The organism is Paraburkholderia sp. Cpub6 (assembly GCF_014201065.1).
Classification (GTDB): Bacteria; Pseudomonadota; Gammaproteobacteria; order Burkholderiales; family Burkholderiaceae; genus Paraburkholderia; species Paraburkholderia tuberum.
Genome location: NZ_JACHDM010000026.1, coordinates 1 through 57137, shown reverse-complemented (window position 1 = coordinate 57137; position 57137 = coordinate 1). Strand labels below are relative to the sequence as shown.

Sequence of the window (57137 nt, the reverse complement as noted above, 5' to 3'; positions counted from 1 at the left end):
CGAATTTTTCCAAGTCAAGAAAACTACGCGGCGCGGATGCCTGGGTTTTCCCTGGACATAGGCCATCCAGTTCGCGAAATGCTACGCACTCGCCCGCGCACACCAGATAATAAAAACTCCACACGCAATTCTCGGACCCTCACGATGGACGCCGAAGACAAGGACGACGACCGCTATCGCGCCCCCGCGCTGGATAAAGGCCTCGACATTCTCGAGCTACTGTCCGAGCAGAAGGAAGGACTCACGCGCGCCGAAATCACGCGGCAGTTGGGCCGCAACGCGAGCGAGATGTACCGGATGCTCGAACGCCTCGTCGCGCGCCAATACGTGGTGCGCTCGGCGGCTGGCGACCGCTACTCGCTGAGCCTGAAGCTGTTCGCGCTCGCGCACCGTCATCCGCCAATGAACCGGCTGATCGCAGAAGCGCTGCCGCTGATGCAGCGTTTCGCCGACGCGGCCGAGCAGTCTTGCCACCTCGTCGTCTACGACCGCGGCAACCTGCTGGTGATTGCGCAAGTCGACGGACCGGGCACATGGGGCATGTCAGTGCGGCTCGGTTCGCGGGTCGGCCTGATCGACACCGGTTCGGGGCGCGTGATGCTCGCGTTCCAGAGCGTCGAGCAGCGCCAGCAGATGCTGGCGGAGCACACGAAGGTGAAGGGCGAAGTAACGCTCGATCTCGACGCGCTGGAGGAGGCCTGCGAGCGCATCCGCGCGGCGGGCTTCTGGCAGAAGGACAGCCAGCAGACCTTCGGCGTCACCGACGTGACGTTCCCGATACTCGCGCCGTCGGGACAGGCGATCGCGGTGCTGACCTGCCCGTATCTGCGGCGGATCGACGAATACGTCGCGCCCACGCTCGAAGCGGCCACCACGCTGCTGCGCGACACGGTGCAGGCGCTGTCGATGTTCCGCGAGCAGGCGGCGTGATCGGTAAGTGGCGCGGTAAGTTGCGCGGCGGCGCGCACGCGCACATGGTTTAGAATGACGGCCCTTCCAAAATAACGCCGCATGACGGGCTCATGCGCGCGCATCGATTGAGCAATGGCCAAACTTCTGACCGATTCCGAATTCCAGCGTTTTTCCGAACTCCAGCAGAAGCAGTCGAGCTTCACGATTACCGCCGAAGAAGCCGACGAACTGCGCGACATCGTCGCCCACGCGCAGAAGCGCCGCGACGACCGCGCCGCCGCGATGCAAAGCATCGAGACCTTCATCCAGCAGTTCCACATCACGCCCGACGAGCTGTTTTCGCCCGAGCAGATCGGCGAAGCGGCGCGCACCTACGGCCTGATTCCGGCCGCGCGCAAGGAGCGCGTGCTGCCGCCGTCGCTGACGTTCAACGGCAAGCCGTACCAATGGACCACCCGTGCGCTGCCCGACGAAATTCGCGTGCCGCTGTTCGACGCGTTCAAGGGCGGTGAGTCGGTGAAAGCGTTCATTTCGACGCTGAAGGACGCGAACCGCTGCGCCGCGACGATCGCGCGGCTCGAACGCGAAACCGGCGCCGTATATGCGCAGGCATGGCTCGACGAGCTGTCGGTCACGCGCGCGCAGGTCGATGAGGCGGCTCAGAAACTGGCGGCGTGAGGCGGTGACGCCATGCGTTGAGCGGCTCGCAACGTCAGCCGTTCAACGCGCCGGCTGGTTCTGCGCGGCGGACTTCGGGTCCGCCCCCGCCGTTTCGTCGAGCGCCATCCGCAAGCCGACCACACCGGGGTCATCGGTCCGCGTGATCGTGAAGCCGCTGGCCTTCGCGAGCGCGATCATCGCGGTGTTCTCGCGCAACGCTTCACCGATCAGCCAGTGCGTGCCGCGCGCCCGCGCGTACGCGATGATCCGCTGCATCAGCAACTGGCCGAGGCGCCGCCCCTTCTGATCCGAGCGCACGGTCACCGCGAATTCGGCCGTCTCGTTGTCGGGATCGGCCACCGCACGCACCACGCCGAGCGTCTGCGCGACGCCGTCTTCGTTGTCGACCGTCGCGATCAGCGCCATTTCCCGGTCGTAGTCGATCTGCGTCATGCGCGCGAGTTGCGAGTGGTCGAACGCGCCGACTGAAGCGAAAAAACGCAGCCGCAAATCTTCCGGCGTCATCGCCTGCACGAACTCGCGATGCGCGTTTTCGTCTTCGGGGCGAATCGGCCGCACCGTTACACGCATCCCCTGCCAGTCGATCGTTTCCTCGAAGCGGCGCGGATACGGCACGATCGCGAGACGGCTGCGCTGCGCGCCGAGCCGCAACACGGGATCGACCACCGTCACGCGGTCCCGGTAGACCCTGAGCTTCAACGACAGGCCGACGATCTCGCGCACGTCGCAAACCGCTTGCGACACCGCCGTCAACGCCGCGAGCGTCGGCTCCGGCGCGACCAGCCTCGCGTAGTGCGAACGCGTGACGATATCGCGCGCGAGCATCGGATTGAGCGGCGGCAGGCCGTACACGTGCAACCCGCTGGAAACGCCGTCGATCGGCGGTGCGGCGAAGCGGAACACGGGGCCGAAGTTGTCGTCGTCGTGCAGTTCGACGGCGACGTCGACGATGGGTTTTGCGGCGCCGTCGGCATCGGCGCCCGACGCATCGGTGCCCGACGCGTGAGCGCCCCCTCCTTGCGCACCCTCCACCCGCAACCCGAACCGCGACAGAAACCGCGCCGCCGCCGCCCCGGCAAGCTCGCTCGCGCCCGCCGCCAACGCTTCGCGAGCCTGCGCCTGGGCGGCGTCGATCGACTCGGGAATCTGCGCAGGCAGGCCTTCCGGCGTTTGCATCAGCAGTTCGCGGCCCAGCCGGTAATCGACCAGACGGGCGAAGGCGCGCGCGAGCCGCTGCGGCGTCGTGTGCACCGGGATGCCCTGCGCATGCAGCGCGTCGCGCCTCGTCGCATCGACACCGCCGAAAAAGCACGCGAGCAGCCCGCGATACGCAAAGCGCTGATGCTCGATCAGCGCCTGCGCGACGTCGTCGACGGGCGCGCCATGCGTCGATGCGTGCACCACGACGGCGGTCCCGGTCTCGCGATACTCGCCGAGCAGCTTCAGCGCGGTGCCGAAGTGCTCAGGACGCGCGCCGTCGCCGAGCAGCAGCGGATTGCCGCCGACCGCGAGCGGCAGCGCCTCGCGCAGCGCGTCCGACGCCGCGGCCGGCCACGGCGCCAGCAGGCCGCCGGCGGCGGTGAACGCGTCGCGCGCGAGCGTCGCGAGACCGCGGTCGCTAGTGATCAGCGTGGCGGTGGCGCCCGCCGCCACGCGGCCGACGCCGAGCGTTTCGATTTCGTCGAGCAGATCGTCGAGCGCGTCGACGCGCACGAGGCCCGCGCGCCGGAACGCCGCTGTGTAGAGACCGTCGGCGGGATCGTCGCGGCCGGAGCGCAGCGCGAGCACCGGCTTGTTGCGCGCCGCCGCGCGCGCGGCCGACATGAACTTGCGCGCCGCCCGCACGCTGTCGAGTTCGAGCAGGATCGCGCGGGTGCCGGGGTCGCTCGCGAGGTAATCGAGCACGTCGCCGGCATCGACGTCGGCCTCCGCTCCGAGCGCCACCGCGTGCGAAAAACCGAGCCCGCGCGCTCGTGCCCAGCCGAACACTGCGTTGGTCAGCGCATTCGACTGCGACACCCACGCGACGCCGCCCGCCTTGACCATGCACGACGGCGCGCCCAGATGCGCGCCGAGCGCCGGCGACACCACGCCGAGACTGCCGGGTCCGACGATGCGCAACAGATGCGGCCGCGCCGCCGACAGCGCGTGCCGCAGTTCGAGCCGGTCTTCATCGCTGCGCACCTCGCCGACGATGATTACGGCGCGCGTGCCCATGCCACCGAGCTTATGGATCAGCGAGGGCCACGTCGCGGGCGGCGTGCAGATCACCGCGACGGTGGGCGCCTGCGGCAGATCGCCGACGTCGGGAATCACCGGGTGGACGCCGAGCGTCGCGTGCTTCGGATTGACCGGCCACAGCGGGCCGTCGAAGCCGCCTTCCAGCACACGCGCCCAGACCATCGCGCCGGTGCTGCCCGGCCGCTCGGACGCGCCGATCACGGCGACGGATTTCGGGCGAAACAAGGCGTCGAGGTTGCGAACGGTCACGGGCGCTCCATGCGGTTGGACAGGAATTGGAGCCGGCTTCGCGGCGAGGCGGGTGGTTCCGTCAGCATAGGCGAAGTCGCGCGCTGGCGCGGGACGTTGTTGCGGCGGAAAAGTAAAAAGCCGCGTCGAACGACGCGGCTTTTTTGCTTCGAAACCAGCGGACTTGCGGTTTTACATCGCCTTTCTGAACGGCGCCCCCGAGTGCTCGCGCAACTCGTTGAACACGATCTTCGGCCACGCCTTCTGCGCGACTTCGATCTCCGATACGTGCGAGGCCAGATAGGTCGGCGCATCGGACGCATCGAGCGCGATCCGCGCCGAGTACGAGTCGGTGAAGCGGCGCAGCTCCGCCGCATCGTCGCAGGTCACCCAGCGCGACAGCCGGTAACGCGCCGGCGCCATGCGCACGTCGACCTTGTATTCCGTCGACAGACGGTGCGACACCACCTCGAACTGCAGTTGCCCGACCGCGCCGAGAATCATCAGACCGCCGGCTTCGGGACGGAACACCTGGATCGCGCCTTCCTCGCCGAGCTGCTTCAGCGCTTCCCCGAGCTGCTTCGCGCGCATCGGATCGACCACTTCGACGGTCTGGAAAATTTCCGGCGCGAAGAACGGCAGGCCGACGAACTGCAGCTGCTCGCCTTCGGTCAGCGTATCGCCGAGACTCAGCGTGCCATGGTTCGGAATACCGATGATGTCGCCCGGATACGCCTCGCTCACCGTCTCGCGACGCTGCGACAGGAACGTGACCACGTTGTTTGCGCGGAACGTCTTGTTCGAGCGCGTGACCTTCACCGCCATGCCGCGCTCGAAACGTCCCGAGCACACGCGGATGAACGCGACGCGGTCGCGGTGCGCGAGGTCCATGTTCGCCTGCACCTTGAACACGACGCCGGTGAACTTCGACTCTTCCGGCTGCACCGGACGCTGCACGGTCATACGCATCGACGGCGGCGGCGCGAGGTCGACCAGCGCGTCGAGAATCTCCTTCACGCCGAAGTTGTTGATCGCCGAACCGAACAGCACCGGCGACTGCTGGCCGGCGAGGAACTGCTCACGGTCGAACTCGGGCGTCGCGCCGGTGATCAGATCGATTTCTTCCTTCGCACGCACCCACGCGTGGCCGAAACGACGCTCGCCTTCCTCGTTGCTCAGCGCCTGCAGCGTTTCGACCGCGCCGCCGGCCGTGTCCTGACCGGCGCGGAACACGCGCACCTGATCGCGCTGGACATCGTAGACGCCCTGGAAATCCTTGCCCATGCCGATCGGCCATGTGAAAGGCACCGCCGCCACGCCGAGGTGCTGCTCGATCTCGTCGAGCAGTTCGAGCGGCTCGCGCACTTCGCGGTCGAGCTTGTTGATGAACGTGACGATCGGCGTCTTGCGGCTGCGGCAGACTTCCAGCAGCTTCAGCGTCTGCGCTTCGACGCCGTTCGCGCCGTCGATCACCATCACGGCGGCGTCGACCGCGGTCAGCACACGGTAGGTGTCCTCGGAGAAGTCTTCGTGGCCCGGCGTGTCGAGCAGGTTGATCACGCAATCGCCGTACTCGAACTGCATCACCGAGCTCGCGACCGAAATGCCGCGTTGCTTTTCGATTTCCATCCAGTCGGACGTCGCGTAGCGGTTGCTCTTGCGGCCCTTCACGGTACCGGCGATCTGGATCGCGCCCGAGAACAGCAGCAGTTTTTCGGTGAGCGTGGTTTTACCCGCGTCCGGGTGGGAAATGACCGCGAACGTGCGGCGGCGTTTGAGTTCGGAGACTGACATCGGGTCTGGCGGTCACGGAAAGGGGTTCAGGCAATTCCCGGCGGCCGTGGGCGGCCGGTATGCCGCGCGTGGCGCGGCGGCGTCGAGCTGCGAGAATCGGGCGCGGGCCCGGATCGGCCGGCGCTCGCGCCGCGTCCGAAAACGGGTGGCGAACGGGTTACGACCCAGCGTTCGACAATGCGGGAATCGCTGGCGCAAAACGGCGCAAGGTGCGAATGATACACGTCCGGCGCGACGGCCGGGGGAAAGGGCTCCGGCGCCGGACGGGGCGACGGCGCGAGCGTCGGCGCGCCGCGCATGCTTGTGGCAAAGGTGAGCGTTTTCGGGACTTGCGGCGGCGAATATCGATTTGCGGTCAAAGGTGAGGATCGCGAAGCGCATGCACGCACCTGCCAGGTCGCGGGCGCCACCAACCCGATGCGCGGGAAAACGGCGATAAAGCTTCGCACCGCTATGAACGGGTTCCGGCTCGACGCCTGGAAACGCCCGCCAGCAAAGGCTGTCGCGGGTTTGCGGCGAGCAGCGCGGGGCGGTGCGGCACGATGGCGATTCGCACCCGCGGAGGTGCGTCGCGCGACAAAGCCTGGCTCACCGAAGCATCCCGCGAGGTTCGAATGCATCGGTAAATATCGCCGTGTACGGTCGGGCGTCACGCAAAGGTGAGCGTTTTCGGGACCTTTGCAACGGTGCGGAACGGATCAAACCACGCATCACTTCAGAGAACACGGACGCATCGGCGCCCACGACGAAGCTCAACCTTCGATCAGAAACCGCTCGCGATTTTTGCCGACGAGCCAGGCCGGCGAGCGCCCACGGCCGCTCCAGGTTTCGCCGGTCTTCGGATTGCGGTACTTGGCGGCCGACGTCGTCGACGACTTGCGGCGCGGCTTCGGCGAGGCGCTCGTCAAGCCGAGTTCTTCGGCGGTCAGGTCGTATTCGGCAATCTTCTGCTTGATATCGGCGATAGCTTGCGAGACTTCTTTTTCGCGCGCAGCTGCGACTTCCTTGTGGAGTTTTTCGAGTTGCGCAGTCAGCTGTTTGTAAGAGGCCATGCCGTTGTTCCCCCTCGGTTGGACGCACTGCGATGAATCGCGATGAATGGTTGGCGGACACTATCAGACGAATAAATCACAGGATAGTGAATCGCGCGGCCGAGCGCATGCGCGGCGGCTGCACTCAATCGTCGATCGCATCGTAGACGCGGCGTTCGAAGTCGATGGCCATCGGGAAGGGGTCGATCGAGCGGCGCTGGATCAGCATCAGGCCGATCATGTTCTCGACCGGATCGGCGAACCAGCTCGTGCCGTACGCGCCGGGCCAACCGAACGAGCCGAGCGAGCGGTAGCCGAGCGGCAATTGCTGCGCCGGATCATCGACGATCGACAGGCCGAGGCCGAAGCCTTGCCCCGCCCAGATCACGTGACCGAAGGCAGGCAGGCGGCGCTGGTCGCGGCTCAGGAAATTGCTGCGCATCAGGTCGACCGAGCGATGCGACAGCAGCCGCGTGTCGCCGACGCGGCCGCGCCCGAGCAGCAGTTGCGCGAATCGCAGATAATCCTCGGCGGTCGAGACCAACCCGCCGCCGCCGCTCTGAAAGCGTCGCGGATTGGCCCAGCGGCTCGCCGCCGCATGATCCTCGACCACACGACGGCGCGTGCCGGGATCGATGCTGTACGCGGTGGCGAGGCGCGCAAGCTGTGCGTCGGGCACCCAGAACGCGGTGTCGCGCATGCCGAGAGGCGCGAAAATGCGCGTGCGGAAAAACTCCCCAAGAGTCATGCCGCTCACGCGTTCTATCAGCACGCCGAGCACGTCGGTCGCCACGCCGTAGTGCCAACGCGAGCCGGGCTGGAACATCAGCGGCAACGCGGCGATGCGCGCGAGCCACGCGCTGTTGCCGCCGCTCGCCTCGAAGCCGTTGAACGCGGCTGCGTAGGCTTCGCCAAGCGGACCCGTCGCCGTGAAGTGATACGCGAAACCCGCGCGATGCGTGAGCAGATCGAGCACCGTAATCGGCGCGCGTAACGGATCGGTCTGGTCGAGCGGGCCGGTCGGGTCACGCAGCACGCGCGGCGCGGCAAGCTCGGGCAGCCACCGCGAGATGGGCGCATCGAGCGCGAGGCGGTCTTCCTCGATCAGCATCATGATCGCGGCGCTCGTCACCGGCTTCGTCATCGACGCGATGCGAAACAGCGTGTCGCGCTCCATCGGCAATTGCGCGACTTCGTCGCGTAGGCCTCCCGGTTCGAAGTAGCCGATTTCGCCGCGCCGCCATACGAGCGACACCACCCCCGCCACTTCGCCCCGCTCCACGTAGCCCTGCATCGCGTTGGTCAGCGTCGCGAGCCGGGTCGCGGCAAGTCCTGCTATCTGCATGTTCATTCTGTGTCGGTAAAAGAAAACGTGCGCGCGCTCAGGTCGCTTTGGGCGATCAATCCGAAAGATAAACCCTGTCCGGCGAAAGCGCACACGACGGCTTTCCTAATTGCCGATCCCGATTGGCGGACACAATGACGACATTCAGGCTTTCTGCCGTTTTTCCAATGCGCAAAGCGCGGCATCGAGGCGTTTGACGCGGGTTGCCTGCGCCGGCACGAGAACCGCGCCGGAAACGTGCTGAAGGCGGTTACGCCAGTAAGACAAAGGAATACGGTCTTCTGCGGAAATATGGGAAATTATCTGCTCGAGATGCTCGATGTCTTTTTCGAGTTGCTGATGATTCATTGCTTTCCCCGGATTCTATTGAATTAGTGTTGAAGCAAAAAAATCGAAAGCATGAAGCCGCGTTGGCCCGCGCGGCCCAAAGTAATGCCCGCCAGCAGCGGAAAAACCTTCCTGAACTTCTTCTGCGTCGGAAAAAACCGGCAATTTCTGCTCGCCGGGTTAAATCCCAACGGTTTAAAAAAGAATACTGCCGTCAAATTTCACGTTCCGTTGCCTGCCGCACTGACTGCGTTCGACGCCCCGAAGGTAAAGATAAATCATGGTCCGGGCGCAAAGGATAATCGGTGCGCGGTGACTCAACGTTGTAAAAATGCCGCATGCGGCTTACTTATCCCAATTCGCATGCAAACCGCTTATCGGGCACACATTAGGCGCATGAATTTATGACGGCCATGTGGTAACCGGAATGGCACGAGCGTGGTCAGCGAGCGTATCGGGAATTGACAGGGAATAACTGCGAACAGGTGAAAAAAACCGAAGGCCGCCAACGGATCGGCCAGCCGCGCGCGCCGGCATTGCACCGGCACGGCGTCAGGTGCTTACTTCGCGGTCGCGCGGCAGGCGTAGATCAGGCTCAACGTACCGCCCTCGCTCGACTGGCGCACGACGTCGAACGCGCCATTGCAACTGGCGGCCGCCTGTTGCGAGCACAAGTCGGAACCGACCGGGCATTGCACGAGCGTGGTCGCACGGCCGTCCGGCAGGAACAGCGGCGCGCTGCTGCTGCAACCGCCAAGCGCGACGATCGCGGCGACGGCCAGTATGCCGCGCGAGCGGCGCGCGAAGAAGGAATGGCATTTCATGGAGACCCCGGTCACGTCTTGTTTTTCGATCTCGCGATTGTGCCACGCTGCTCTCGTGCTGCGTCAGTTGGCGTGGCGCGGCTGGCCGGGCGCGGCGAGTCAAACGTCGATGCCGTGCGCGGCGATCTTCTTGTACAGCGTCGCGCGGCCCATGCCGATCTGTTTCGCTGTGTCAATGACGCGGCCGCCGTTCGCGCGCAACGCGTCGCAGAGAAAGCGCTTTTCGAACGCGGCCATCGCGTCGCTCCACGAGGCGGGTTCGGCGCTGGCGGCCACGTCCGCGCTGGAGGCCGCGACAGAGTGGGTCCGCGCCGGTGCCACCGCGCCGCCCTGCCCCGAGCCGATGAACGGCGCGAGCATACGCGCATCGATGCGCTCGCTGTCGGACAGCATCACGGCGCGCTCCAATGTGTTGCGCAGTTCGCGCACGTTGCCGGGCCAGTCGTACGCGCATAGCAGGCGCAACGCGTCGTCGTGCAATTCGAAGTGGCTGCCGCCGCCTGCCTGCGCGGCCAGCTCCTCGAGCATCGCGTAAGCAAGCGCCTCGATGTCGGACGGACGCTCGCGCAGCGCCGGCACATGGATCGTCAGCACGTTGAGCCGGTAGAACAGGTCCGCGCGAAAACGCCCGGCCGCGACGAGCGCCGGCAAATCGGCCGATGTCGCCGCGATGATCCGCACATCCGCGCGCACGATCCGATTCGAGCCGAGCGGCTCGAATTCCTTGTCCTGCAGCACGCGCAGCAGCTTGCCCTGCAACGGCAGCGGCATGTCGCCGATCTCGTCGAGAAACAGCGTGCCGCCGTTGGCGAGCTCGAACTTGCCGACCCGGCCCCTGCGATCCGCGCCGGTGTACGCGCCGGGTGCGGCGCCGAAGAACTCGACTTCGAGCAGCGTGTCGGGAATCGCCGCGACGTTGACGCTGACGAGCGGCTTGTGCGCGCGCGCCGAGCCGCCGTGGATCGCATGCGCGAGCAGCTCCTTGCCGGTGCCGGTTTCACCCAGCAGCAGCACCGGCGCATCGAGTTGCGCCGCGCGCCGCGCCTGGCGCTTCACTTCGAGCGACGCCGCGCTCGTGCCGACGAAGCTGCCGAACGTATAGCGCGCGCGGCGCGCCTGCGCAAGCGACTGACGCGTCGCGATCAGCTCCTGCTGCAACCGCGAGTACTGCGAAAAGAGGGGCGACAGCGCTTTCAGCTCATCGAACAGCGCGAAGCCGACCGCGCCGATCGTCACGCCGGCATCGTCCTTGAGCGGCAGGCGCGTGACGACGAGCGGCTCGCGATCGGTCTCCATGATGTCGAGCAGGATCGGCTTGCCGGTGTTGACGACCTCGCGCATCAGACTGTTTGGAATCACCGCTTCGCAATCCCGGCCGATCGCCTGCTGCGGGTCAGCAAAGCCGAAGCGCGCCGCATACCGCTTGTTGATCCAGACGACGCGCGCCTGCCCATCGACGATGAAGGTGCCTTCGCTGAAGTTTTCGAACGTGCGAAACAGCGAATCCATCGCCCGACGAAGCACGTCGTCATAGGTGGCGGGCAGGCCCGTCCAGTCGGTCAACATGCTGTCGCTGTCTCCGCTTATCGTTTTGATTGCATCAATCTCAATTAGTGGACGAATTTATCTCCAAATTGAGACACACGATAGGCCTTATGCATCATGACTTACCCTGGTTTCAGGTGTTCTTCACCGAATGGAAGTCCCGTTTCGGAGACGCTTGGGTACAATCCGCCCACGATGCCTCGGCCCGCCGCTGCGCGGCCGCGCCATGCGCCACGGCGGGCCGGCAGCAAAACGGCAGGCATGGCATGGAACCTGCGTTCCGAGCGCGCCGCGCCGTCGCTCGATCGGGACGGCAAACATGTAGAACAACCGGGCTATGGAGACTCAATGACCTTTCTCATCGTTATCGCCGCGCTGGCGTTTCTGATGTTCGCTGCGTATCGCGGCTACAGCGTGATCCTGTTCGCGCCGATCGCGGCGCTCGCCGCCGTCCTGCTCACCGAGCCCGCCGCCGTCGCGCCGGTCTTCACGAGCATCTTCATGGACAAGATGGTCGGCTTCGTGAAGCTGTACTTCCCGGTGTTTCTGCTCGGCGCCGTATTCGGCAAGGTGATCGAGCTGTCGGGCTTCTCGGAGTCCATCGTCGCGGCCGCGATCCGCTATATCGGCCGCTCGCGCGCTAACGCGGTGATCGTCGCGGTGTGCGCGCTGCTCACCTACGGCGGCGTGTCGCTGTTCGTCGTCGTGTTCGCGGTCTATCCGTTCGCGGCCGAGCTGTATCGCCAGAGCAACATTCCGAAGCGGCTGATGCCCGGCGCGATCGCGCTCGGCGCGTTCTCGTTCACGATGGACTCGCTGCCCGGCACGCCGCAGATCCAGAACATCATCCCGACGACGTTCTTCAAGACCACCTCGTGGGCCGCGCCGACGCTCGGCGTGCTCGGCTCGCTGTTCATCATCGTGGTCGGTCTGTCGTATCTGGAATGGCGCCGCCGCGCCGCGATGGCGACCGGCGAGGGTTACGGCACCGACCTCGTCAACGAGCCGGAGCGCGTCGAGTCGAAGCAGCTGCCGCATCCTTTGCTGGCGGTCGCGCCGCTCGTCATGGTCGGCGTCGCGAACTTCCTGCTGACGCGCTGGATTCCGACCTGGTACGGTCCGTCCTTCACGGTCACCCCGGACATCCTGCCGGGGCTGCATGCGCCGGTCGAAACGAGCGTCAAGGCTCTCGTGGGGATTTGGGCCGTGCTGGGCGCGCTGCTGCTCGGCATCGTGATGGTCGTCGTGACGGCGTTCAGTCGCGTCAGCCAGCGCTTCGCGGTGGGCACCAAGGCGGCAGTGGCGGGCGCGCTGCTGGCGTCGCTCAACACCGCGTCGGAATATGGCTTCGGCGGTGTGATCGCGGCGCTGCCGGGCTTTCTCGTCGTCAGCAACGCGCTGAAAAGCATTCCGAATCCGCTCGTCAACGCCGCGGTGTCGGTCAGCACGCTGGCGGGCATCACGGGTTCGGCATCGGGCGGTATGAGCATTGCGCTCGCCGCGATGTCGGATACGTTCATCAAGGGTGCGGAAGCCGCCCATATTCCGCTCGAAGTACTGCATCGCGTGGTCGCGATGGCGAGCGGCGGCATGGATACGCTACCGCACAACGGCGCGGTGATTACGCTGCTCGCCGTGACGGGTCTCACGCACCGGCAGTCGTATCGCGACATCTTCGCGGTCACCGTGATCAAGACGCTCGCGGTGTTCTTCGTGATCGCGGTGTATTACGCGACCGGCCTCGTATGAACGCCGAACCGGAAAACAGTACTTTGATCTGATAGATCCGCATTACTCCCACCTCGACAGCCGGCCAACGAAGCACGAGGATGGAGTCGTCAGCGCCCAATGTTGCAAGGGCAGGCTGACCCGAGTAACAACGGCGTTTAACGGCCCGTCCCTGTCCGGACGGGCTATTTTTTTGCGCGCGCCGAACGCTTCCTAGCCCGCCCCCGCGTCACCCGCATGACAAAACCCGAACGCACGTCGCGCCACCGCGGGGCATGAAAAATGCGTCCGTCGCGACGAGGAGTCGCGTTAAACTGGTTGCTCGCTCCGCAACCGCGAATCCGCTAGCGGCAGCGTCACACTCGACTAAAACCCCGGCGAGACAGAGGCAGACGCGACACGGCACGACGACGCGGCAGACGGCACGCCGTCCGCCCCGTACAATGGTTCCATCACCAACGCAACAAGGACAACTTCGATGCGCATCACCGGGTCCTCCGGGTCAATGGCCCTGCTCACCGAATACGACGACGCAACGGCGCGCGAACTTCGCTCGCTGCGCCTCGAATCGACCGAAGACGGCAAAGGCATCCTGCTGATCGAGGTCGATGAGCGCAAGCCGGGCATACATCGCGAAGTGCGCTACGAAATCACGCCCGCGGAGCTGATCGCCGCGATCCGCGCGCATGGCGCCGAGTTGCCGGGCGAGCAGCACAATCATCGTCAGTGAAGCAGGCGCGCGGCGGGTGTGACCGTCGTGCGACTCGTCAGCCTCTCGCGCCGGTTGCGTCGCACTTCGACGCGTCAGCGCGGGATTATCCGCATTGGGCGCGCCTGCGCGCGTCGCCGTGCTTCCGTTTGTTCCGTTCACGCCGCCAATCCCCGCTTTCCTACGGGTTTTTGCAAGCGCCTTCGCGTCTTGTCGAGCGCGCTTACCCGGCCTTCAGCAACTTGTCACAAGCGGTTGCCACGCTTGTGTATCGAGGCATGCGGCCACATAGGGCGACCTGATCGCAGCCAGAAGACGGGCCAATTTCCGGGCCGGTTGCACGTCTCGAAAATACGTCCATAATCCTTGCATTCCCCTTTGCATTCCTTACCGCGCTGCGCCCGCAAGGGCCGCGGATGTTAAACCGATGCTACATGACCTCGTCGCGCAATATGGACCGGCGCTCGTCTTCCTCAATGTGCTGGCCGCCGCGCTCGGGCTGCCGGTGCCGGCCATGCCGTCGCTCGTGCTGTTCGGCGCGATGGCCGCGATGCACCCCGGCTCGGTCGGCACGCAACTGCTGCCGGTCCTCGTGCTGTCGATCTTCGCGACGCTGATCGGCGACAGCGCGTGGTACGTCGCGGGCCGCCTCTACGGCGGCAATACGCTGAAGACGATCTGCCGGCTGTCGCTGTCGCGTGACACCTGCGTGAAAAAGACCGAGCGCTTCTTCGGCCGCTGGGGCGTGCGCGTGCTCGCGGTCGCGAAGTTCGTGCCGGGGCTGTCGATCGTGTCGATCCCGATGGCCGGCGCGATGGGCACGCGCTACCGCACCTTCCTCACCTATGACGGCGTTGGCGCCGCGCTGTGGTCCGGCACCGGGCTGATCATCGGCGCGCTGTTCGCGCGGCAGATCGACATGCTGTTCGCGATTGCCGGGCGGCTCGGGCGCACGGCGGCGCTCGTCGTCGTCGCGTTGCTGGTGCTGTACGCGGTGTACCGGTGGATCCGGCGCCGTCAGTTGATCGCGAAGCTCGCGTCCGCGCGCATCGAGGTCGACGAACTCGCGAAGCTGTTCGCGGCTGACCGGGCGCCGGTCGTGTTCGACATCCGTTCGGAGGAGAAGCGCAAGCTCGATCCGTTCGTGATCCCCGGCGCGCAATTCGCCGATGAACGGCAACTCGACGACATCGTCGCCACCTACGCGCACGATCAGAAGCTCGTGATCTACTGCTCCTGCCCGAACGAGATTTCCGCGGCATGGATGGCCAAGCAGCTCAACGAAGCCGGCTTCTCCGACGTGCTGCCGCTGCGCGGCGGCATGGAAGCCTGGCGCGATTCGGGCAAGCCGGTCGACTCGCTGCCCGCGATGCCGCCGCCGGAAGTCGCGGTCGACGACATCGCGCCCAAAGCCGTTTAGCCGTAATCAGCGGCGGCATCGTCCGCCTGACGCGCGCGGCACGGCTCGTCCCGGCGTGCGAGCGCGCATCGCGTTGCCTCGCGTTCAATCGTGCAATGAATATCGAAGGAGCGGTTCAATGCTTTCGACTCAGGACGTTTCGACTCAAGAGGTGGAAGGACAGCAGGGGGTCGTCGCCGACGCGCCTTTTTCGTCGCTGTCGACGCGCATGCACCAGATGTTTCCCGCGCTCAGCTGCGCGGAGATCGACCGGCTGCGCCGCTTCGGCGCGATCGGTCACTGGAAGTCCGGCGAACTGCTGTTCGAGACCGGGCGCACCGGGCCCGGCATGTTCGTGCTGCTCGAAGGACGCGTGAAGGTCTATCAGCGTGACGGCATCGGCCGCGAAGTCTTGATCGGCGAGCATGGCGCCGGACATTTTCTGGCCGAGGTCGGGCAACTGTCGGGCAAGCCCGCGCTCGTGAACGGCCTCGCGATCGGCCCCGTCGAAGCGCTGCTGATTCCGCCCGAGCGCCTGCGCGCGCTGATCGTCGCCGAAGCGGAACTCGGCGAGCGCATCATGCGCGCGCTGATTCTGCGGCGCGTGTCGCTGATCGAAAAGGGCGCCGGCGGGCCAATCCTGATCGGCAATAGCAGCGACGCACGGCTCGTGACGCTGCAAGGCTTCCTGTCGCGCAACGGCCATCCGCATTCCGTGATCGACGAACGCGACGAAGACGCGCTGCGTCTGATCGAGCAGTTCGCCGCGCAGCGTGAGGACCTGCCGCTCGTGATCTGCCCGGACGGCTCGGTGCTGCGTCATCCGAGCATGCCGGAGCTTGCCACTCGCTTAGGTATGCTGCCCGATCTCGACGACACGTACGTGTACGACGTCGCGATCGTCGGCGCGGGGCCGGCGGGACTTGCCGCCGCGGTGTACGCGGCCTCCGAAGGACTTTCGGTGATCGTGCTCGACAGCCGCGCGCCGGGCGGCCAGGCGGGCGCGAGCTCGCGCATCGAAAACTACCTCGGCTTTCCGACCGGCATCTCGGGCCAGGCGCTCGCCGGCCGCGCGTTCGTGCAGGCGCAGAAGTTCGGCGCGCACGTGGCGATCCCAGTCAACGTGAAAGCGCTGCATTGCGGGCAGTCGCCGTATCGGCTCGAGCTGAAATGCGGCGGCCACATCAGCGCGCAGGCGATCGTGATCGCGAGCGGCGCCGTGTACCGGCGCCCGGCGCTCGACGGGCTCGAGCGCTTCGACGGACGCGGCGTCTACTACTGGGCGTCGCCGGTCGAGGCGAAGCTGTGCAAGCGCCAGGAGGTCGTGCTGGTTGGCGGCGGCAATTCGGCCGGCCAGGCGATCGTCTATCTGGCGACGCACGCGGCCAAGGTTCACGTACTGATCCGCCGCAGCGGTTTCGAGGCGACCATGTCGCGCTATCTGATCGACCGCATCCGCTCGCTGCCGAACGTGTTCGTGCATCCGAATTCGGAAGTCGGCCGGCTCGAAGGCGATGAGGACGGGCTTGTGTCGGTCGCGCTGAAGCGGCCGCTGCCCGGCGGCGTCGATCACTTCGACACCCGGCATCTGTTTCTGTTCACCGGCGCGGACCCGAACACTGAATGGCTGCGTACCTGCGGCGTGCAGCTCGACGCGAAAGGCTTCGTGCTGACCGGCATCAGCGCGGATGGCTCGGCCACCGCGTGCGATCTCGGGACCACGGTCGAAGGCGTCTATGCGATCGGCGATGCGCGTGCCGGTTCGACGAAACGCGTGGCCGCGGCGGTCGGCGAAGGCGCGGCCGTGGTCGCGCAGATTCACCAGTTGCTGGCGCAGACGAGCGGTGAAGAGGTGGCGCTCGGGGCGTGAGCTTCAGAGAGCATGAAAAAAGCGCACGGTGAGTTACACAGTGCGCTTTTGTATAACAGACGGCACGATGGTTGCGCCGGAGCGGACCCGCGTGTTCAGCGGTCCACTCAGCTGTCCACTCAGCGGTCCAACTTCGCGCGCAACTCGCGCGCGGCCTCCAGCAGTCCCTCGTAACCCGAACGCGCGTGCTCCGGCAGATCGGGATCGCCGACCAGCGCACCGAGCGTTTCGATCAGACTGTAGACAATGCCTTTCGCGGCGCCCGACGCAATGCCGCCTGACGACACCTGCTGATCGACGTGACTGAGCGCCGCGTCGAGCTGCTCGATCTCGGGACGATCGTCGGAGGGCGGCTTGGGAGAAACGTCTTGCGTCATGATTGAACATCGCTCCATTGAGTGCGTCGGTAAAGTTGTTATATACCGATCGTGCGCCGCCGTCTATTCGTGTTCGGCGCGACAGCGATCCACGTCAAGGCGTCCAGCGATACATCAGCAGCTTCGCGCGCGCGTCGTCTTCGACCAGCACCACGTACTCGCCGTTATCGCGCTGCACTGCGCTGATGCCGAGATACACGTCGACCCAGCCGCTCGTGCCGCCGACGCTCGCGCCCGGCGTCATGTAACCGACCGCCGTGCCGTTGCGCGCGTCGTAGACGTCGATGCGATCGGTGTACAGCTCGGCAACGAAGATATAGTTGCCCGCCACCGCGACGCCGACCGTGGTGGTCTGCGGATCGCTTTGCGTGTTCCACGGCAGCGACACCGTGTATGTCAGCGTCGGGTTGCCGCTGCTCCAGTTGTCGTAGCGGGACAGCACCGGACCCGCTTCCTTCCAGTGCGTCGGGTCCCACGGAATCGCACTCGTGAAACCGGACAGATACATCGTGTCGGTCGCTGCGACGTAGACGAGCCGCGCGAGCCGCGTGAATGGCGCGGGCATCGCGAACATCTTCGCACTCGCGTACGTGTAGATCGGATTGCCGGCGGAGTCGAGACCTTGCAGCGGCATCTCGCGCACGCCGCTCAATGGCGTGGCAAGCCACACGTTGCCGGGTTCGTCGACCCACCAGAAGCCGTCGCCGACCGTGCTGCCGGTCGACGGATTGCCGCTGATCTCGCTCGCGTCGACGGCGCCATTGCCATTGCTGTCGCGCCACAGCCATTCGCCGTACGTCGGTTGCGCGGCGGGCCATGCGCCGGGCAGCGGATTCTGCGCGAGCATCCCCGACGGTATCGCGATCTCGCCATGCGCGGCATCGAAGCGATAGATGTTCAGATAGTGCGCGCCCGGATCGAGCGTATAGAGAAAGCGCTGGCCATCGAATCTGCGCACCATCGGTTCGCCACGCACGCCGCGTGGCTCGTGAAACGCGGGATCGTCGGGGTAATCGAAGCGATCGAGCGTGAACGCCGCATACGACCATTCGTGGCCGACCGGCTGCCTGTAATCGAGCGTGAAGCGCTTCGAACCCGTGTAGATGGAAGCGGGTGTTGCCGGGTCGAACGCGCCGCTATCGACGAAGCTCAGACCGTAGAGCCGCCAGTTGAGCACGCGCGTGCCGTACACGTAGCTCTCCAGCACTGCGCCCTGCCCTACGGATGCCGAGCCCAGCGCGCGCGGTCCCTCGCCGTTTTGCGCGACGTACAGATTGCCGGCCGCGTCGACGCCGATGCCGGAGATGCCGTTGAAACGCGTATCGCCGGGCACGCCGCGCACCGGGTGGAAAATGCCGTTGCGCGTGCCGATCGACGTGCCCGCCTGCATCTGGCCGCCAGCGCCCTTGTTGAACACGAGGATCTGCTGCGAAACGCCGTTGTCGGCGACCAGCAGTTGGCCGGATGGCGTCACTGTGAGGTCGCTCGGCACGGTGCCGGCGGGCAGTGTCAATGGACCGGCGAGCGCGGTGCCGTCGGCGCGGTAGTGCAGGATGCTCAGATTGGCTGTGCCGAAGCCGCTGATGATCCACAGCGTCGAGTCGGTGTCGATCGCGATGCGGGCCGGCGACGCGACGCTCCACGAACGCAGCGGCTGCATGGACTGCGCGTCGTACACGACGATCCGGTTGCCGTGCGTGTCGGCCACGTAGAGCTCGCTGTCGGTTGCGGCGAGGCCGCGAATGCTCGCGTCGGTGCCAGTCTTCACCGTATCGACCGCGACGAAACTGTTCTTCGTCGCATTCGCGCTATTGCCGATGCCGCCGGAAAACGGTGCGCCGATCGCGAGATTCGCAAGCGTGCGTCGCGTGATGCCGTACCAGGTCTGATTGGCCGGCGGATAGTCGGCGCCGACCAGCGCATTGTTCTCATTGCCGATCGACATCGCCGCATAGAGGTACGTCTGGTTGACGGCCACCGCGTCGCCGCCGGCCGCGCCCCAGCCATGCGTCGAACCGGCCACCGCGAGCTTGTCGCCCGCGCGATAGGCGGCGATTTCACTGCCGCTTTCGTCCCACGGCGCATTCGTATAAACGGTGCCATTGGCGCCGACGCTAATGGCCTGAATATCCTGCTGCATCCATTTGCCGTCGCCGAATCCGAAACTATTACCGATCCATGAGGTCGTGTAATTCAATTGGGATTGCGCGGAAACATTCGGCGAGATCAGGCTGTGGATTAACACCACGGCCAAGCCAAGGCGGGAGAAAGGCTTCACGGCAGTCGGTCCTTGCGAGGCGCGAGACGCGCACATCAGATTTGGCGTTTTATCCTCTCATATAAAAATAGTAAATTTATTGATGAAAAAATGATTATTGAATGCCGATTCATCCAATTCATTCCATTTGCATCGAATCAGGTTTCCGACACAGTCTTTCCTTCACGAAACCGGTAAAAACCGGTTCCCGTAAAGACTCACCGATCAGAGATTCAGTCGCTTTTTCTGCTCCTGTAAATCCTCACCTTGAGCGAGACGCTCATCATGTCCGCGCCGCCCGGCGACGCTCGAAAATCCGCCGCGTCAGATCGAACGCCACCAGATTGCCGGCCACCACGAGCATTAGACCGACCACCGCGAGCGCTGACCACCGATAGCCCTCGAACAGCGTCGATGCCGCGAGCGCGACGATCGGAAACAGCACCGTGCAATAGGCGGCCCGCTCCGGGCCCATACGGCCGACGAGCATCAGGTACGCCGTAAAGCCGATCACCGAGCCGAACACCACGAGATACGCGAGCGCACCGAGATAGCGCGCCGACGGTTCCACCGCGAACGAATAGCCGGCGAACAGACTACCGAGCGTCAGGACGGCAGCACCGATCAGCATCGCCCAGCTGTTGGTCGCGAACGGATGCAGGCCCATCGACTGCATGCGGCTCGACAGCAGGTTGCCGGCCGAGAAGCACAGCGTGCCGAGAAACGCGACGCCGAGCCCGAGCCATGCGGTGTGATCGCCGAGATGCCCGGCCATCTGCTGCACGAACAGACAGACGATGCCGACGAGCCCGAGCAACGCACCCGCAATCGCGCTCGGCTGCAGAGGCCGGCCCATGAACAGCCGCCCGTTGATCGAGTTCAGCAGCGGCGCGGTCGAGAACACCACCGCGACGAGCCCGCTCGGCACGAGCTGTTCGGCGTAGTAGAAGCACAGGAAATTCAGGCAGAACAGCGCGAGACCCTGCGCGGCGAGGTAGCGCCAGGCGTCGCGCGGCGGCCAGATCGGGCGGCGCATGATGCGCGCCAGTGCGAACATCAGCAGCGCGGCGATCCAGAAACGCCACGCAATCGATACCGGTGGCGGCACCGCGCCGAGTTGCCATTTGATTGCGATCCACGTGGTGCCCCAGATCAGCACGGTGATGGCATAAAGGAGGAGATTCATGGTCGGGCCTCAGACTGCAATGACGGACTGCGATGACGCGCAGCATGGAAGAAAGCCCGACTATGGAACCGCGCCGCCGCCCGCAATTGTCCAAAATTGCGCACTTTTTCGCGCCGATGCGCAGGCTGACGGGACGCGCCGTATACTGGCCGCTCAACCACCACCGTACACCGGAAAACCTCCGCGCGCCGCCGTGAACCCCACCCCGTCCGTCCCCGTGATATCCACCGCCGGCATGCCTTTTGGCCTGCAGTCGGTCTGTCACACGCTCGCCAGTGCGAACGCGCATCTGGACCGCTTCGCGTGGCTCGGCGACGGACTCGCGATCGCGCTATGGACTCGCGACACGAAGGAGGACGAGACCGTCTACGAACGGCCCGGCCATCACACGCTGTCGTGCTACCTGGACGGCGGCTATCGCACCGAGCGCCAGAAAATGCCGGGCCACTACGGCGCGCCGTCGCGGCTGTGCGCACTGCCCGGCGATCACGAATCGCGCTGGTGGGTGCGCGGCCACATGCACTTCATGCATCTGTACTTCCTGCCCGAGCACTTCACGCGACGCGCGGTGCAGGAGCTCGACCGCGAACCGCGCGAACTGACGCTCGCCGATCGCACCTATTTCGAGGACCCGCGCATTGCGAGTCTGTGTCAGTCGCTCGTCAACGAGGAGTGGGAAAGTCCCGACGGTCTGCTGCGCACCAACGAGACCGCGCACGAAGTGTTGAGCCTGCTATTGCGCGGCCAAGGCGTACGGCGCGCGAACGTGGCGCTGAAAGGCGGGCTGTCGGCCGCGACGCGGCGCCGCCTGCGCGACTATATCGACATTCATCTTGCGCAGCCGTTGACGCTCGGGGAGTTGTCGGGTGTCGCGGCGCTGTCGGAGTTTCATCTTGCGCGGATGTTTCGCGAGTCGTTTGGGTTGCCGCCCGCCGCCTGGATCGCGCGGCAGCGGCTCGATCGCGCGCGCACGCTGCTGCGCACGACGACGTTGCCGCTCGCGCAGATCGCCGGGCAGTGTGGCTATGCGAACGCGAGTCACTTTAGTCACCGATTTCGCGAGGCTGTCGGGGTGACGCCGAGTGGGTTCCGGCAGGCTATCGGTGTTTGAGATTCGCGTTTGAGTTTCGCTTTGCGGTTAGCTCCGTGTCATCGCAGCGCCATCGCCAGCACGCGCGCGACGTGGATCGCGTCGACGCCCGCGCCGTCGTGAATCTGATGCCGGCAGCTAGTGCCGTCGGCGACCATCAGCGTGGCCGCGTCCAGCTTGCGCACCGCGGGTAGCAGCGACAGCTCGGCCATCGCCTGCGAGCTCGCGTAGTGCTCCGCTTCATAGCCGAAGCTGCCGGCCATGCCGCAGCACGACGATTCGACCGTCGATACCTTCAATTCGGGAATCCACTTCAGCACGGTCTGCACCGGCGTGAATGCGTCGAACGCCTTCTGATGGCAGTGGCCGTGCACGAGTGCCTGCTGCATCGGCAACGGCTTCAATTCGAGCTGCAATCGTCCGGCCTTTTCTTCGCGCACGAGGAATTCCTCGAATAGAAACGCGTGCTGCGCGAGGCGCTGCGCCTCTTCGCCGAAGCCGTACTGCAGGAATTCATCGCGCAACGACAGCAGACACGATGGCTCCAACCCCACCACCGGCACGCCACGTTCGACGAACGGCCTGAACAGCTCGAGCATGCGCCGCGCTTCCTCTTTCGCTTCGTCGACGAGACCCGCCGCGAGAAACGTGCGGCCGCAACACACGGGACGCTCTCCCGGGCGTGCATTGAAGTGGACCGTGTAGCCCGCCGCTTCGAGCACCTGTTGCGCGGCGCGCGCGTTGTCGGGCTCGAGGTGATTGTTGAAGGTATCGACGAACAGCAGGACTTCTTTCAGCGCGCACGCCTGCGCAGCGTTGCGTGCAGGCTTGGCGGACACCGCATCGGCCAGAAACGCCTTCTTGAACCGCGGCAAACTCCGCTCGGTCGCGAAGCCGACCGAGCGCTTGAACCACGTCGACAGCACCGGCACGTTGTCCGCGAGCGCCAGCAGCCTCGGCATGCGGCTCGCCGCGCCCGCATAGCGCGGCATGAACGCGACGAGCCTGTCGCGCAGCCGCACCCCATGCGTCTTGACACGCGCCGCCCGCGCCTCGATCTTGAACTTCGCCATATCGACGCCGGTCGGGCAATCGCGCTTGCAGCCCTTGCACGATACGCACAGGTCGAGCGTTTCCTTCACGTCATCGCTCGCGAGCCCGCTTTCGCCGAGCTGCCCCGAAATCGCGAGCCGCAACGTGTTGGCCCGCCCGCGCGTCAAATGTCGCTCGTCCTTCGTCACGCGATAGCTGGGGCACATCGTGCCCGCGTCGAACTTGCGACAGTGGCCGTTGTTGTTGCACATCTCGACCGCTTTCGCGAGGCCGCCGCTCAGATCGTCGCCGCAACCGGGCGCGCTTTCTGCGCCCGTCAGCGGGTCGCGCTTCACGTTCCACGTCGACCAGTCGAGCGCCGTTTCGATGCGCTGTTCGCGATAGCCCGGCGCAAAGCGGAAATTGCGCGCGTCGTCCATCTTCGGCGGACGCACGATCCTGTCGGGATTGAAGCGGTTGTCCGGATCGAACAGCGCCTTGATCTCGCTGAACGCCTCGTTGAGCCGCGGCCCGTATTGCCATGCGACCCATTCGCCACGGCATAGCCCGTCGCCATGCTCGCCGGAATACGCGCCCTTGTACTCGCGCACGAGCGCGGCCGCTTCCTCGGCGATCGCGCGCATCTTCGTCGCGCCGTCGCGGCGCATGTCGAGAATCGGCCGCACGTGCAGCGTACCGACGCTCGCATGCGCGTACCACGTGCCTTCGGTGCCGTGGCGATGAAACACGTCGGTCAGCCGGCTCGTGTAGTCGGCCAGATGTTCGAGCGGCACCGCGCAATCTTCGATGAAAGACACCGGCTTGCCGTCGCCCTTCATGCTCATCATGATGTTGAGACCAGCCTTGCGCACTTCCCACAGCGCTTTTTGCGCATTTGCGTCCGCCATCTCGACGACCGCATCGGGCAGGCCCAACTCGCCCATCAACTCCGTGAGCTGCTTCAGCGACGCGAGCTGCGCGTCGCGATCCTCGCCCGCGAATTCGACGAGCAGAATCGCCTGCGGCTCGCCGACCAGCGCCTTCTCGATCACCGGACGAAACGCGGGATTGCTCAACGCGAGATCGATCATCGTGCGATCGACGAGTTCGACAGCGACCGGCTTCAGCTTGACGATGTGCTGCGTGAGCGCCATCGACTGCCGGAAGGTCGGAAAGTTGACCACGCCAAGCGCCTTGTGCGCGGGCAGCGGCGCGAGCTTCAACGTGATCTGCCGGCTGAATGCGAGCGTGCCTTCCGAGCCGACCAGCAGATGCGCGAGGTTCGCGCTGCCGTCATCGGTATAGGCGCGCGGATTCTGGCAATCGAACAGATCGATGTTGTAGCCCGCGACGCGGCGCAGCACCTTCGGCACGCGCGCGATGATTTCGTCACGCTCGCGCTGCGCGATCCGCGTGACGCCCGCAACGATCTGCTGCAAGCGCTCACCTTGTGGCGGCTCGCGCAGCGACGCGAAGCGCGCTTCGCTGCCGTCGGCGAGAATCGCGTCGATCGCGTCGACGTTGTGCACCATGTTGCCGTACTCGATCGAGCGCGAGCCACACGAGTTGTTGCCGGCCATGCCGCCGATCGTGCACTGGGCAGCCGTCGATACATCGACCGGAAACCACAGTCCATGCGGCTTCAGCCACGCGTTCAGATGATCGAGCACGACGCCGGGCTCGACCGTCACGGTGCGCGCGTCGGCATCGAACGCGACGATGTTGTTGAGCCACTTGCTCGTATCGACCACCAGCGCTTCGCCGACCGTCTGCCCACACTGGCTCGTGCCCGCGCCGCGCGCGAGCAGCGGTACTTTCTCGCTGCGCGCGATCTCGAGCGCGATGCGCAGGTCATCCTGATCGCGCGGCACCACGACGCCGACCGGCGTGATCTGATAGATCGACGCATCGGTCGCGTAGCGGCCGCGGCTGGCGAGATCGAACAGCACGTCGCCGCGCAGCGCTTTGCGCAGATGCTGCGCGAGCGGACTCGTTGCGCGCGCGGCGGACGGGACCAGATGGATCGGCTTGACGAGCAAGCCCGCAGTGGGATTCGTCATTTCGTCGGCCTGTGAGGAGCGCGCCTGAATCGCGCAGCTCGAATTTCCTAGTACAGCGTCAGATGCACCGGCGCGAGTCCTTCGATATGCCCGCTCACGTCGCCCGCCTCGCGCGGAAAGAACATGCCGGTATACGAACCGGCGGTGATCACCATCTCCGGCGTCACCGCAATGCCGCGCGAACTCGCGTGATTGACGAGCCACGTCAACAGCCGCCGCGGATCGCCGGCCGGATTCGCGGGCGTCGTTTCGACGACATTGCCTCCGTTGAACGCGAAACGCAGCGACGGCGCGACGAACGGAAAATCCTCGCGATACCGTGTGAATTCACCGACGATCAGCGCGCCGTGATTTTGCAGGTCCGCGAGCTGCGCGAGTTTGTCGATGGCGGGCCACGCGGCATGGCGGCTCGCGACGATCTCGATGGTCGCGCCGATCGAGCCGGTGCCCGCGAGCACTTCGTCCTCGCGGTACGGTTTCGTGGACGGCTCGAAACGCCGGCCGAAACGGAACGCGACTTCGAGTTCGAGCCCGAGCGGCGCGAAGCCTTCGCGCGACAGACGCGCGCCGTCGGCGTGCAGATCGGTGTCGGATAATGGCGCGCCTTGAATCGGTCCGCTCGCCGATTTCGCGCCGATCTTCCAGCCGCCGATTCGCGCGCCGCATGCGCTCAAGATTTCGTGCTGGATTGCGTAGGCCGCGTCGGCATCGGAAGGAAGCTGCTCCGGCGGCAACGTATCGAGCACCGTACGACTGCGACGCGCATCGGCAAGCAGCTGACTCAATGATGAAGTCATGTTTTACACGCCCATCCGTGTGGAAACGTGCGCCTTCTCCGACGCGCCAACTTCGAAGCGGCTCTCCGGCTGCATGCGGAACGCGAGCACGACGCCAATGCCCATCAGCAACATGCTGCCCACGAACGGCAGATCCCAGTTGCCAAAGCGGTCGATCAGAAAGCCGCCCATCACCGGCGAGATGATCGCGGCGAGCGCCGAGCCCGTGTTCATCATGCCGCTCGCGGTGCCGGAGAAGTCCGGCGCGATATCCATCGGGATCGCCCACATCGGGCCGATCGTCATCTCGGCGAAGAAGAAGCCCGACGCGAGACAGGCAATCGACAGCGTCAGGTCATGCGTGAACATCAGAGGAATCAGCGACAGCAGGCAGAACAGCATGCACACCGACACCATCCAGCTGCGCGCGCGTTTGAGGCTGCCGGTGCGCTTGAAGATCGCATCGGTGACGATGCCGCCGAGCGTGTCGCCGATCACGCCCGCGAAGAACACGACCGACGCGAAGATCGCCGACTTCTTCAATTGCAGATGGTGGTTATGCAGGAAGTACAGCGGAATCCAGCTCAGGAACAGCCACAGCGTCCAGCCGTAGCAGAAGTAGACGATCGTGACCGGCGTCATGCGGCGAAACAGCTTGCCCCACGGCAGGCCGGAGACTTTCGGCTTCGGCGTGGGCAGCACCGCGAGTTCCTCGGGCGTGATGCGCGGATGATCTTTCGGATGCTCGGTGAACGTGAGCGCCCACATGACCACCCACACCAGACTCAGCGCGCCGCAGATAAAGAACGATTCGCGCCAGCCCCAGTTGGTCATCACGATCACGATGAGCGCCGGCGCGACCGCGTTGCCGACTCGCGACGCCGCGTGCGTGATGCCCTGCGCGAAGCCGCGCTTTTCTTTCGCGACCCAGCGCGACATCGCCGACGTTGCAGCCGGGAACGTCGCGCCTTCACCGAAACCGAGCACGAGCCGCGCGGCGAGCAACGAAGCGAGCCCGCCCGCGAAGCCCGTGAACACCGTCGCGAGACCCCAGATGGCGCCACAGAACAGCAGCGTGCGTCGCGCGCCGAAGCGATCGCTGACCCAGCCGCCGATCACCTGAAACAGCAGATACGGATACGCGAAGGCCGAGAACACGAGCCCGACCTGCGTATGCGTGAGATTGAATTCCTTGCCGAAACCCGCCGCCGCGGTGCTGACGTTTACGCGATCGAGGTACGTGATGAAGTACATGATGCAGAGCATCACTAGAACGATACTGGTCGCACTGGTCAAACGAAACCGCTTCATCGTCTCTCTCCATGGCATGTGTCGACGGCGCGTCTGAAGTGGCGCGCTGCGTCGTCGCCCGTCGGCCGCGAGAGCCGCTATGGACGCATTGCATGTTGTTCTGGCCGCGTTCTGCGCGCGGCTCGATGAGGGAAGCGCTCCCTGCGCCCGACAATCAGGCCGCGGCCTTCAATCCCGGCGTCTTCGGTGCCTGGCTCAGCCACTCCATCGCGGCCGGCATGCCGCTTTCCTTGAGCGGCACGCCAGCAAGCCGCAGACCCATTTCGCAGCCAGCCAGTGTGGCGAGCAGCATCAGATCGTTGCAATCGCCAAGATGGCCGATGCGGAACATGCGGCCTTTCATTTTGCCGAGGCCCGTGCCGAGCGACATGTCGAAGCGTTCGTAGATCAGCTTGCGCACCGCGTCGGCATCGACACCGTCGGGCATCATCACGCCCGTCAGCACCGGGCTATAGACGGCGGGATCGGCACACTGGATTTCGAGCCCCCACGCGCGCACCGCGCGGCGCGTCGCTTCGGCAAGCCGCTCGTGGCGCGCGAACACGTTGTCGAGCCCTTCGCCGAGAATCATTTCGATCGCTTCATGCAGCCCGTACAGCAGGTTCGTGTTCGGCGTGTACGGCCAGTAGCCGGATTTGTTCATCTCGACGATTTCCGTCCAGTCCCAGAAGCTGCGCGGCAGCTTCGCGTGCTGGCTGGCGGCCATCGCCTTCGGCGAGATCGCGTTGAAGCTGATGCCCGGCGGCAGCATCAAGCCCTTTTGCGAGCCCGACACGGTCACGTCGACACCCCACTCGTCATGACGATAATCAGCGCACGCGAGACCGGAGATCGTGTCGACGAGCAGCAGCGCCGGATGGCCCGCGGCGTCGATCGCGCGACGCACGGCGGCGATGTCGGACGTGACGCCGGTCGAGGTTTCGTTGTGCACGACGCAGACCGCCTTGATCGCATGCTGCGTGTCGGCGCGCAGACGCTCTTCGATCATCTGCGGCTGCACGCCGCGCCGCCAGCCTTCGATGCCTGGCAGCCCCAGAAATTCGGGCTTCAGGCCAAGCTGCACGGCCATTTTTTTCCACAACGTCGCGAAGTGGCCGGTCTCGAACATCAGCACGTGATCGCCGGGGCTCAGCGTATTCGACAATGCGGCTTCCCATGCGCCCGTGCCGGACGCCGGATAGATGACGACCGGCTGCTGCGTCTTGAAGATCTTCTTGATGCCGTCGAGCACCTTGAGACCCAGCTCGCCGAATTCGGGTCCGCGATGGTCGATGGTCGGATAGCTCATCGCGCGAAGGATGCGATCCGGCACCGGACTCGGCCCCGGAATCTGCAGGAAGTGACGGCCAGCGGGATGAAAATCTAGCTTTAGCATCGAACTCCTCCAATTGAATTTTGCATGCAAAAAACTATATCAGACGAACCGTGATGCTCCCAAGACGAAAATTGGCCTCTAAGGCCCGTGTTTACCCGCGTGTGCGCATGGATTAACTAATCGATATGGTTCCGATAAAATCCTATTCATATGAAGCTGAGGGTTTTTGTATGCAAAATTCGGATCTCGACGCGGGTCTGACCGCTGCCCCGCTGATGCCGAAGGTCGAGCGTCAGCGCCTGCACGACACGGTGGTGGAGCACATCCGCCGCTTTATCGTCGAGGGAGCGCTGGAGCCCGGCAAGAAACTGAACGAGCGGGAGTTGTGCGAAACGCTCGGCATTTCGCGCACGCCGCTGCGCGAGGCGCTGAAGGTGCTGGCTGCCGAAGGTCTGATCGAGATTTCGCCGAACCGGGGCGCGTCGGTATCGAAGATGTCGGAAGCGGAGGTGCGCGAAACCTTCGAATTGATGAGCGGCCTCGAAGCGTTTTCCGGCGAACTCGCGGCCGAGCGCATAACGGCGGCCGAACTCGCAGAGATCAAGGCGCTGCATTACGCGATGCTGGCGTGCCGCGCGCAGAACGATTTGCCGGGCTACTACAGTCGCAACCAGGCGATCCACGACAAGATCAACGAAGCGGCGAGAAATTCGGCGCTGCGGCAGACGTATGTGTCGGTCAACCGGCGGCTGCAGGCGCTGCGCTTTCGCTCGAACTATCAGACGCCGAAGTGGGACCGCGCGATTCACGATCACGATGAAATGCTGAAGGCGCTCGAGGCTCGCGACGGCAAGAAGCTCAGCGCGATTTTGCGGCAGCATCTGCTCGATAAGCGGGATGCGGTTTTGCAGGTGCAGGTGCAGGAGGAGGTGGTCGCTTCGGCCTCCGGGTTGAAGGCGTGATGCGGACAACTATGCCGAATCCCGCTCCTCGCCACTCCGTCGGCAACAAAACTTGTCCACCTAAATTGTTGGCAAGCCTGTGGACAACCTTCGCACAGCGAGCTTAAGTGCTTGAAGCATGAGAACTATCCGCGCGCGGCGCACGCGTAGGCAGTGAGCGTCGCTATGGAGTCCGTGATACTGGCGAGTGGGCTTCGCAAGGATGCCGTTTCACTCGCGCCGACCTCGAAGTCCAGTTGTCCACATAATTTGGGAACAAGCTTGTGGACAACCTGCGCACAGGCCTGCCAAGTGTTTGATACGGCAGGCCTATCGTGCGCGGATGCGGGAGCGGGCAGCGGCGCGGCACCTCACGCGATGCAAGCCAACGGCCGCGCCCTCCACCCTCGATTTCACTGCGTCGTTTCACGACTGCGCAACGACTCCGGCAACCCATACAGCACGATCAGCGCGCACACCACGCTCATCGCGCCGATCACATACAGCGCCGGCGTCGTGCTGCCGGTCAGATCCTTCACACGTCCGACCATCACCGGGCTCACGATCCCGCCGAGTTGCCCGAGCGTGTTGATCAACGCGATACCGCCCGCGGCGCCCGCGCCCGTCAGCAGCTTTGGCGGCAGCGCCCAGAATGCCGGGATCGACGCGACCACGCCCGCGCCCATCACGGCAAGCGCGACCACCAGCAAGGTGGTCTGCTTGTCGAAGAATCCCGCCGCGAAGAAGCCGAGCGCCGACATCAACAGCAGCCCGAACACGAACTTGCGCCGCTCGCCGCTCGCGTCCGACAGACGCCCGACCACCACCATGCACCGTGCGCAGATGATCGAACAGCAGCCGACTCACCGGCGATAACGCATCGACGTCGCGCACGACGAGCACGAGGCTGCGCTCGGCCCAATCGTCGTCGAGCGGCATGCCGACGAGGCCGAGCGGGCGGCCCATCAGTTGATACACCTTTTGCGGCAGCACGCCGACGCCCATGCCAGCCTGCACCATCCGGCACACCGCATCGAAGCCCGGCACGTGGATGCGCAGGCGCAGCGGCTTGCCGGCCTGGCGCGCCGCGAGGTGGGTGCGCGCGTTGATCGAGCTCGCCGAATGAAGGCCGACGTGATCGCCATCGAGCGTTTCGGCGAACGCGATGCTCGTGCGTGCCGCGAGCGGATGATCGTCGCGCATCACGATCACGAACGAATCGCATCGGTAGTGCTCGACGTGCAGCTCGCGCGTATCGGCGTCGCCGGAACAGATGCCAAGATCGGCGAGGCTTTCGTCGATGGCTTTGACGACGCCGCCGCTCGGCCGCTCCTCGAGATCGACCTTCACGCGCTCGTGCAGCGACTGGAACGCGCGTAGATCTTCAGGCAGAAATTCGACGATCGCCGACAGGTTCGCCATCATCCGCACATAGCCGAGCACGCCGCTAGCATGACCGGCCAGTTCGACGCCGTTGCTCTCGATGTCGCGCAGCACCCGGCGCGCGTGATGCAACAGCGTTTCGCCGGCCGGCGTCAGCGTCATGCCGCGCGCGTTGCGCTGAAATAGCGACGCGCCGACTGCCTGTTCGAGTTCGACCAGCCGCTTGCTGGCGGCCGACACGGCGATCGCCTCGCGCTCGGCGGCACGCGTGAGCGTACCTTCTTCGAAGACGGCGAGAAAGAGCTGCAGCGTGGTGAGGTCGAGCTTGCGGAGAAGGTTTTTGATGACCATGGCGCGGCGACGAAAGTTCGGTCAGTGATAATCATCCTCTAGCTGATGGCGCACCGCCAGCACGGTCACGGTTTGGTTGTCGTCGATCTCGAACAGCGCGACGTAGCCCGCGCGACCGAATGGGATCAGCAGCTCGCGCAAAAACGGCGTATCGCGCTGAACCTTTCGGCAAGTGAACGGCGATGTGCGCGGCGTGGCGATACCATCGCGGATGGCTTGCAACGCGCGTTCGGCGAGCGGGAAATCCCTGTCGTCCCGCTCGATGATGAAATCGTACAGTCCCTGCAGGTCCGCCGCCGCTGCGCGTGTGAAACGAACCTGATACGTCATCGGTGCTTCTTCGCGCGGGCCTTCGTTTTTGCTTCGCGGAGCCGCGTTTCGAGACCGGCGAGCACGTCGTCGGCCGATACGTAGTCGCCGCTTTGCTTCGCTTCAGCACGCGACTCGAGCCCTCGCACGACGAATTCACGCACATTCAGGCGCCGCGCGATGTTGTCGCGGATCGCCTGCTCGACGAAACTGGACAGGCTTTCGCCGTCCTGCAGCACGTCCTCGGCCGCGGCCCGCAGCTCGGGCTTGACCCGAACCGACGGGAAAGTAGCGCTTTTCATCGTTCTCTCCATGCATCGCATTAGCGATGCATTATCGCGCTACCTCATTTCTGCCGCAAGCAGCCCTTCACGACTTCCACGCCGAACCCAGAATCATCGTGCAGAAATTCTCGCGATGATAATGCGGGTCTTTCAGCGCGAGCACGTCGGCCTTCACGTTGCCGAACGTCGTGTGCGGCTTGTGGATCGTGCCGTGCGCGAACGCATCGATGATACCTTCCTTGAAGTGCGCGCCGCGCGGATGCGCATGCGTGACTTCCTCGCGCTGCTGCTGGCTGAATTCGTCGTAGGCGAGGCCGAGCACATCCATTTCGACGCCCGCAGTGACGAGCGCGATCACCGGCTTCATATGCTGCGGAATGCCTGGTGTCGTGTGCAGCGCGATCGCGGTCCACACCTGCTCGATCTCGTCCTCGCCGATTCGACGCCGCCGCAGAAATTCACGCGCGGCATTCGCGCCGTCGACTTCGAAGCGCTCCTGCTCGCTGCTGTATGGCGCGACGAGGCCCATGTCGTGAAACATCGCGCCGATGTACAGCAGTTCGGGGTCGAACTTCAGCTGCTTGCGTTGCCCGGCCAGCGCGCCGAACAGAAACACGCGCCGCGAATGGTGATACAGCAACTCCGTTTCGGTGTCGCGCACGAGCTCTGTGGCTTCACGCGCCATCATGCTGTCGGGAATCTGGATACCTGCGATCGTCGTAGTCATGCGGCGTACTCCTTCATATGCGAACGTGAATGTGAAAGTAATCAACGGACGCGCGCCGCCGCTTCAGAGCGCGTTTTGGTATGCTGGTCCGCGCCGTGATGTCAATGCCTGTCGCCTGCCTGTGAGACCGCGCGTCCGACCGATCCAGTATTGGCCAGCACGGCGCCACGAACAATTGCCGCGAGCCGTTGAACACTGCCAAACGCACAGCGTTGACTGCCGCGGCGTGCCCTTCACGTTCCCCGTCAAAGGACGTCATCCGATGCCCACCGTCGCGATCGCGATCTTCCCAGGAGTGCAGGCACTCGACGTCGCCGGTCCCGTCGACGTGTTCTCCGAAGCGAACCGCTTCGTCGCGCCCACGCGGCACTACGAGGTCAAGCTGCTGGCCGCGGACCCGGCGCCGCTGCGCGCGTCGAACGGGATGACGCTGGTGGCGGACGCGATCTTCGAGCGGTCGCGCGAACCGTTCGATCTCGCGCTCGTCGCCGGCGGCCCCGCGCTACCGCACAACGAAGTGCCGGACACGCACCTGCTCGACTGGCTCGCCAACGTCGCGACACGTTGCGCCCGCTACGGCTCGATCTGCACCGGCGCTTTCGCGCTCGGTCACGCGGGCCTGCTCGATGGGCGCCACGTGACGACGCACTGGCAGCACGCCGCGCAACTCGCCGCGCAGTTTCCGCGCGCGCGGGTCGACTTCGATCGCATCTATCTGCGCGACGGGCCGCTGGTCACCTCTGCGGGCGTGACGGCCGGCATCGATCTGTCGCTCGCGCTGGTGGCCGAGGATCACGGTCCGCATAGCGCGCTCGCGGTCGCCAAGCGGCTCGTCGTGTTCGCGCAGCGGCAAGGCGGTCAGTCGCAATTCAGCCCCTATCTGACCGCGCCCGCCGACGACACCTCGCCCGCCGCGAAAGTGCAGGCGCACGTGATGGCGCGTATCCATGACAGCTTCACCGTCAAGCAGCTCGCCGACGTCGCGGGCATGAGCGCGCGTAACTTCGCGCGCGTGTTCGTGCAGGAAACCGGCGTGACGCCGCATGAATTCGTCGAACGCGCGCGCGTGGATGCCGCACGCAAGCTGCTCGAAAGCAGCGCCGCGGCGCTGAAGACGATCGCCTACGATTGCGGCTTCGGCACCGCCGACCGCATGCGCATCGTGTTTACGAAGCGGCTTGGCGTGACGCCGATGCGGTATCGCGAGCGCTTTCGCCCGGTGTGAATACGGCGTGAGAAAATCGTCGACTCTGCACGTCAACGATCACCAGGAACGACATGACCTCCTCTTCTCCGATTCGCGCGATCGTCACCGGCCATACGCGCGGCCTGGGCGCGGCGCTCGCCGAACAACTGCTCGCGCGCAACGTGACGGTGCTGGGTCTGTCGCGCTCGCGGCATGCCGCGCTGAAGGCGCGCTTTGCCGCGCGGCTCGAAGAGATCGAGCTGCCGCTGGCCGAGCCCGCACGCGTCGCGCAATGGATCGCCACCGACGCACTGAGCAACTTCGTGCGCGGCGCGCAGACGGTGCTGCTGATCAACAACGCGGGCATGATGCAGCCGATCGGGCCCATCGAAGGACAGGACGCCGCGAGCGTCGCGGACGCGGTGAGCCTGAACGTCGCGACGCCGCTGATGCTCGCGAGCGCGCTCGCCGCCACGGCCGTCGACGCGACCGACCGCCGCATCGTGCACATTTCGAGCGGCGCGGCGCGCAACGCGTATCCGGGCTGGAGCATCTACTGCGCGACCAAGGCCGCGCTCGATCATCACGCGCGCGCCGTCGCGCTCGACGCGAATCGCGCGCTGCGCATCTGCAGCCTCGCGCCGGGTGTGATCGATACGGACATGCAGGCGCAAATTCGCGGTAGCGGCGAAGAGCAGTTCCCGATGCGCCAGCGCTTCGACGACCTGAAGCGCAACGGCCAACTGTCGACGCCCGAGCAATGCGCGGCGCAGCTGATCGACTATGCGCTCAGCGATGCGTTCGGGCAGACGCCGGTCGCGGACATTCGCGAGATCGCGAAATCGGCCTGAACGGGCTATTGCTGCCGGGTATTTGCGCTCCCGAAAAGCCTCACCTCAAGCACGGAGCAGTGGCGGATCGGCGTCAGCTACCGTCGTCGTTTCTCCCGAAAAGCCTCACCTTTGAGGTGAAAAGAGGACTCGAGGAGGCATTTCAGCGAGCGCATTGCGGCGCTCACACACCGCTCCCGAAATCCCTCACCTTTGATCGAACGCAGCCGGATCGCTTCGCCGATGCCGGCCGCGTACGCGGCAGATCGCCTGGACATTCAACGACTTACGTTACACAGCCGGCGCACGGTCACCGCGACGGATGCCATGATTGGCGACTGCATGAAGCGCGTTTTGTACGTCAGCACGACGGGCCGTCGCCCGATACAGCATCGACGGCTCCCGAATATCCTCACCTATGGCTGACGGGCATAAATGCGCGCATTCCCGCGAACCTCTTGCCGCGCGGTTTGTGCCGTTCCTGGCTCGGCCGGTTAGTTGCAAAAGAACCGCCCGCGCGCGACTCCCGAAAGTCCTCACCTTTGACGCGATGCACGCGTCACATTCATTCGATCGGCACGTTCTTCAGCCCATGCACCGCGACGACGTTCTTCATCGCGTCGACGACCGCCGTTCTAACCTGCACGGGCAGATGGCCGCAAAATTCGTCGCCGTACTGATCGTCCAATTGCGCGAGTTCGGGGACGAGCGCCTGTGCGGCATCGCTTAACGCGATCAGATGATTGCGACGGTCTTCGTCGACCGTCTCGCGTTCGAGCAGCGCCTTTGTCTCTTGTGCGCGCCGCCTTCGCCGGCTTCCGGCCAGACGGTCTGACCGCATGACGCCTCTGACGGAAACGCTGCATCGACGTGGGCGAACCTGACGAAAAGGAAGCAAGGTTGGGAATGCGATATTAGTTTCTCAGGAAACCATTCGCAATTTGTAGCGCCGTCCAGGCGACTCCCGAATTTCCTCACCTTCAACTTTGAAGTGCGCGTACAGGTGCGCATATTCTCACCACGGCGGCTCCCGAATCTTCTCACCTATCACTATCGGCGCGTGCGCCGCAGAATATAATCGGAGCCGACGGTCGATGACTCATCGCGAGGCGGTAGTGCGTTGCGCCGCCTCTTCCCCGCTGGCAGCACGCGGCTCGAACGGCAGTTCCTGACAAACCGGCAAAGGAGGAAGAATGAAAACAAACGGCGCGAGCAGAATCCTCGGTGCAATGTTCGCGGTGGCCATCGCGACTTGCGCGACCTATGCAAACGCACAGACGCGCGAGATGCCGAACGATGCGTCGATGCAAAGCCAGCCGGTCCCAGCGGCTTCGAACCGGAACAACAACCGGTCCGACAGCGCAATCGTCCGCGACGTCCGCCGCGCTTTCACGCGCACCACGAACCTCAATTCGGCGAACATCCGTGTCGAAGCGCGTCACGGCATCGTTACGCTGACCGGCACCGTGCCGCGGCAATCGCAAATCGCGCGAGCCGGCAACGCCGCGCGATCGGTTCGCGGCGTCAGAAGCGTGCATAACCGGCTGACCGAGCGACGGCGCGCCAATCAGTGAGCACGGCGTGGTGGCATCGGCCGGACGGATCGGTGCCGCCTGTTCGGCCTCCCCCCTATATCGGCCTCGACCCGCATGTCATTCAAAGTGCCCACCGTCGCGCGCCGCACATTTTTTCTGCTCTGCTTAAGAAACAGGTTGACCTCGGCGGAAGGCGAACCCTAGAATTCAAAAATCGTCACCAATGGGGCTCATGCCTTGGACACCTGCAGTAGCCGACTTTCGAACAGATTCGCTGCCTGACCGGCAGGACGTCCGCGCTCTCTTCATCAGCCGCCGTCTTGCCAGTTGGCAGACGGTGCGCGCCGCAGTTTCTTCCCGTGCACCTAAAGTAACGTCGTATCCGCATGACAGGAACGCCGCGTTCACGCGCGTTCCCGCGCCGGTACGGCGTCGCATCGCGAGCGTTGCGCTTGCGGTCGCGTTTGCGCGCGCGTTGTCAGTCAACGCAAACAGTTCAACGCAATGCGCGCGAACGCGTGGATAAACACGTGCGTAGCGAACGTGCGTAGCGAACGCTTCAGACGCTCGAACGCAGTCCCCGCTACACACCGACAAGGAGCCGCCATGCCCGACAGTGACAGTTATCCCTTATGCCGCTTCCCCGTTCTATCAACTGAGGAAAGCGAGTAGACCTCCACCGCCGCGCCCGGACATACGCGGCCTCCGTGTCTGCTGGCTTTCCACCAGCGCGTCGACACCGGCGCACGGAGATCCCTCATGCAATTCGGCCTCCTTCTTTCGCAGTTCCCGCGTGTGCAGGAATCGCGTGCCCATTACGACGGCATGCTCGTGCTGCACGCACCGCATCCGTTCATCGCCTTCTGCCGTCGCGTGATGTCGCGCATGGCATAGCGTTTCGCGATCCAACCTTCGACAAATACAACCAGGAGAGAACGACATGTCTACTCCGACGAACATTTCCTCCGCGCGCAGCGCCGTGCTCGATTCGGCACACGTCGGCGATATCAAGGGCGCGCTCGGCACGATCGCTCACCATGACATCGCGCCACGCACGAGCTGGTGGGCGCGCCTGCGCACGCTGCTCGCGATCCTCGGCCCCGGTCTGATCGTGATGGTCGGCGACAACGACGCGGGCGCATTCGGCATCTACACGCAGGCCGGCCAGAACTACGGCACTACGTTGCTGTGGACCATGCTGTTGCTGGTGCCGGTGCTGTTCGTCAATCAGGAGATGGTGTTGCGGCTCGGTGCGGTCACGGGCGTGGGCCACGCGCGGCTTATTTTCGAGCGCTTCGGCAAGTTCTGGGGCGCGTTCAGCGTCGTCGATCTGTTCCTGCTGAACGCGCTAACCATCGTGACGGAATTCATCGGCATCACGTTCGTGCTCGACTTCTTCGGCGTCTCGAAGATCGCGGGCGTGTGCATCGCCGCGGCGCTGACGATGGCCGCCGTCAGCACCGGCGACTTCCGCCGCTTCGAGCGTTTCGCGGTCGCGCTGTGCGTGTTGAGCCTGCTGCTCGTGCCGGTGCTCGTGTCGATTCACCCGCCGGTCGGCCAGATCGCGCGCGACTTCTTCATTCCGAACTGGCCCGCGCACTCGAAGCTGTCCGACGTGATGTTGCTCGTAATCGGCATCGTCGGCACGACGGTTGCTCCGTGGCAGCTGTTCTTCCAGCAGAGCTATGTGGTCGACAAGCGCATCACGCCGCGCTTCATGAACTACGAAAAAGCCGACCTGTGGATCGGCATCGTGTTCGTACTGATCGGCGCGGTCGCGATGATCTCGTTCAGCGCGGCGTTGTTCGACGGACGGTCCGGGTTCGGCAACTTCACGGACGCGGGCGGTGTGATCGCTGGTCTCGAGAGATACGCGGGACGTACCTCGGCCGTGCTGTTCGCGATCGCGCTGTTCGACGCGTGCGTGATCGGCGCGGCGGCTGTGTCGCTATCGACCGCCTATGCGATCGGCGACGTGTTCAAGATCCGCCATTCGCTGCACCGTAGCGTGTCGGATGCGAAGGGTTTCTACGTCGTGTACTTCGCGATCGTCGCGGCCGCCGCGGCATTGGTGCTGATTCCAGGCAGCCCGCTCGGTCTGTTGACAGAAGCGGTGCAGACGCTCGCCGGCGTACTGCTGCCGAGCGCGACCGTGTTCCTGCTGCTGCTGTGCAACGATCGCGCGGTGCTCGGTCCGTGGGCCAATTCGAAGAAGCTCAATCTGTTTACCGGCGCGGTGATCTGGGTGCTCGTGATGCTGTCGATCATCCTGACCGCGTCGGTGATCTATCCGGACATCGCGGCGGAAACGATCATCGAAGTCCTGGCGGGCGGCACGTTGCTCGCGGTCGTCGGGTATGTGGCGAGCTTCGGGATGCGCAAGCTGCGCGGCGAGTCCGCGGCCGAGCCGGCTCCGGTCTATGCGAAGGACGCGCGCAACACGTGGCGCATGCCGCCGCTCGACGAACTGCCGCCGCCGCGTCTGACGCTCGCCAAACGCGTATGGATGGGCGTGCTGCGCGGCTATCTGCTGCTCGCGATCGCGCTCGTGATCGTCAAGGTCGTGCAGATGGCGTTGCTGAAGTAGTGCGAATGGTGAGGAGTTCCAGGAGGTCCGGGCAATGGTGAGGTTTTACGGGAGCCATGTCGGGAGCGACAACGTAAGCGCTGCCGGAGCCCGAGCCGGCCGGCAGCGCTTCAAATGACTCATTGCCCTTCCACGCGCGCGGCACCCGGTGAAAATTCCGGTCGAAGTAAAGTGCTGCACGGTTTGATCGAGGGGAAGCCGAGCAAGGTCATCGCGGCGGATCTGTCGATCAGTGTGAAAACCGTGGACGTGCATCGCGCGAGCATCAAGGAAAAGCTCGGCGCTTCGTCGATTCCGACCCTCGTGCGCGGCGTGCTCGAAGTATGGAGCCCGCCGGACGAGCGGCCGGAATGACGCGGCCGCCTCGGTCCTTGCAGACGCATCAGCGCATGTACAGGCCTCCGTTGACGTCCCAGCACGCGCCATTGGCGAAATAAGCGTCACCGGAAGCGAGCATCACCGCGACATCGGCAACATACGACGCGGCTCCGAGCTTGCCGACCGGTATCGCTTCGATCACTTTTGCCAGCTTGTCCGCCGCCACGCTCTCGTGAACGATCGGCAAATCGAGCGGCCCCGGCGAGATCGCGTTGACTGTCACACCGCGCGCGGCGAGATCGCGCGCGAAGACCTTGGTCAGCGTCAGTACGCCGCCCTTCGCGGCCGCATAGTGCGCGCCCGTTGCCGAGCCGCCATTCTGCCCCGCCAGCGACGCGATATTGACGACGCGGCCCACGCCGCGCCGCGCGAAGTACTGCCCGAATACCTGGCAGCCGAACAGCACGCTGCGCAGATTCACGTTGATGACCTGATCGAACTGCTCGGCGGTAATGTCCATCACGGGCACGACCTTCGAGGCGCCCGCATTGTTGACGAGCGCGTCCACGCCGCCCCAACGTTCGAGCAACGCGTCGCGCGCCGCTTCGAAGTCCGCCTTGCGCGTGACGTCGAGCCGGATTGCGCAGGCGCTCGAACCGTCGCTGCTGAGTTCATGCGCGAGCGCTTGCGCGGGTTCGATCGCGATATCGGCCAGCGCGACCCTGTAGCCTGCTTCGTGAAAACGACGCGCGACAACGGCGCCAAGTCCGCGCGCGGCGCCCGTCACGAGCGCGATTCTGTTCGACATGTTGCCGACTCCTTGATTGCGTTCAGGCGGATTGCGCGAGGCGCGCTTCGAGGCGCGCTTCGAGGTGCGCGGCGACCGCGCACACCGTTTCGTCGTCGTTCTTGCGACCGATGATTTGCAGGCCCGCCTTCAGCGTCGAGCGTTCGATCGGAACGGGCAGGCTCAGCGCCGGATGCCCGCTCAGGTTGAACGGCCGGATCAACGACGACATGCCGATCACCGACGTGCCGGCGCGTGCCGCTTCGAGCGTGATCGGCAATGAGGGCAGCGTTGGCAGCACGAGTACGTCGACCCGGTCGAGCGCGCGGTCCACTTCGTCGGTGAAGGTGCGGCGCACGCGTTCCGCCGCGTCGAGATCGGCGGCGCTCGTGGCCGCGGCCGCGCGCAGGCGCGCTTCGATATCGGCGCCGAGCTTGCCGCTTGCCACCAGATGGCCGAATGCGCGCGATGTCTCCGCGTTGATCACCGCGAGGCCGGCCGTGAATGCGTCCTCCAGCGACGCAAGTTCGATCGCTTGCGTGGCGAGTTCGGACTTTCCGACCGCGTCGGCGATTGCTTTGGCGATGTCGTCATCCGCGTCGACTGCGACCATGCCAATGCGCAACTGCGAAACGTCTCGACGCGCATCGTCAGCGCGAAACGAAGGATCGATCGCCGTCATCACGCGAATCAGCGTGTCCGTCTCGCGCGTAAACGGTCCAACGCAGTCGAGTGTCGTGACGCGCGACGCCACGCCGTGCCGCGACACGCGGCCGAACGTCGGCTTCAGGCCGATAACGCCGCAGCATGCGGCGGGACCGCGGACCGAGCCACCGGTGTCGGTACCGAGCGCGGCGTCCACGAACTTCTGCCCGACCGCCGACGCGGACCCGCTCGACGATCCGCCCGGAATGCGTGCCGCGTCCTGCGGATTGACCGGCGTGCCGGAAAAGTCGTTGATGCCGGTCATGCCGAACGCGAGTTCGTGCATGTTGGCCTTGCCAGTGACGCGCCAGCCGGCGTCGAGCAAACGCCGCACGACTTCGGCGTGCTCCGATGCAAGCGGTGCGTCGGCAAGCGCGCGGCTTGCCGCTGTCGTCGCGTAGCCGGCGACGTCGATGCTGTCCTTGATCGCGATCGTCGGCGCGTCGGCGTTGTCCGTCGCGCTCAGATCGAATGTCTGCAGAAATGCGCTCATGCCGAAACTCCCTGGGCCGGGTTGACTTGCCACGGTGCATCGAAAAGACGCTCGGTACGGAAATGGCGGATCAGCCATGTCGCGGCCGCATCGTGAGTGGCGGGCACGAAGTCGACTTCGAGGCGCGCCGCGATCAGTTCCGCTTTCGCATCGACATAACCCGAAGCCTGCAACATGATCCATCGACCCTTCGCCGTGTCGCCGTTCACCTCGATATGCTCCGCAGTCAGAAAGTGCACATTGGTCGCGAAGTGCGGCGTGGGCGGCAGATAACGCTGCAGCATCGCGACGATCTGCGCCGGCCCTTCGAGACGCCCGAACTTGTTCGCGTACTGCGGGCCGATGCCTTCCCAGATCGCGTCTTCGGCGAACAGCGCGGCGAGCGCCTCGCCTTCGAGCGCGCGCATGGGCACATCGCACAGCGCCATGTAGCGCGCGATCGTCTTACGCACCGCGTTCTGTGCTTCTAGCGCTTTGACGCGCGCGAGCAGCGCGTCGATAGCCGGATCGGTTATCGCGTCACGCATGGTTGGCGACCTCTGGCGGCACCGTCAGCGCACGGCCCACGCGCGCCTCGATCTTGCCGTAGCGCCACAGGTTGTAGTCGCCGACCGGCGTCGTCCGATACAGATTGCACACGGCCACCGCGGTATCGAAGTCGGCGACGTCGGCCATGATGTAGAACGTCCACGGCGCGCCATCGACGTTGCCGACCACGAGCCGATCGTCGTCCATCACGCCCAGCACGCGCACGTTTTCCATCGCTTCGATCGCGTTCAGCATCTTGCCGTACGCTTGCCACACTTCACCGATCTGTTCGCGCGGCAAGTCGAAGAAGTTCTGCGAGACGCCGCAGCAGAACAGCACACGCAAAGGCAGGTTTCGGTTGTCGCTCATGGGAACGTTCCTTGGTTCGGTTGATAGCCTTCGAGTGTCGGCATGATGACCGTCAGAGCAGGAAGCCGATCGCGCTCAGCGCATCGGTGGAATCGATCAGGCGGATCACTTTCTCGACGAGACGCGGCTCGCCGCTCGCCATGCTGATCTTGTGCGTCAGATCGGCCGCGAAGATCGTCGACGTGCCCCGCTTGTACGCGATGATGATCTGCGACGACTTCACTTCGACCACGTCCGCGCTATCGCTCGCGAGCGTGAAGCGCGACACCGTGCGCACCGTGCGCGCGGCATCCGACGCGGATGCCGAATAGCCCGACGTCATGCGCTGCACGCGCAGCTCGCGCATGTGCCGATCGTCGTACGCGTAGTTCAGCGTTGCCGCGTAATCGGTCGTGTTCGGATCGATCGGCACCACGTAGTGGCCCGCCGGGTCCCACAACTCGAGCCACTCGCGATAGTCGCGTCGATCGAGCAATTCGGCTTCGCGCCAGATGAACTCGATCGCGCGCGCAAAGGTCTGGTGGGAAAAGAGTGCGTTTCTGTCGTCCATCATGCCTGCTCCATCATTGCGCGCCATTGCTTGTAGGCTTCGCGCATGCCGGTTTCATCGGTTGCGTGGGCGGTTTTCTCGCCGTTCGCGGCGGTCGTTTCGCGATTCAGACCGCGATTGACGAGGATCGGTACGTCCGGTCCCGCATGCGAGCCGCGCTGCACGCGCTCCCACGCTTCGGCGTCGTCGGGACTGCCGAAGCCGAACGGGCCCTGGAAGTGCTCGTGAATGCGCAGGCGCACGCGGTTCGCTTCTTCAGGACCGCCGTCCATCGCGAGCGCGACGTGGCGAATCTCCGTTTCCTCGGCGGAAATCGGCCGCAGCACGCGGAAGAACGCCATCGACAGCGCGAGATTCGGGAACAGGTTCAGGTTGAAGCCGACGCCCATCAGCGAGCGCACGATGCGGCGCACTTCTTCCGGCGGGTGCTTTTGCGCGAGTTGCGCGGCGAGTTCGCTGAAGCGCTCGGGCAGCGGCGCGCCATCGTCGCGGTCCAGATCGACGATCTCGGGCATCAGCACCGCGAGGCTGTGACCATTGCCGAGCGAGCGGCAGAACGCCTGGTCGCTCGTCATGAAGCTGGTGATCGCGGCAGCGGTTTCGTCGTCGATGGACTTCATCCACGACTTGTGCACGACCGGGAAGTGGTACAGATCCGTCGTGTTTTCGAGCTGGATCTTCCAGTTGCCCTTGAACTTGAACTTGTGCTCGCCGTTGGCCTTGATCGGATAGCCCGCTCCCTGCTTCATGAACAGGTCGATCCACGGCTTCGCACCGCCGAGGAAGTCTTCGAGCGGTTCGATCGTTTCGTTGAAGCTCGCGAAAATGAGGCCCTGATAGACGCCCACGCGCAGCTTCTTGAGCGGCAGATCGCCCTTTTCGCATACGCCTTCGTAACCGTCGCCGTACGGCAGAGCGCGCAGCGTGCCGTCGAGCGCATAAGACCAGCTGTGATACGGGCAGGTGAAGCCCTTCGCATTGCCCTTGTGCTCTTCGCACACGGTCGCGCCGCGATGCCGGCAGCGGTTTTGCAGTACGTTGACCGCGCCGCTCTTGTCGCGCACGACGATCACCGGCTGCCGGCCGATCGTCGTCGTGATGAAATCGCCGGGCTTCGGCAGCTCGCTGTCATGCGCGACCCAGATCCACGTCTTGTAGAAAATGCGCTCGAGTTCGACTTCGAACAGCTCGGGATCGTAGTAGAGGGAAGGCGCGATGCGATCGGCCTCGGCGCGCCGGGCTAAAGCGCTGGTGTCGATGGTTTGATAGGTCGGCGTACTCATCGTATGCGGGGGACAGTTGCGTGGTTGGAATGAAGACGCACATCGACGCGACGAGTCGCGTGCCACACATCAGCGCATCCTCTCGTTGACATCAGTCTCGCTTTGCGACGATCATGCGTCAAATCGATTAAAAACAGGTTGCCGAATAAGTTCGGCTGATATCACAAGAGACCCCATGACCTCCATCGACCACGTCGATCTCAATCTGCTGAGGGTGTTTCAGGCGATCGTCGAGGAGCGCAGCCTGACGAAAGCGGGCGAACGCCTCGCGCTGTCGCAGCCCGCGGTCAGCTACTCGCTCGGCCGTCTGCGCACGATGTTCGACGATCCGCTCTTTATCCGCACGCGCGCGGGTATGCAGCCGACCCCCGTCGCGCTCGAGCTCGCGGAAATCGTCGGCCACGCGCTCGACACCGTGCGTCAGGCGCTGCGTTACGCGGAACGTTTCGATCCGGCGACGAGCACGCGCACGTTTCGTCTGTCGCTATCGGATGCGGGCGAAATGGCCTATCTGCCCGCGCTGTGCGCGGCGCTGCAGAAGTCCGCGCCGCGCGCGAAGCTGGTCGTCGAGCCGTTGCCGGTGGAGGAGATCGAGGAGGCGCTGCGCTCGAGCCGGTTGGACTTCGCGATCGGCAATCTGCCGTCGCTGTTGCCGCGCACGCGCCATAGCCTGCTGTTCGAGGAATCGTATGTGTGCATGACGCGCAAGCGCCGCGACCTGCCGAGCGGTGACACGCTGAAGCTCGAACGGTTTCTGGCCGCGTCGCACATCCAGGTGCGCTCGCTCGAACACAGTCACCATGCGCTCGACGACGCGCTGCGCGCGCAAGGCGTCGGCCGCAATATCGCGTTCGCGTTGCCGCACTTCGTCGCGGTGCCTGGCGTGCTGGCCGCGACGGATCTGTTCGCGACGCTGCCCGCACGGCTCGCGCATATCCTCAATCGCGGCGACGCGTTCCGGATCTATGCACTGCCCGTGCCGCTGCCGAAGGCCGCCGTGACGATGCACTGGCACGAGCACTTCCACGAAGACGAAGGCATCGCGTGGATGCGCGGCCTCATCACCGAGATCCTCGCGGGATTCGAGAAAATGTGATTGCGCGCAGGTGAATCAGAGGTCTAGCACGAGCACGGGGGTTCGCGAGCGCGACACGCAGCAGCAGATCACGCTATTGCTCGCGCGCTCGGCCTTGCTCAGGCAGTGATCGCGATGCTCGGGCTCGCCGCTGACCACATCGACCATGCAGGTACCGCACACGCCTTCGCCGCATGACGTGTCCACTTCGATACCGATCGACGCGAGCGCGTCGACGATCGACGTGTTCGCATCGACTCGCACCGTCTGACCGCTGCTCGCCAATTGCACGTCGAAGCTGTCGAGCGATGCTTCGGCCACGGGAGCCGGCTCCGCCTTGAAACGTTCGAGATGAATCGCCTCTGCGGGCAAGCGTTGCTGGGCGCTCGCTACGACAAAATCCATGAACGGCGAGGGACCGCACGTGTAGACATGCGCGTTCGCGCCTGCATCGAGCAGGCACGCATCGAGCGCGGGTTTCAGCTCCTCGGGCTGCACGCCGAAATGCAGCTTCGCGTGCCGTGCGAACGGCTCGCGCGTGAGCAGCGTCATGAAGGCCGCGTGCGCCTCGCTGCGGGCGAAATAGTGCAGCGTGAAGCGCGCGTGCCGCGCGGCGAGCCGATAAGCCATCGACAGCAACGGCGTAATGCCGATGCCCGCGCCGATCAGGATGTGCTCGTCCGCGCTTTCTTCGAGACGAAAAAGGTTGCGCGGCGCGCCGACCGACAGTTCGGTGCCGACGCTCACCTCTTCATGAAGCGAGCGCGAGCCGCCGCGCGATTGCTCCTCCTTCTTCACCGCGAAAATCTGCGACGCGATACACTCCGGGTCGCCGCACAACGAGTATTGCCGCGTGACGCCCGAAGGACTCGTGACGTCGATATGGGCGCCGGGTTCGTAGCGCTCGAACGGCAGCCCGTCGAGCCGCGAAATGCTGAACGAGCGGACCCCGTGCGCTTCTTCGCACAAGGCGTCGACCCGAACCTTCAGGGTTTGCGCTTGCATGATTGCCTTCCGATGTATTCCTGGGGGGGACGATATGCCAAGATTAGCGCCCCGCATCGAATAAGCAAAATAGATTAAAAAACCGCGCTTGCATCAATGCGATTTATTTTATGCTGAAGTGTCAAGCGCCCGACAGCGCGTCCTCCTTGCGTTGCGATTCGCTGCGCGGCTGCGTCGCGTCATTCGAAAACGGTATGTTCGGCTTCGTGAATAAGCTCAGCACGATGCCGAAGAGCATCACGCCGATCGACAGTGTGTCGTCCTCCAGATGCGGTTTATTTTTTGTGGTGAAGCCACGCGATCGCGAGTGCGATCCGGGACGCTCAGCCTTTCGGCGTTCCCGAGCCGAAGGCCGCGACGGCGTCGCGGAACCGCTGGCTGCCGTACACCTGCTCGACGAGATCCTCGTCTGCGAGGCTTTGATCGATCACGATGCGCCGCAAGCTCTCCTTGACCGCATGCTGCGTCACGGGCGATAGCGCAGCGAGCCGCGCGGCGAGCGCGCACGCCGCGTTGCCGACCTGTTCCTTCGCCGTGACGTCATACACATAGCCGCACGCGTGCGCTTCGGCGGCGCTGAGGAAATCGGAGAGCAGCAGCATCTTCTTCACGCGCGGCACGCCGAATGCCGCCACGAGCCTCGCGAGATTGCGTGACGACAGCGTGTTCGATAACGTCTTTGCGATCGGCGCGCCGAAGCGCGAGCCCTCCGCACAGATGCGGAAGTCACACGCGGTAGCGATGGCGAGTCCGCCACCCACGGCCCAACCGTCGATCGCGGCGACGGTGGGCACCGCAATGCGTTCGACCGCGTCGATCACCTGTTCGACGAGCGCTTCGTATTCGACGCCCTGCGAGCCTGCCGTAAAGTCGCGGAAGTAGTCGATGTCGGTGCCCGAGATAAAGGACTTGCCGCCCGCGCCGCGCAGAACGATGCAACCTACGGTTTCGTCCGCGCGGCATTGGTCGATCAATGCCAGCAAGGTCTCGTACATCGGAATCGACATCGCGTTGTGCCGCTCGGGGCGGTCGATCACGATCTGCGCGACCGACTCCGTCAGACGTTCGAGCCTGACTTTCTCACTCGTCGCTTCGCTCATTTCGCGGCCCCGTTGATCTCTGCGTAAAGCTCGTCGTTGTGCTCGCCCAGCCGCGGCGGATGGCGTCGCACGCGCTGCGGCGTACCGAGCATCTTGACCGGAAAGCCGATGTTCTTGACCTTGCCTTCAACCGGATGGTCGATCTCCATGCACATGCGGCGATACTGCGCATGTTCGCTGCTGAAGGCTTGCGGATACGACAGGATCGGTCCGGCGGGAATGCCCGCGGCCAGCATCGTCTCGATCCATGCCTCGCAGTCGCGCTGGCCGAACGACTTCTCGAGCGATTCGATCAGCGCTTCGCGGTTCTTCAGGCGCAGGGAAACGGTCTCGAACTCGGGATTCGTCAGCAGATCGGTCCGCTCCAGCAGTTCGCAAAGACGCGACCACAGCTTCTGGTTGGTTGCGCCCATCACGAAGTAACCGTCGCGCGCCTTCACGGCCTGATACGGCGCGCTCATCTTGTTGCTTGTGCCAAGCGGCGTCGGCTCGACACCCGTTCCCCAGTAATCCGACATGTCCCAGATCGAGAAGGCCATCGCCGAATCGAACAGAGACGCGTCGATGTGTTGCCCCTGCCCGGTCTTCTGCGCGCCGATATAAGCGGAAAGCACGCCGTACACGGCGAACAGCGCACAGCCGATGTCCGCCACCGGCACGCCGGCCTTCACGGGCTTGCCGCCTTTGTAGCCCGTCACGCTCATGACGCCGGACATGGCCTGCGCCATCAGGTCGAAGCCGGGGCGCTGCGACCACGGGCCGCTCTGACCGAAGCCCGAGATGCTCGCGTAGACGATCTTCGGGTTGATTTCACGGATCGTCCCGTAATCGATCCGCAGCCGCTGAACCACGCCGGGCCGATAGTTCTCGACGATCACGTCGGCGGTCCTGGCCAGCTTGTAGAAAAACTCGCGCCCTTCGTCGGTCTTCAGGTCCAGCGCGACCGAGCGCTTGTTGCGGTTCATGTTCAGAAAGCCCATGCTGTCCGGGCCTTTCATCTTGAAGCCCATGGCGCCGCGCGTCTGGTCGCCTTCGAGGGGTTCGACCTTGATGACGTCCGCGCCGAGATCGGCGAGCATCATGCAGGCGAACGGGCCGGCCATCACCTGGCTGACGTCGAGCACACGGATGCCCTGCAGCGGCAACGGCCGGTTGTCCGTATCCGCGTCGTCGCTGGATGGTGTTTGTGCGTGGCTTTGCGTCATGTCGTCTCCTGTTTTTCCTGCCGGACCGCTGTCGCGCGGCCGGCCGTTGCAGCACCGTGTTGGCGTGCGTCAACTGTCGCGCACGCGAGGGTGCCGCCGCAAGAATGCGACGGTCATACCTGGTTTCGCAAAAGACGAAGGGGGTGCTTTGCAGTCGAGGGTGTCGAGCGCAGGAACTGCTGCGCCCGCGCTTCAGCGGCCGGCCACGCGCCGTCCGGCCGTGAGCGCGGCTTCGACGTTGCGCAGCGTCTGCGCCTGCGCATGTCCTTCCACACAAGACAGTACGTAGCTACGTTGATGCCAGTCACCCGCGAGCTCGACGACGCCGAGGCCGTCCTCGGGATGGAAGCTGCGCAGCACGTCGGGCGGCATCAGACCCACGCCGAGCCCGTGGCGCACGACGGCGAGCATCGTGTCGAAACCATTGACCAGATAGTCGCAATCGAAGCGGCGGCCGCGGCTGTGAAACGCGCGCTGCACGGCGGCAAGGATTGCCGAGCCCTTGCCGAGGCTGACGAGCGGAAGCTCGAGCAAGGCGTCGAGCGTGATCGGCTGCGGATCAAGATGGAAATGTGCGCGGCTATAAACGAGCACCAGCCGGTCCTCGCGATAGCGCATTGGCGGCAGATCGAGAAAGCCGCTCTTCTTTTCGTAGATGCCGATGTCGATCATCTTGTCGCGCAACATCTGCTGCACGATGCGGCTGTTCTCTTCGACGATCTTCAGCGAGATGCCCGGATAGGCATTCCGGATCGCGGCGATATCCGCGGCGAGAAACTCGATGATCACGGCTTTCGGCGCGCCGATCACGATGCGTCCGTCAAACCCGCTCACGAGTGCCTGCGCCTCGCTCGCGAGCCGGTCCACCAGCGTGTCGACCTGCTGCAGATAGCCGAGCAGCTTGCCACCCGACTCGGTCATTTCCACGCCGTGCGGTACGCGCCTGAAGAGCTTCGTGCCGAGTTGCTCCTCGAGATCCGACACGCGCCGCGACGCCGCCGCCACCGCGAGCCCCAGCCGGTTGGCCGCCCGCGAGATGCTGCCCTCTTCGACCATCGCGACGACGAGACGAACGGTGGTGGTGTCGACTTTCATGCGCTGACATGAGGACCGGGTCTTGGGGGAGTGCCATGTTACCGCACTCCTTTACCTCAGACTGCGCGGGCCAAAGCGAAGCCTTCGCGCGATACACGTCACCGCGCGAAGGCTTGCACGCGAGGCAGGCGAAGCATTACGGCTGACGCGTTTCGTGCGTGAACTTCAGCGTGACGACGGTAACGAGACCGAGCAAGATCAGGAACACGGCAACCGGCCAGTAGGCCTGGTAGTGCGCGAGCAGCGCGGTCGCGATCAGCGGCGACAGGCCGCCCGCAAAGATCGACGCGACTTCGTGACCGAGCGCCACGCCGGAATAGCGGACTTCGGTGCTGAACAGTTCGCCGACGAGCGCGGGCAGCGTGCCGATCATCGCGCCGTGGCAGACGGCCGTGCCGAGCAAAAGCGCGAGCCAGATCAGCGGCGTGGACTGCGTGTTGAGCAGCCAGAAGAACGGAAACGCCATCACCGCGAGCGACACCGCGCCGATCATATACACCGGCTTGCGCCCGATGCGGTCCGACAGCTTGCCCCACGCGAGCATCGCGCCCATTTCGACCACCATCGCGAGCATCACGCCGGTCAGCATCACCGAATTCGAAATGCCGACGAACTTGCCGTACACGAGCGAGAACGCGAGAAAGATATAGGCGCCGCCGTTTTCCGCGACCCGCAGACCCATCGCCATCAGGATCTCTTTCGGGTGACGCTTGATCGCTTCGAGCACCGGCATATGCGCGGTCTTGCCGGCTTTCTCCGCGTTCTCGAAGTCGCGGCTCTCCGGCAGGTTGTGACGGATGTACACGCCGAGCGCGAAAATCACGATGCTCGCGAGGAACGGCAGACGCCATCCCCATGACATGAACTGATCGTGCGGCAGCGCTTGCGCCGCGAGGAACGCGCCCGCCGACAGCACGAAGCCGCCGCCCACGCCGAGTTGACTCCACGCCGCGAAATAGCCGCGTTTTTCGGGCGGAGCGTTCTCGCTGATCATCAGCACGCCGCCGCCCCATTCGCCACCTGATGCGATGCCTTGCAGCAAGCGCAAGCCCGCGAGCGCCGCGGGGGCGGCCAGACCGACGTGCTCGTAGGTCGGCAGCAGCCCGATGCCGAAGGTCGCAAAGCCCATGATCAGCAGCGTCCAGACGAGCGACGCGCGGCGTCCATAGCGGTCGCCGATATGCCCGAACACGATGCCGCCCAGCGGACGCGCGACGAAGCCGATCGCGAACGCGGCAAACGCCCCGATCGTGCCGATCAACGGGTCCGTGTGGGCGGGAAAGAACAGTTGCCCGAGCACGAGCGCAGCCGCGGTGCCGTACACGAAAAAGTCGTACCACTCCATCGCGTTGCCGGCCACCGACGCAATGATGATTTTCCTGAGTGCGCGATCCGACTCTGCCGTGGCGCGCCCGGCCGCGATCGGGGATTGAACGGAGGACATGTCTGCTCGCATCTGAAGTGGGGGGATGGCGGCCTTTCAGAAAAGGCTTCGCACGATACGCAGTGTCGAGGCGACAGATAGTGGCGTCAAATTAGCCGAAAAGCAGGGCGGGTATCAGTGCAGCTAATATGCCCGGCGTGCCCGGGCACCCGCGGGCAAGCTCACGGGCGCTCAGCGTGCCGGCTGATGAAACATCGTATGGATGGTCTCGCGCAGCCACGCGATGCCGGGGTCCGCCGCGAACTGCGAGTGGCAGTGCACCTGGATTTCGATCGGCGGCAGCGGAAACGGCAGCGGCAGAATCCGGAACGCCTTGCCGCGGTTGAAGCGCTTCGCGATGCTTTTCGGAAAGATCACGGCAAGATCGGTATTCATCACGATCTCGGGCGCGACGACGAAATGCGGCAGCCGCAGCACGACCTCGCGCTTCAGGTTCAGCTCGTCGAGCCATTGCTCGACCATCCGATGCCCGGTCGCATTGGTGCTCGCGTACACGTAGCGTAGCGCGCTCAGATCTTCGCGGCTCGGCCTCGTCTTGCGCAGTGGATGACCGGCGCGCACCACGCACACGTGCTCGTCGACGAACAGCGTCCGGCTCACGCAGCCCGCGTCGAGACCCGGCACATAGCCGAGCGCGAGATCGACTTCGCCGGCGCGCATCGCCGCGCTGACCGACTCGACCGGCACATTGGCAACCTCGATGCGGATGCCGCGCGCCTCGCGATCGAGCAGCGCGGCGAGTGGGGGCAAGAAGTAGAACTCCGACATGTCCGACATCGACACGCGAAACACCCGTCGCGCGGTCGACGGCTCGAACTTCGCCAGTTGCTGCACGGCTTCGTTGATGATCGCGAACGCTTGCGCGAGCGGCGGATAGAGGCGGTACGCGGCATCGGTGGGGACCATGCCGTTGGGCGTGCGCGAAAACAGCGGGTCTTCGAACAGAGTGCGCAGACGGCGCAGCGCATGACTGACCGCCGGTTGCGTGAGACCGAGCCGATCGCCGGCCGCCGTCAGACTGCGCAGGTCCCAGATCGCGAGGAACACGCGCAGAAGATTCAGATCGGCGATGCCGGGATTCAGCTTGTTCATGCGCAGCTCTCGCAAACTAAGGCACGTCGCTGGCCGCGCGACGCGCCGGTCAATATGCGGCGAGGTTACCGTAGATGCTGCGCATTGCAAAATGCGGCGTCGCCCCGCTGTACGGCGGCAGCGCCTGGAAGTCGCGGCGCATCGCATCGCGCACCGGCGACGCGAGCGCATCGGTGAGCGCGCTCGCATCGTCGAACACGACCTTGTTGCGTTGCATCGCGCTCGCGCGCGCAAACGGCAAACCGCTGCGGCTGTCGATGCGCGTGTAGATCTCCATTTCGCGCAGCGCCGGCAATTGCAGCATCAACGGCGGATGATGCGCCAGATAGTGCGTAAGCCACGCGTTGAAGTCTTGCGCGACGCCTTCGTATGCGACCAGATAGGTGCAGCGTTGCGCGTTGTCTTCGACCGACGCAGCCTGCGGTGGCGCGAAGATGCGCACGGCCATCACCTGCTGCGAGAAGCTTTGCGGGCTGAATTCGGCGCGCATGGCCGAATGCAACGCGTGCGCGATCGCGCCGTCAGGTTCGAGCGCGGCTTCGAGCGGCTCGAGTTCGTCGAAGTACCACTGCAGCACGCACGACGGCGCATCGGCCGCCGGCGCGATACGCGCATCGACCTGTCCCGCGATCGGCTCGTGCACGATCAGCTTGCGCAACCCCGCGATTTGCGTGGCGGCCCGCAGCAGCGCGGGCGGGTCCGTGAGCGATTGCGGCGCGTCGCTCGTGCCGATCAGAAAGAGACAGACCTGCATCGTCATGCCACCTCGCAAGCCACGACACCGGCACGCGCAAGCCGGTGGAACTGCCTGCCGAAGTAGACGAGGCCATCGCCGTCATCGCGCGTGGCGATCCGCTCGATCCGCACGAACATCACCGAGTGCGAGCCCACCGTCTTGCTGTCGACGATCTGTCCTTCGAGGCTCGCGAGCGCCTCGCCAAGCACCGGAGCGCCGAGCGCTCCCGGCTGCCACGCGCATTGATCGAAACGCGCGTCCATCGAGCAACCCGTCATGCCCGCGAACACGCGCGCCAGGTCCTGGCAGTGCGCGCCAAGGATGTTGATGCATACGTTCGCATTTTCCCGCAGCACGTCATGCACATAGCTCGATTGATTGATGCACACCAGCATGGTCGGTGGCGTATCGGTCACCGAACAGACCGCGCTCGCGGTGATGCCGCAGCGCCCGCGCGGACCATCGGTCGTGATGATGTTGACGGCCGCGCCGAGGCAAGCCATCGCGTTGCGGAAGTGCGTGCGCGTTTCGTCGTGCGTCATGACAGTCGCTCCTACGTCGCTCAGGGATAGGGCGTGACCGGCGGTATGCCGACGAACAGCGCGCCCGACGCGTCGTAGGTGCCTTCGCCGAGAAACGCGTGCTGCGTGACGACGATCGAATCGCGCACCATCCGCTGCATGCGGCTCTCGCGATAGATCGCGCCGATGCCAGCCATCTTGTACGCCTGCATGACCACCTCGGCGCACGTATGCGCGGCATGCGTCGCGGAGAGCCGCAGCAGATTGGCTTCGCTGGGCGACACGGGGTCGCCCGCCATGACCGTGCGCCACGAAGTTTGCGCCGACTCGAAGAAGAACGCGCGCGCGCTGCGCAGATTCGCTTCCGCCTGCGCGAGACCCGAGCGATAGTACGCGCGGTCGGCAAGACGCGGCGCGCCGGTCGTCGTTCTGGTTACGCCGGACATACCGGCCAGCAGGTCGAGCGCCGCGCGCGCGAGCCCGAGGTTCACCGCCGCATGCACCTGTGCCTGATATGCGACGGCGGGGTAGCGGTAGAGCGGCTCGTCGATCAGCGGCGCACCGCCGCGCACGAAGGTCCATTGCTCGTCGACGAACTTGTTTTTCAGGCGCAGATCGTGGCTCCCGGTGCCTTGCATGCCGACCACGTTCCAGTTGTCGACGATCTCGACTTCGCTCGCCGGAAACACGGCCGTGAACGGCTTGCCCGCGTTCGCGTCGCCGACCTTGCCCGGCGCGCCACCGATGCCGACGCCGATCCAGTCCGCGCCCTTGCAGCCGCTCGCGAAACGCCATTGACCCGACACGACGTAGCCGCCGGGCGCACGCTCGGCCGGTTGCAGGGGATACAGGCCGCCCGCGAAAACCTGGTCCGGACCGGACGCGTAGATGCGGGCCTGAATCTCGACCGGCAGCGACGCAAGATACGTGTTCGCGGAGCCAAAGGCCGCGACCCATGCGGTCGAACCATCGGCGATCGCGATGCGTTCGAGCATCGCCAGAAACTGTGGCGGCGGCAGCGCGTCGCCGCCGAAGCGTTTCGGCGTGCTCGCGCGGAAGATGCCCGCGCGCTTCATCTTCAGGATCATGTCGCGCGGGACGTGTGAAACCGCATCGAACTCGTCGCGGCGATGCTCGACTTCGGTGATCAGGTCATCGAGCGACAGCGGACCCGGGTATTCAGGGTAGTCATCCTGCGTGTCGATGATGGGTGCGTCGGCGGTGCAAGCGCGGGCGCTGGCGGTATGAACGGCGTGCATGCGCGTTACCTCTTGATTCGGTGATGTGAACGATGTCATTCGGTTTCCTGATGCGCTTCGATGCGCATCGCTTTCGGATAGGTCTCCCGGGCGAGCAGCGTCGCGATCACGGTGATCAGGCCGAGCACGCCGAGATACAGAGCGACCGGCGTCGCGCTGCGATAGTGCGCGAGCAGCGCCGTGGCGATCATCGGCGACAGGCCGCCGCCGAGCACCGAGGAGATTTCGCGCCCGATGCCAAGCCCCGAGAAGCGCAGATGTACCGGCAACAGTTCGCTGATGAACGCGGGCTGCGCGCCTTCGAGGATGCCGAGCGTGAGGCTGTTCGCCAGCACGAGGGCCGTGATCACTTTCCAGTATTCGCCGGAGCCGAGCAGCGCAAAATACGGCCATGCGACGAGCACCATCGCGATCGCGCCGGCGAGATACACGGGCTTGCGTCCGACCTTGTCGGTCAGGTTGCCGAAGAACAGCGAGAACGGAATCATCAGCAGCATCGAAAGAGTCAGGCCGCCGAGCATCCAGCTCGATTTGATGCCGAGGAACTGGCCATACGCGATCGAGAACGCGAAGAAGATGTACGACGCACCGCCTTCGCCGAAGCGCAAACCGAAGATCGTCAGCACTTCGCGAGGACATTGCCGCAACACTTCGATCACCGGCATGCGGGTATCGCAACGCGTTGCCTTCGCTCGAGCGAACGCGGCGCTCTCGCCAACCGAGCGGCGCATCCACAAGCCCAGTGCGACGAGTGCGGCGCTGCAGAGAAACGGAATGCGCCAGCCCCAGCTCAGGAAATCGGCAGACGACAGGTTCTGCACCAGCAGGAACGCACCGGTCGACAGCACGAAGCCGAGCGCCGCGCCGCACGGACTCCATGCGGCGAGCGCGCCGCGCTTCGATTGCGGCGCGTTCTCATGGATCAGCAGGATGCTGCCGCTCCATTCGCCGCCCGCGGCGAGCCCCTGCACGATGCGCAGACACACGAGCAGCGCCGGCGCGGCGAGGCCGATCTGCTGGTAGGTGGGCAGCACGCCCATCAACATAGTCGCCGTGCCCATCGCGAACAGCGTCAGCATCGTCACGAGCTTGCGCCCGTAGCGGTCACCGAGATGTCCGCACAGCACACCGCCGATCGGCCGCGCGATGAAGCCGACCGTGAAGCCGCCGAACGCGGCGACGGTGCCGGTGAGCGGATCGCTGCCAACGGGGAAGAACAGCTTGCCGAATACCAGTGCCGCGGCCGTTCCATACAGGAAGAAGTCATACCATTCGAGGATTTGACCCAGCACGGCGGTCGTGACCGCGCGTCGTACGCCGCTCGTCGCGGCGGCGGATCGGCGTGATGCGAGCGGGGCGCTCAGATCGGAATTCACGGCGTCAGAGTTCATGGCTCAGGGAGAACGAAGATTGAGGTTCCCGCATGACGATGGCTCTACGCAGCGGGGCAAATCACATCCGGACGACATGGCTGCACGATATGAGCGGCGATGAACGCGGTCAAATTCGGGCCAAAAATGATCGATATGAATGGCGTGCATGGGCGACGCCCGGATCGAGCGACGCGCGAATGGTGAGGAGTTCCAGGAGGTGGCGTTACGGTGAGGGTTTACGGGAGAGGTGGTTGCGTCGGAACGGCGATGGGGATGAGGTGCGTCGAAGTGCGCAGCGCGTGCTTCGCTGGCTTCAGCGTTGCGGTGAACGATTGCGTTTCGGACCAGCGAGCGCGGAGCGCGTCGGTGTCCAGTGCGCGAAGAGCACGCTGGAATGCAGGGCTAAAAGTTGAAGCGAGCTGTTGAGGTGATGTCTTCCAGGATGGTGAGGATTTCCAGGAGTCGAGAGAACGACGCTTTGTGCGCCATGGTGAGGAGTTCCAGGAGGTCGGCCCCGCATTCGAGACCTCGCGCTCGCGGCAATTGCTCAATCCGGGTAGAACGGGAGCCTTTGGCTCCCGAAAAACCTCACCTTGGGGGCAATCGCCCACGTTGCTTACGACTCCTCTCGCTGGCAGTGTCGATTCCTTCCCCGTCGCCGGGGTGAACCGTCAGCGCAACTCGACTTCCAGGCATCAAAGAAAAACGCCGAGGTTGCGGGCTTTGGGCTATGGCCGGCGGCACGCCCGTGGCCGGCCTTCGACTTTCAACGTTGTGATCTTATGATACCTGAACCATACAGTTCATTTAACTTGACGCGGACGACTTCTATAACTATACTGTTCAGCATTGAAAAAGGGGACTGGGAATCATGCAAGAGAGATATTTGACAACGCGCCAGATCACCCGGATCGTCATCGTCGGCGGCGGCATCGCTGGACTTCTGCTCGCGACCAGGCTGGGCAACACGCTTGGCCGCAGCGGCCGCGCTCAGGTCACGTTGATCGACAAAAGTGCAACCCATATCTGGAAGCCCATGCTGCACACCATCGCGGCAGGCACTCGCGATGTCCAGCAACAGCAGGTCATCTATCTCGCCCACGCCCGCGACCACGGCTTCAACTATCAGCCGGGCGAAATGGAAGGCCTGGACCGCAATGCGCGTATCGTCAAGCTGGCTGCGCTGCGTTCGCCATCGGGGGAGGTCGTGATCGGGCCGCGCACGGTCGAATACGATGTGCTGATTCTTGCGTTAGGCAGTCGCGCCAACGACTTCGGCACACCAGGCGTACTTGATCATTGCCATTTCATTGACAGCCGGGCACAGGCTGAAGTCTTCAACGAAGCATTGCGAATCCGTATATTCCAGAGCGTTGTGACGAATAGCCCGTTGCGCGTGTCTATCGTCGGGGCCGGAGCGACCGGCGTCGAACTGGCAGCGGAATTGAGCCGCTTACTCGAAGTGGCGGCGAGTTACGGCGACCCCGGCATCCGCTCACGTCTGAACCTCACCCTTTACGAAAGCGCACCGCGCGTACTGGCGGCATTTCCGCCGGCGGTGTCGGAGTCCAGCGAGGCACAGTTACGGCATATCGGTTTCACGGTACGAACGGGCACGCGAGTGACCGCCGCCGAATCCGATGGATTCCGGTTAGGCGACGGCAGCAAGCAACCGGCGGATCTGATGGTATGGGCGGCGGGCGTCAAGGCCTCTGATTTTCTAGGCAAACTGGATGGGATCGAGAGCAATCGTTCCAATCAGATCATCGTCAGGCCAACCCTGCAGGCGCAGGGCGACGACGCACTATTCGCCCTCGGCGACTGCTCGACGTTGACGCTCGCCGGCAATGAACGTCCTCTCGCACCCACGGCGCAAGTCGCCACGCAACAGGCACAACACCTCGCAAAGCACTTGCCGGACTGGCTCGGCGGGGGTTCATTGCCCGACTTTGCATTTCACGACTTCGGCGCGCTCGTGTCGCTGAGCGACTACAACGCTTTTGGGACGCTCGGGCAGTTCGGATTCTT

At 64.6% G+C, this 57137-nt stretch carries 50 protein-coding genes and 3 pseudogenes; 17 read left to right on the top strand and 36 right to left on the bottom strand.

The features are described 5' to 3' along the window. Positions 1 to 144: 144 nt before the first annotated feature. Positions 145 to 930: an IclR family transcriptional regulator gene (locus HDG33_RS30145; protein ID WP_184037938.1), complete on the top strand. Its 786-nt coding sequence runs from the start codon at positions 145 to 147 to the stop codon at positions 928 to 930. A gap of 114 nt (positions 931 to 1044) precedes the next feature. Further along, a complete protein-coding gene (locus HDG33_RS30140) occupies positions 1045 to 1590 on the top strand; it encodes a hypothetical protein (RefSeq protein WP_184004394.1) in 546 nt (181 codons plus the stop codon). Positions 1591 to 1632: 42 nt separating this feature from the next. Here the strand turns inward: HDG33_RS30140 and HDG33_RS30135 are convergent, their stop codons facing one another. From HDG33_RS30135 to HDG33_RS30115, 5 genes are all read right to left on the bottom strand, one after another. Continuing rightward, positions 1633 to 4083: a GNAT family N-acetyltransferase gene (locus tag HDG33_RS30135; RefSeq protein WP_184037936.1), complete on the bottom strand. Its 2451-nt coding sequence runs from the start codon at positions 4081 to 4083 to the stop codon at positions 1633 to 1635. 171 nt (positions 4084 to 4254) lie between these two features. Next, positions 4255 to 5856 (bottom strand): peptide chain release factor 3, encoded by a 1602-nt coding sequence (locus tag HDG33_RS30130; RefSeq protein ID WP_184037933.1) that lies wholly within the window; start codon positions 5854 to 5856, stop codon positions 4255 to 4257. 752 nt (positions 5857 to 6608) lie between these two features. Further along, entirely contained in the window at positions 6609 to 6908 is a 300-nt protein-coding gene (locus tag HDG33_RS30125) for an H-NS family nucleoid-associated regulatory protein (RefSeq protein WP_184037930.1), read from the bottom strand. Between the two features lie 124 nt (positions 6909 to 7032). Then, on the bottom strand, positions 7033 to 8232 hold the full coding sequence (locus tag HDG33_RS30120; protein WP_184038016.1) for a serine hydrolase: 1200 nt from the start codon (positions 8230 to 8232) through the stop codon (positions 7033 to 7035). Between the two features lie 144 nt (positions 8233 to 8376). After that, the gene (locus HDG33_RS30115; protein ID WP_090808221.1) at positions 8377 to 8580 is read right to left on the bottom strand and encodes a hypothetical protein; all 204 of its coding nucleotides are present in this window, start codon (positions 8578 to 8580) and stop codon (positions 8377 to 8379) included. Positions 8581 to 8609: 29 nt separating this feature from the next. Between HDG33_RS30115 and HDG33_RS30110 the strand changes: the two genes are divergently transcribed. Next, a complete protein-coding gene (locus HDG33_RS30110) occupies positions 8610 to 8861 on the top strand; it encodes a hypothetical protein (protein WP_184037928.1) in 252 nt (83 codons plus the stop codon). Positions 8862 to 9119: 258 nt separating this feature from the next. Here HDG33_RS30110 and HDG33_RS30105 read toward each other — a convergent pair whose 3' ends face one another. Together HDG33_RS30105 and HDG33_RS30100 are read right to left on the bottom strand one after the other, a co-directional pair. Next, positions 9120 to 9383, bottom strand: coding sequence for a hypothetical protein (locus tag HDG33_RS30105; RefSeq protein ID WP_184037925.1), 264 nt, complete (start codon positions 9381 to 9383; stop codon positions 9120 to 9122). Between the two features lie 99 nt (positions 9384 to 9482). Then, positions 9483 to 10949, bottom strand: a complete 1467-nt coding sequence (locus HDG33_RS30100; protein ID WP_184037923.1) for a sigma-54-dependent Fis family transcriptional regulator — start codon at positions 10947 to 10949, stop codon at positions 9483 to 9485. Between the two features lie 327 nt (positions 10950 to 11276). Here HDG33_RS30100 and HDG33_RS30095 point away from each other — a divergent pair, with 327 nt between their 5' ends. The 4 genes from HDG33_RS30095 to HDG33_RS30080 all read left to right on the top strand — a co-directional run bounded on the left by HDG33_RS30095 (position 11277) and on the right by HDG33_RS30080 (position 16634). After that, entirely contained in the window at positions 11277 to 12677 is a 1401-nt protein-coding gene (locus tag HDG33_RS30095) for a GntP family permease (RefSeq protein ID WP_018424071.1), read from the top strand. 457 nt (positions 12678 to 13134) lie between these two features. Beyond that, positions 13135 to 13386, top strand: a complete 252-nt coding sequence (locus HDG33_RS30090; RefSeq protein ID WP_008921056.1) for a hypothetical protein — start codon at positions 13135 to 13137, stop codon at positions 13384 to 13386. A gap of 406 nt (positions 13387 to 13792) precedes the next feature. Next, positions 13793 to 14785 (top strand): DedA family protein/thiosulfate sulfurtransferase GlpE, encoded by a 993-nt coding sequence (locus tag HDG33_RS30085; protein ID WP_184037920.1) that lies wholly within the window; start codon positions 13793 to 13795, stop codon positions 14783 to 14785. Positions 14786 to 14903: 118 nt separating this feature from the next. Continuing rightward, positions 14904 to 16634 carry a cyclic nucleotide-binding domain-containing thioredoxin-disulfide reductase gene (locus tag HDG33_RS30080; protein WP_184037917.1) on the top strand — a complete coding sequence of 577 codons (1731 nt, stop codon included), beginning with the start codon at positions 14904 to 14906 and terminating at the stop codon, positions 16632 to 16634. A 119-nt stretch (positions 16635 to 16753) separates the two neighbouring features. Here HDG33_RS30080 and HDG33_RS30075 read toward each other — a convergent pair whose 3' ends face one another. The 3 genes from HDG33_RS30075 to HDG33_RS30065 all read right to left on the bottom strand — a co-directional run bounded on the left by HDG33_RS30075 (position 16754) and on the right by HDG33_RS30065 (position 20454). Beyond that, on the bottom strand, positions 16754 to 17011 hold the full coding sequence (locus tag HDG33_RS30075; protein WP_018424067.1) for a hypothetical protein: 258 nt from the start codon (positions 17009 to 17011) through the stop codon (positions 16754 to 16756). Between the two features lie 94 nt (positions 17012 to 17105). After that, positions 17106 to 19289: a hypothetical protein gene (locus tag HDG33_RS30070; RefSeq protein WP_184037914.1), complete on the bottom strand. Its 2184-nt coding sequence runs from the start codon at positions 19287 to 19289 to the stop codon at positions 17106 to 17108. A 262-nt stretch (positions 19290 to 19551) separates the two neighbouring features. Further along, positions 19552 to 20454, bottom strand: a complete 903-nt coding sequence (locus HDG33_RS30065) for a DMT family transporter (RefSeq protein ID WP_184037909.1) — start codon at positions 20452 to 20454, stop codon at positions 19552 to 19554. Between the two features lie 235 nt (positions 20455 to 20689). On the opposite strand from HDG33_RS30065, the gene HDG33_RS30060 reads away from it, so the two are divergent. Then, a complete protein-coding gene (locus tag HDG33_RS30060) occupies positions 20690 to 21565 on the top strand; it encodes a helix-turn-helix domain-containing protein (protein WP_090808206.1) in 876 nt (291 codons plus the stop codon). A gap of 38 nt (positions 21566 to 21603) precedes the next feature. Here HDG33_RS30060 and HDG33_RS30055 read toward each other — a convergent pair whose 3' ends face one another. From HDG33_RS30055 to HDG33_RS30040, 4 genes are all read right to left on the bottom strand, one after another. Further along, positions 21604 to 24636, bottom strand: coding sequence for an FAD-binding and (Fe-S)-binding domain-containing protein (locus HDG33_RS30055; protein WP_184037906.1), 3033 nt, complete (start codon positions 24634 to 24636; stop codon positions 21604 to 21606). A gap of 47 nt (positions 24637 to 24683) precedes the next feature. Continuing rightward, positions 24684 to 25433, bottom strand: a complete 750-nt coding sequence (locus HDG33_RS30050; protein ID WP_184037904.1) for a 2-keto-4-pentenoate hydratase — start codon at positions 25431 to 25433, stop codon at positions 24684 to 24686. 3 nt (positions 25434 to 25436) lie between these two features. Beyond that, entirely contained in the window at positions 25437 to 26723 is a 1287-nt protein-coding gene (locus HDG33_RS30045) for an MFS transporter (RefSeq protein ID WP_184037902.1), read from the bottom strand. 154 nt (positions 26724 to 26877) lie between these two features. Next, positions 26878 to 28098: an alanine--glyoxylate aminotransferase family protein gene (locus tag HDG33_RS30040; RefSeq protein WP_184037900.1), complete on the bottom strand. Its 1221-nt coding sequence runs from the start codon at positions 28096 to 28098 to the stop codon at positions 26878 to 26880. A gap of 170 nt (positions 28099 to 28268) precedes the next feature. Here HDG33_RS30040 and HDG33_RS30035 point away from each other — a divergent pair, with 170 nt between their 5' ends. After that, entirely contained in the window at positions 28269 to 29000 is a 732-nt protein-coding gene (locus tag HDG33_RS30035) for a GntR family transcriptional regulator (RefSeq protein WP_184037898.1), read from the top strand. Positions 29001 to 29392: 392 nt separating this feature from the next. Here HDG33_RS30035 and HDG33_RS30030 read toward each other — a convergent pair. The 5 genes and pseudogenes from HDG33_RS30030 to HDG33_RS30010 form a co-directional block, all read right to left on the bottom strand. Next, positions 29393 to 29818 (bottom strand): annotated as a pseudogene (locus tag HDG33_RS30030) (MFS transporter); the annotation flags it as partial. Then, positions 29811 to 30713: pseudogene (locus tag HDG33_RS30025) on the bottom strand (LysR family transcriptional regulator); the annotation flags it as partial. The pseudogenes HDG33_RS30030 and HDG33_RS30025, both read right to left, overlap by 8 nt. A gap of 21 nt (positions 30714 to 30734) precedes the next feature. Then, a complete protein-coding gene (locus HDG33_RS30020; RefSeq protein WP_184037896.1) occupies positions 30735 to 31043 on the bottom strand; it encodes a type II toxin-antitoxin system RelE/ParE family toxin in 309 nt (102 codons plus the stop codon). Beyond that, positions 31040 to 31324, bottom strand: coding sequence for a YlcI/YnfO family protein (locus HDG33_RS30015; protein WP_090808191.1), 285 nt, complete (start codon positions 31322 to 31324; stop codon positions 31040 to 31042). Before HDG33_RS30015 ends, HDG33_RS30020 begins: the two co-directional genes overlap by 4 nt. 67 nt (positions 31325 to 31391) lie before the next feature. After that, a complete protein-coding gene (locus HDG33_RS30010) occupies positions 31392 to 32033 on the bottom strand; it encodes an HD domain-containing protein (protein WP_184037894.1) in 642 nt (213 codons plus the stop codon). A 262-nt stretch (positions 32034 to 32295) separates the two neighbouring features. On the opposite strand from HDG33_RS30010, the gene HDG33_RS30005 reads away from it, so the two are divergent. Together HDG33_RS30005 and HDG33_RS30000 are read left to right on the top strand one after the other, a co-directional pair. After that, positions 32296 to 33258, top strand: a complete 963-nt coding sequence (locus tag HDG33_RS30005; RefSeq protein ID WP_184037892.1) for a GlxA family transcriptional regulator — start codon at positions 32296 to 32298, stop codon at positions 33256 to 33258. Positions 33259 to 33311: 53 nt separating this feature from the next. Next, complete coding sequence (locus HDG33_RS30000; RefSeq protein ID WP_184037889.1) at positions 33312 to 34070, top strand: SDR family oxidoreductase; 759 nt, start codon at positions 33312 to 33314, stop codon at positions 34068 to 34070. A gap of 544 nt (positions 34071 to 34614) precedes the next feature. Here the strand turns inward: HDG33_RS30000 and HDG33_RS29995 are convergent. Further along, positions 34615 to 34890 (bottom strand): hypothetical protein, encoded by a 276-nt coding sequence (locus tag HDG33_RS29995; RefSeq protein ID WP_260330631.1) that lies wholly within the window; start codon positions 34888 to 34890, stop codon positions 34615 to 34617. Positions 34891 to 35242: 352 nt separating this feature from the next. Between HDG33_RS29995 and HDG33_RS29990 the strand changes: the two genes are divergently transcribed. From HDG33_RS29990 to HDG33_RS29980, 4 genes and pseudogenes are all read left to right on the top strand, one after another. Further along, positions 35243 to 35623 (top strand): BON domain-containing protein, encoded by a 381-nt coding sequence (locus HDG33_RS29990; RefSeq protein WP_184037886.1) that lies wholly within the window; start codon positions 35243 to 35245, stop codon positions 35621 to 35623. Between the two features lie 720 nt (positions 35624 to 36343). After that, a complete protein-coding gene (locus HDG33_RS37695; protein WP_260330630.1) occupies positions 36344 to 36478 on the top strand; it encodes a hypothetical protein in 135 nt (44 codons plus the stop codon). A 46-nt stretch (positions 36479 to 36524) separates the two neighbouring features. Continuing rightward, a complete protein-coding gene (locus tag HDG33_RS29985) occupies positions 36525 to 38171 on the top strand; it encodes an NRAMP family divalent metal transporter (RefSeq protein WP_184037883.1) in 1647 nt (548 codons plus the stop codon). A gap of 171 nt (positions 38172 to 38342) precedes the next feature. After that, positions 38343 to 38525: pseudogene (locus tag HDG33_RS29980) on the top strand (LuxR C-terminal-related transcriptional regulator); the annotation flags it as partial. Positions 38526 to 38553: 28 nt separating this feature from the next. Here HDG33_RS29980 and HDG33_RS29975 read toward each other — a convergent pair. From HDG33_RS29975 to HDG33_RS29950, 6 genes are read right to left on the bottom strand one after another with little or no spacing between them, the layout of a single operon-like run. Then, on the bottom strand, positions 38554 to 39297 hold the full coding sequence (locus HDG33_RS29975) for an SDR family NAD(P)-dependent oxidoreductase (RefSeq protein ID WP_184037880.1): 744 nt from the start codon (positions 39295 to 39297) through the stop codon (positions 38554 to 38556). A 22-nt stretch (positions 39298 to 39319) separates the two neighbouring features. Then, positions 39320 to 40474, bottom strand: coding sequence for an amidase (locus HDG33_RS29970; protein WP_184037877.1), 1155 nt, complete (start codon positions 40472 to 40474; stop codon positions 39320 to 39322). Further along, complete coding sequence (locus tag HDG33_RS29965) at positions 40471 to 41001, bottom strand: nuclear transport factor 2 family protein (RefSeq protein ID WP_184037874.1); 531 nt, start codon at positions 40999 to 41001, stop codon at positions 40471 to 40473. The genes HDG33_RS29970 and HDG33_RS29965 overlap by 4 nt, the downstream gene beginning before the upstream one ends. Beyond that, positions 40994 to 41371, bottom strand: a complete 378-nt coding sequence (locus HDG33_RS29960) for a hypothetical protein (protein ID WP_184037871.1) — start codon at positions 41369 to 41371, stop codon at positions 40994 to 40996. The genes HDG33_RS29965 and HDG33_RS29960 overlap by 8 nt, the downstream gene beginning before the upstream one ends. Positions 41372 to 41423: 52 nt before the next feature. Next, complete coding sequence (locus HDG33_RS29955; RefSeq protein WP_184037869.1) at positions 41424 to 41924, bottom strand: aromatic-ring-hydroxylating dioxygenase subunit beta; 501 nt, start codon at positions 41922 to 41924, stop codon at positions 41424 to 41426. After that, positions 41921 to 43204: a Rieske 2Fe-2S domain-containing protein gene (locus HDG33_RS29950; protein WP_184037866.1), complete on the bottom strand. Its 1284-nt coding sequence runs from the start codon at positions 43202 to 43204 to the stop codon at positions 41921 to 41923. The genes HDG33_RS29955 and HDG33_RS29950 overlap by 4 nt, the downstream gene beginning before the upstream one ends. A 175-nt stretch (positions 43205 to 43379) precedes the next feature. On the opposite strand from HDG33_RS29950, the gene HDG33_RS29945 reads away from it, so the two are divergent. Then, a complete protein-coding gene (locus HDG33_RS29945) occupies positions 43380 to 44300 on the top strand; it encodes a LysR family transcriptional regulator (protein WP_184037863.1) in 921 nt (306 codons plus the stop codon). A 15-nt stretch (positions 44301 to 44315) separates the two neighbouring features. Here the strand turns inward: HDG33_RS29945 and HDG33_RS29940 are convergent, their stop codons facing one another. The 10 genes from HDG33_RS29940 to HDG33_RS29895 all read right to left on the bottom strand — a co-directional run bounded on the left by HDG33_RS29940 (position 44316) and on the right by HDG33_RS29895 (position 55127). After that, on the bottom strand, positions 44316 to 45284 hold the full coding sequence (locus tag HDG33_RS29940; protein ID WP_184037860.1) for a PDR/VanB family oxidoreductase: 969 nt from the start codon (positions 45282 to 45284) through the stop codon (positions 44316 to 44318). 323 nt (positions 45285 to 45607) lie between these two features. Then, positions 45608 to 46384, bottom strand: coding sequence for an enoyl-CoA hydratase (locus HDG33_RS29935; protein WP_184037857.1), 777 nt, complete (start codon positions 46382 to 46384; stop codon positions 45608 to 45610). After that, positions 46381 to 47589, bottom strand: a complete 1209-nt coding sequence (locus HDG33_RS29930; RefSeq protein ID WP_184037854.1) for a CaiB/BaiF CoA-transferase family protein — start codon at positions 47587 to 47589, stop codon at positions 46381 to 46383. The genes HDG33_RS29935 and HDG33_RS29930 overlap by 4 nt, the downstream gene beginning before the upstream one ends. A 192-nt stretch (positions 47590 to 47781) precedes the next feature. Next, positions 47782 to 48684 carry a LysR family transcriptional regulator gene (locus HDG33_RS29925; protein WP_184037852.1) on the bottom strand — a complete coding sequence of 301 codons (903 nt, stop codon included), beginning with the start codon at positions 48682 to 48684 and terminating at the stop codon, positions 47782 to 47784. Positions 48685 to 48820: 136 nt separating this feature from the next. Next, on the bottom strand, positions 48821 to 50128 hold the full coding sequence (locus tag HDG33_RS29920) for an MFS transporter (protein WP_184037848.1): 1308 nt from the start codon (positions 50126 to 50128) through the stop codon (positions 48821 to 48823). A gap of 171 nt (positions 50129 to 50299) precedes the next feature. After that, complete coding sequence (locus HDG33_RS29915) at positions 50300 to 51220, bottom strand: LysR family transcriptional regulator (protein ID WP_184037845.1); 921 nt, start codon at positions 51218 to 51220, stop codon at positions 50300 to 50302. Between the two features lie 49 nt (positions 51221 to 51269). Continuing rightward, positions 51270 to 51980, bottom strand: a complete 711-nt coding sequence (locus tag HDG33_RS29910; RefSeq protein ID WP_184037842.1) for an EthD family reductase — start codon at positions 51978 to 51980, stop codon at positions 51270 to 51272. Continuing rightward, entirely contained in the window at positions 51977 to 52498 is a 522-nt protein-coding gene (gene hpaC, locus HDG33_RS29905; protein WP_184037839.1) for a 4-hydroxyphenylacetate 3-monooxygenase, reductase component, read from the bottom strand. Before hpaC ends, HDG33_RS29910 begins: the two co-directional genes overlap by 4 nt. Positions 52499 to 52518: 20 nt before the next feature. After that, on the bottom strand, positions 52519 to 53736 hold the full coding sequence (locus tag HDG33_RS29900; RefSeq protein ID WP_184037836.1) for an acyl-CoA dehydrogenase family protein: 1218 nt from the start codon (positions 53734 to 53736) through the stop codon (positions 52519 to 52521). A gap of 35 nt (positions 53737 to 53771) precedes the next feature. Then, entirely contained in the window at positions 53772 to 55127 is a 1356-nt protein-coding gene (locus HDG33_RS29895) for an MFS transporter (RefSeq protein WP_184037833.1), read from the bottom strand. Between the two features lie 853 nt (positions 55128 to 55980). Here HDG33_RS29895 and HDG33_RS29890 point away from each other — a divergent pair. Next, positions 55981 to 57137 (top strand): NAD(P)/FAD-dependent oxidoreductase (locus HDG33_RS29890; RefSeq protein ID WP_184037830.1); only part of this gene is annotated, 1157 nt, incomplete at its 3' end.

Bases quoted from the DNA above. Each gene is read 5' to 3' on its own strand.
- HDG33_RS30060 (WP_090808206.1), top strand. From the start codon at position 20,690: ATGCCTTTTGGCCTGCAGTCGGTCTGTCACACGCTCGCCAGTGCGAAC.
- HDG33_RS30120 (WP_184038016.1), bottom strand. From the start codon at position 8,232: ATGCAGATAGCAGGACTTGCCGCGACCCGGCTCGCGACGCTGACCAAC.
- HDG33_RS29925 (WP_184037852.1), bottom strand. From the start codon at position 48,684: ATGAAAGTCGACACCACCACCGTTCGTCTCGTCGTCGCGATGGTCGAA.
- HDG33_RS30095 (WP_018424071.1), top strand. From the start codon at position 11,277: ATGACCTTTCTCATCGTTATCGCCGCGCTGGCGTTTCTGATGTTCGCT.
- HDG33_RS30065 (WP_184037909.1), bottom strand. From the start codon at position 20,454: ATGAATCTCCTCCTTTATGCCATCACCGTGCTGATCTGGGGCACCACG.
- HDG33_RS30055 (WP_184037906.1), bottom strand. From the start codon at position 24,636: ATGACGAATCCCACTGCGGGCTTGCTCGTCAAGCCGATCCATCTGGTC.
- HDG33_RS30145 (WP_184037938.1), top strand. From the start codon at position 145: ATGGACGCCGAAGACAAGGACGACGACCGCTATCGCGCCCCCGCGCTG.
- HDG33_RS29955 (WP_184037869.1), bottom strand. From the start codon at position 41,924: ATGATGGACGACAGAAACGCACTCTTTTCCCACCAGACCTTTGCGCGC.
- HDG33_RS29930 (WP_184037854.1), bottom strand. From the start codon at position 47,589: ATGACGCAAAGCCACGCACAAACACCATCCAGCGACGACGCGGATACG.
- hpaC (WP_184037839.1), bottom strand. From the start codon at position 52,498: ATGACGCACGACGAAACGCGCACGCACTTCCGCAACGCGATGGCTTGC.
- HDG33_RS30010 (WP_184037894.1), bottom strand. From the start codon at position 32,033: ATGACTACGACGATCGCAGGTATCCAGATTCCCGACAGCATGATGGCG.
- HDG33_RS30090 (WP_008921056.1), top strand. From the start codon at position 13,135: ATGCGCATCACCGGGTCCTCCGGGTCAATGGCCCTGCTCACCGAATAC.
- HDG33_RS30040 (WP_184037900.1), bottom strand. From the start codon at position 28,098: ATGCTAAAGCTAGATTTTCATCCCGCTGGCCGTCACTTCCTGCAGATT.
- HDG33_RS30035 (WP_184037898.1), top strand. From the start codon at position 28,269: ATGCAAAATTCGGATCTCGACGCGGGTCTGACCGCTGCCCCGCTGATG.
- HDG33_RS30020 (WP_184037896.1), bottom strand. From the start codon at position 31,043: ATGACGTATCAGGTTCGTTTCACACGCGCAGCGGCGGCGGACCTGCAG.
- HDG33_RS37695 (WP_260330630.1), top strand. From the start codon at position 36,344: ATGCAATTCGGCCTCCTTCTTTCGCAGTTCCCGCGTGTGCAGGAATCG.
- HDG33_RS30015 (WP_090808191.1), bottom strand. From the start codon at position 31,324: ATGAAAAGCGCTACTTTCCCGTCGGTTCGGGTCAAGCCCGAGCTGCGG.
- HDG33_RS30000 (WP_184037889.1), top strand. From the start codon at position 33,312: ATGACCTCCTCTTCTCCGATTCGCGCGATCGTCACCGGCCATACGCGC.
- HDG33_RS30125 (WP_184037930.1), bottom strand. From the start codon at position 6,908: ATGGCCTCTTACAAACAGCTGACTGCGCAACTCGAAAAACTCCACAAG.
- HDG33_RS30140 (WP_184004394.1), top strand. From the start codon at position 1,045: ATGGCCAAACTTCTGACCGATTCCGAATTCCAGCGTTTTTCCGAACTC.
- HDG33_RS29985 (WP_184037883.1), top strand. From the start codon at position 36,525: ATGTCTACTCCGACGAACATTTCCTCCGCGCGCAGCGCCGTGCTCGAT.
- HDG33_RS29915 (WP_184037845.1), bottom strand. From the start codon at position 51,220: ATGAACAAGCTGAATCCCGGCATCGCCGATCTGAATCTTCTGCGCGTG.
- HDG33_RS29900 (WP_184037836.1), bottom strand. From the start codon at position 53,736: ATGCACGCCGTTCATACCGCCAGCGCCCGCGCTTGCACCGCCGACGCA.
- HDG33_RS29935 (WP_184037857.1), bottom strand. From the start codon at position 46,384: ATGAGCGAAGCGACGAGTGAGAAAGTCAGGCTCGAACGTCTGACGGAG.
- HDG33_RS29965 (WP_184037874.1), bottom strand. From the start codon at position 41,001: ATGCGTGACGCGATAACCGATCCGGCTATCGACGCGCTGCTCGCGCGC.
- HDG33_RS30005 (WP_184037892.1), top strand. From the start codon at position 32,296: ATGCCCACCGTCGCGATCGCGATCTTCCCAGGAGTGCAGGCACTCGAC.
- HDG33_RS29970 (WP_184037877.1), bottom strand. From the start codon at position 40,474: ATGAGCGCATTTCTGCAGACATTCGATCTGAGCGCGACGGACAACGCC.
- HDG33_RS29940 (WP_184037860.1), bottom strand. From the start codon at position 45,284: ATGCAAGCGCAAACCCTGAAGGTTCGGGTCGACGCCTTGTGCGAAGAA.
- HDG33_RS29910 (WP_184037842.1), bottom strand. From the start codon at position 51,980: ATGACGATGCAGGTCTGTCTCTTTCTGATCGGCACGAGCGACGCGCCG.
- HDG33_RS29960 (WP_184037871.1), bottom strand. From the start codon at position 41,371: ATGAGCGACAACCGAAACCTGCCTTTGCGTGTGCTGTTCTGCTGCGGC.
- HDG33_RS29990 (WP_184037886.1), top strand. From the start codon at position 35,243: ATGAAAACAAACGGCGCGAGCAGAATCCTCGGTGCAATGTTCGCGGTG.
- HDG33_RS30050 (WP_184037904.1), bottom strand. From the start codon at position 25,433: ATGACTTCATCATTGAGTCAGCTGCTTGCCGATGCGCGTCGCAGTCGT.
- HDG33_RS30075 (WP_018424067.1), bottom strand. From the start codon at position 17,011: ATGACGCAAGACGTTTCTCCCAAGCCGCCCTCCGACGATCGTCCCGAG.
- HDG33_RS29920 (WP_184037848.1), bottom strand. From the start codon at position 50,128: ATGTCCTCCGTTCAATCCCCGATCGCGGCCGGGCGCGCCACGGCAGAG.
- HDG33_RS30100 (WP_184037923.1), bottom strand. From the start codon at position 10,949: ATGTTGACCGACTGGACGGGCCTGCCCGCCACCTATGACGACGTGCTT.
- HDG33_RS29950 (WP_184037866.1), bottom strand. From the start codon at position 43,204: ATGAGTACGCCGACCTATCAAACCATCGACACCAGCGCTTTAGCCCGG.
- HDG33_RS30045 (WP_184037902.1), bottom strand. From the start codon at position 26,723: ATGAAGCGGTTTCGTTTGACCAGTGCGACCAGTATCGTTCTAGTGATG.
- HDG33_RS29995 (WP_260330631.1), bottom strand. From the start codon at position 34,890: ATGCGGTCAGACCGTCTGGCCGGAAGCCGGCGAAGGCGGCGCGCACAA.
- HDG33_RS29975 (WP_184037880.1), bottom strand. From the start codon at position 39,297: ATGTCGAACAGAATCGCGCTCGTGACGGGCGCCGCGCGCGGACTTGGC.
- HDG33_RS30085 (WP_184037920.1), top strand. From the start codon at position 13,793: ATGCTACATGACCTCGTCGCGCAATATGGACCGGCGCTCGTCTTCCTC.
- HDG33_RS30115 (WP_090808221.1), bottom strand. From the start codon at position 8,580: ATGAATCATCAGCAACTCGAAAAAGACATCGAGCATCTCGAGCAGATA.
- HDG33_RS29945 (WP_184037863.1), top strand. From the start codon at position 43,380: ATGACCTCCATCGACCACGTCGATCTCAATCTGCTGAGGGTGTTTCAG.
- HDG33_RS30130 (WP_184037933.1), bottom strand. From the start codon at position 5,856: ATGTCAGTCTCCGAACTCAAACGCCGCCGCACGTTCGCGGTCATTTCC.
- HDG33_RS30105 (WP_184037925.1), bottom strand. From the start codon at position 9,383: ATGAAATGCCATTCCTTCTTCGCGCGCCGCTCGCGCGGCATACTGGCC.
- HDG33_RS29895 (WP_184037833.1), bottom strand. From the start codon at position 55,127: ATGAACTCTGACGCCGTGAATTCCGATCTGAGCGCCCCGCTCGCATCA.
- HDG33_RS30080 (WP_184037917.1), top strand. From the start codon at position 14,904: ATGCTTTCGACTCAGGACGTTTCGACTCAAGAGGTGGAAGGACAGCAG.